The sequence below is a fragment of the Streptomyces sp. D2-8 genome, from assembly GCF_023184515.1.
In the GTDB taxonomy this organism is placed as follows: domain Bacteria; phylum Actinomycetota; class Actinomycetes; order Streptomycetales; family Streptomycetaceae; genus Streptomyces.
The window spans coordinates 167,325-224,995 of record NZ_JAAHBP010000008.1; the positions used below are offsets into that span (position 1 = coordinate 167,325).

Below are 57,671 nucleotides of genomic sequence, written 5' to 3' on the forward strand. Positions count from 1 at the left end.
TAGTCGTCCTCGTCGAGCGAGACGATCCGGGCCTGCTCCGCCAGGTCGGCCTCGTTGGCACGGTCCGGGTCGACGCCGGTCAGCGGGTCGTCGCGGTTCGGCGTGATGTCCGCCTGCTGCTCGGCCGCGTCGACCTCGGGGGCCTCGACGTCGAACTCCTGCGCCTCCTGCTCGTCCTCGCCCTCGAACGTCTCGGGGTCGGTGGGGTCTACGGCCATGCTGGGCTCCCTTCCTACGAACGTCCCTGGGAATGCAGGGGCCACACGCGGGTGCCCTCTGTACGAGCCTAGGAGACACCCGATCCGGACGCTATGCGATCCGCGTCCGGGACGTGACGCACTGCTCATCCCGTTGACTGCTACCCACGCGCGCTCGGGTGCCTCCTCTTCCGCCGTCTCAACTGGCCGATCCCTGTGACGGCGAACACAGGCGAACATATGAGTCACTGCGTGATCGTCTCGTAACATTGCCGCATGTCTTCGACCGAGCTGCCGTTCGTGCCGCCCGCCAATGTGCTGCCGAAGGTGGGGACCGTCCGGGTCGCGGAGGGTGAGCACCTGCGGTCGGTCGAGCTGCCCGGGGCCACGCTGACGGTCCGGTCGAGGCCTCCCGCACGCGAGGGGCTGCCGCCCGCGCTGTACGTGCACGGGCTCGGCGGTTCCTCGCAGAACTGGTCGGCGCTGATGGCGCTGCTGGACGGCTTCGTCGACGGCGAGGCCATCGACCTGCCGGGCTTCGGCGATTCCCCGCCGCCGGACGACGGCGACTACTCCGTCACGGGGCACGCGCGCGCGGTCATCCGTTACCTCGACGCCTCCGGGCGCGGTCCCGTGCACCTGTTCGGGAACTCGCTCGGCGGCGCCGTCGCCACCCGTGTCGCCGCGGTTCGGCCCGATGTGGTCCGTACCCTCACGCTTGTGTCGCCCGCTCTGCCGGAAATCCGAGTGCAGCGCGCCGCCGTGCCCACGGGGCTGCTGGCGGTGCCCGGTGTCGCCCTCCTCTTCACCCGGCTCACCCGCGAGTGGACGGCGGAGCAGCGGGTCCGGGGCGTGATGGCGCTGTGTTACGGGGATCCCGGGCGGGTGACGCCGGAAGGATTCCGCAACGCCGTGCAGGAGATGGAGCGGCGGCTGCGGCTGCCGTACTTCTGGGACGCGATGGCGCGCTCCGCGCGCGGGATCGTCAACGCGTACACGCTGGGCGGCCAGCAGGGGCTGTGGCGCCAGGCCGAACGGGTTCTCGCGCCGACTCTCCTCGTCTACGGCGGCCGTGACCAGCTCGTCGGCTTCCGTATGGCCCAGAAGGCGGCCCGGGCCTTCCGTGACTCCCGGCTGGTGACGTTGCCCGATGCGGGTCATGTGGCGATGATGGAGTACCCGGAGACCGTGGCTATGGTGATTCGTGAACTCCTCGAAGAGGCCGGAGAGTTGGGCGCTAGGCGGGCGAGGCGGGCCGGCCGGGCGGATGCCGGGGGCGACGCCGTCGACAGAGAAGGAACCGACGAGAGCATGGGGGGCTGAGGCGCGACGTGGGACGCCACAGCCGCCGCGGGCCGGTCGTCAAGGGCGACAGCGCGGACACAACCGCAGTACGGGACGGCCGGGCCGGGGCCGCGCAGGGGCAGGGGCAGGCGCCGGACGCCGGCCGGGGAGCCCGGACCGCACCGCCCGGTGCCCCACAGAGTGGCTGGCCCTCGCAGGGCCCGCGCAGGATGCCGGGACCGCGGCCCGCGCAGACGGACGGGACGCCACCGCACGGCGTGCCGCGTCTGCCCGACGGCTGGCACCCGGACGGCACACCGGCCCAGGGCCTCCCGCGCCTGCCCGACGGCACGCCGGTCCGTGGGGTGCCCCGCCTCGCCAACGGCACACCGGCGCGGGGCGTGCCGCGCCTGCCGGACGGGACGCCCGCGCAGGGCATGCCGCGGTCGGCTGACGGGGCTCCGGCGCGAGGTGTTCCTCGGCCGGCTGACGGGACTCCCGCGCAGGGCGTTCCCCGGTTGCCGGACGGCACGCCCGTGCACGGGGTGCCCCGGGTGTCCGGCGGCACGCCGGCGTTCGGCGTGCCTCGGTTGCCCGACGGGACTCCCGCGCACGGCTTCCCGCACGCACGTGGCGGGCACCCCGAGCAGCGGGAAGCCGGCGGCGGCTGGGGCAAGTCGAGGGGGAGCGGCGGGGGGCCCGCCGACGCGAGTGTGCCCATACCGCGGCAGCGCCGGGCACCCGTGCCCGGACCGCGGCAGGACTATCTCGACGCCTTCGTCGAAGAGGAGGACGACGTCTTCGCGCCTCGCACGCCCGCCTCCGCGCACGCCGCGGACGCCTACGCCTCCGTCACGGACTGGAACGTCGGCACCCCGGCCGACTCCGGGGCCGGCGGCCACGACGACGCGGGGCCCACCGGCACGCCCGTGCCGGGCAAGGGCGGCAAGGGCCGTGCCTTCACCGGCATCGCGGCCGCGGCCGTCACCACCGTGCTGGCCGTCGTCGTCGCCGGGCAGGTCGCCGACGACCCCGGCGGCGCCGGCGTGCAGTCGCAGTCCGCCACGGACCAGGCCCGCGACGTCCGGGACTCCGCGTCCCGCGCGGACGGCCGGGCACCCGCCCCCGAGGCGGCGCCGCTGACGTACGACGAGAAGATGGGCAGGGTCTACCCGCTCGGTGCCGAGCTCAAGGGCTCCGGGAAGTTCGACGCCGTTCCCGGCATCGCCAAGGCGCCTGGTGCCGGGCAGAAATTCACCTACCGCGTGGACGTGGAGCAGGGGCTCGGGCTGGACGGCGCGCTGTTCGCCGAGGCCGTGCAGAAGACGCTCAACGACCCGCGCAGCTGGGCCCACAACGGCGCGCGCACCTTCGAGCGCATCTACTCCGGCAAGCCCGACTTCGTGATCACTCTCGCCAGCCCCGGCACGACGGCCGACTGGTGCGCCAAGTCAGGCCTGGACACCACCGAGGACAACGTCTCCTGCGACTCGGCCGCGACCGAGCGCGTGATGATCAACGCCTACCGGTGGGCGCAGGGCTCGGAGACCTACGGCGACAGCAAGATCCACGCCTACCGGCAGATGCTGATCAACCACGAGATCGGCCACCGCCTCGGCTACGGCCACGTCACCTGTGACAAGGACGGCGACCTCGCGCCGGTCATGCAGCAGCAGACCAAGTTCCTCGACCACGACGGCATCCGCTGCCGCGCCAACGCCTGGGCTTATCCCGGGAGCTGACAGGCGTCACAAGGCGGTGCGGCGCGGCTCGCGGTGACATGCTCGGAAGGTTCGTTCACATTCCTGGCGCATTTCTGGGCATGTCACCCCCGTCACGTCTCCGTTTCGCGCCGCCGTCGAGCTGGCGAACATCGGAGTGACCCCGCTCTGCGTGGCCGACATTCGCGGGCCTTCGTCGCCCACGACCTGGCCGTCGTCCGCCAGGTCGGCGATCGGGTCGCGGTGATGCGGCGGGGCGGGATCGTCGAGGAGGGGCCGGTCGGGCGGGTGTACGAGTCACCGCGCGGCCCCTACGCCACGCGGCTGCTGGCCGACGTACCGGCGCTCGACCCGGAGGTCGCCGCGCGACGCCGGGAACAGCGACGGGAGTTGGGTGCGGCATGACGATCCGTGTCCGCTTGATCTCCTAGCGCGACAGAACGCGACCCGCACGGGAAAGTTACGACCGTTCACCCCTTTTGGTGGTGCGACGGACAACCGTCCGTCGCGCCACCGCCTTGTCCGCATACGTTCGTCCCGCTGCGAGCCGCCGGGCAACGGCGGCTCCCCATACGGGAGATCGGGGGTGCACTCGTGCGCATCGGACTGCTTACGGAGGGTGGGTATCCGTATGTGAGCGGTGACGCCAGGCTCTGGTGCGACCGGCTGGTGCGCGGGCTCGCCCAGCACGAGTTCGACGTCTACGCGCTCAGCCGCAGCGAGCACCAGGAGGACGAGGGCTGGATCCCGCTGTCACCGAACGTCCGCAGGGTGCGCACCGCGCCGCTGTGGATGGCCGAGGACGACGAGGTGGCGCTCGGGCGCCGCGCACGCCGGCGGTTCACCGAGTGCTTCGGGGAACTGGCTGCCGTGCTGTGCGGGGCGTCGGGGAGTCCCTCCCGCGCTGCCGGGGGGCTCCCCGGGGGTGCGCCCGCCTCTGAGGCGGACCGTTTCGCCAACGCTCTGTACGGGCTCGCCGAACTCGCCCGCGAGGAGGGTGGGGTGGCGGGAGCTCTCCGGTCGGAGGTCGCTGTGCGCACCCTGGAACGCGCCTGTCGCGCGCCCGGCGCCCATCGCGCGGCGCGCGAGGCGCGCGTACCGGATCTGCTCGCCGTCGCCGCGCATCTGGAACGCGCTCTGCGCCCCCTCTCCCTCGACTGGTACGAGGACGACGGGCTCGGTGCGGTCGACCTCTGTCACGCCGCGTCCGGTGGCACGGCCGCCCTGCCCGGCCTGCTGGCCCGGCACTTCACCGGCGTGCCCCTGATGGTGACCGAGTACGGCGTTCGCCTGCGGACGCACTACCTCACCGCCCCGGACGCCCCACCCGCCGTGCGGTCCCTGCTGGCGGCCTTCCAGGGCCGACTCGCCGCCGAGGCCTACGGGCGGGCCGAGGTCGTCACCGCCGGCAACACGCACGCCCGCCGCTGGCAGGAGCGCTGCGGCGCCGGCCGCGAGAAGCTCCGCACGGTCTACCCCGGCATGGACGCCCGGCCCTTCGCCGAGCTGGGCGAGTCCCAGGACTGCGTGGACCCGGACACGCTCGTCTGGGTCGGCCGCGTCGAGCCCGCCAAGGACCTGGTCTCGCTCCTGCACGCCTTCGCGGAGGTCCGCAAGCAGGAGCCGAGGACGCGCCTGCGCATCGTCGGCGCTCCCACCGGCCCCGAGGGCTCGGCCTACCTCGATCACTGCAGGACACTGGCCGCTCAGCTCTTCCCCGACGAGGCCGAGGGCCCGCACACGGCCGGGGACAACCCGGTGTCCTTCGAGGAGATCGGCGGCCCCGAACTCCCGGCCGCCGCCGACGCCTACGCCTCGGGTGCCGTGACCGTCCTCTCCAGCGTCGTCGAAGGCTTCCCCATCGGCCTCGTCGAGGCCATGCTCTGCGGGCGCGCGACGGTGTCGACGGACGTCGGCGCGGTCGTGGAGGTCATCGGCGGCACAGGGCTCGTCGTACCGCCGCGCAATCCGCGGGCGCTCGCGGAGGCGTGCGTGGCGCTGTTGCGCGACCCCGAGCGCCGAGCGCGTCTGGGCGCCGCCGCTCGCGCCCGTGCCCTCGAACTGTTCACGGTCGAGCAGAACATCGAGGCATTTCACGGCATTTACCTGGAGATCGTCTCGTGTGCGCCCATCCGCCGTGGCGTCCTCGACGGAGCAGGGGAGCCGCTGCCGTTCGCGGTTCCCGCCGAGGCCCACGTGCCCGTCCGCTGGACCGCCGCCTCGCCCCGCCTCGCCGCCCGCAGCGGCCCCGGCTGGGCGGCAGACAGACCCGTAAGCGCCACCACTCCCGTCCCCGCCCCGGAGGGTGCGCGATGAGCGACTTGGGCGAACTGGACCGTCCGGGAACCCCGTCCAGCCCCGGCGCGTGGGACGCCCGTTCGGAGCAGCAACTGGACCCGGCGGCCACGGACTCGATGGCCACGGATTCGGCGGCCACGGGGCCGGCGGCCACGGACTCGACCGCCTCGGAGGCGGACGCCGATCGCAAGGTGCCCGGGAGCCGGGAGCCGGACGCCGATCGCCTGGTGCCCGGGAAGCGGGAGCCGGCCGCCGACCGCAAGGCGCCCACCCCGCGTCGGGGCGCCGCCGACCCGGTGAAGGCGCTGATGCACCGTCACCGGGAGCTCTGCGAGCGTGCGGTGGACCCCCTCGAGATCGCCGCGGGACTGGAGGCGCACGGCATCACCGACCGGACCGCCGCCCGCTTCCGCCACCGGGACGTCTTCTCCCTCGCGGAGGAGATGTACGCGCGCATCTCCCGTGACGGAGACACGCCCCTGCCCGCCGCGCCCACCGCTCCCCGGGTGCGCGCCGACTGGGCTCTGCTGACCCTCCTGCCCGGTGCGCTGTGTGCCGCCACCGTGACCGCCGTGCACCTCACCCACGGGCAGTCGCGCCTGTTCGCGGCCGCAGCCGGCGCCCTCGCCGTGGCCCTGGCCCTCCGCGCGGCCCTGCGCCGAGGCCCCCTGAGCAGGACCGATGCGGACCGGCCCGGGCCGCGACCCGGCGCAGCCTCCGGCCGGACCACCCCCTGGACCCTGTGGCTCCTCACCTACTCCCTCCTGGGCAACGGCCTGCTCCACAGCGCTCTCACCGGAGGCCCCGACGCCCTGCCCACCGGCACGGCCGACGGCTCCTGGCCCCTCACCGCCGCCCCGGTCCTGGCCCTCGCCCTGGCCTGCGCGCCCGCCGCCTGGACCGCGCACCTCCTCACCGCCCGTGCCCGCCGCAAACTCGCGGCCAGCCGCGGCCTGGAGGACTTCGCCGCCTCCGTACGCCCCCTATTGCTCGGCACGTTCGCCCTGTTCCTGGGTGCCCTGGCGGCCCTGCTCACCCTCTGCTCGGCGGTCCTCGACGAGCCCGCCGCCTACGCGCAGGCCCTCGCCCTGGGCGCCCTCCTCTTCCTGGCCCGCCTCCTCACCACGCACGGCTTCACCTACGCCCCCGCCGTGGTCCTCACCGCGACGGCCACCGTCGAGGCGGCCGCCCTCGCCACGGTCTTCGCCTCCCGCCTCTCCGGTTTCGGCTTCCTGGCCACCCCCGTCGAAACCCTCGTCACCACCTGGGGCCCCGACAGCGTCCCCACGCTCGCCTGCGGAGCGGCGGCCCTGGCCCTCCTGGTCCACACGACCCGCAAGCTCACCCGGGCCTCGGCCCACGCACCGCCGGAGCCCGCCCGGTGACCGCCGCGGGCACCGGCCCCACCGCCGCAGGCAGCACCCGTCCCATCCCTTCCTTTCCACCCTTTCCGCCCCGAGGAGAACCCGCATGACCACCCACCCAGGAGCCCCGGCCGCATGGGGAGCCGCGCGATGAGAGTCCTGCTGATCGGAGCCAACGGCTACATCGGGCGCTTCGTCGCCGACCGTCTGCTCGCCGACCCGGCCGTGCAGCTCACCGCCCTCGGCCGCGGTGACGACGCCGACGTCCGCTTCGACCTCGCCTCCGGCAGCCCCGGCGCCCTCACCCGCTTCCTCGACGCGGTCCACCCGGGCGTCGTCGTCAACTGCGCCGGCGCCACACGTGGCGGGGCCCGCGAACTCACCCGCCACAACACCGTCGCCGTGGCCACCGTCTGCGAGGCCCTGCGCCGCAGCGGCTGCGGCGCCCGGCTGGTGCAGATCGGCTGCAGCGCGGAGTACGGCCCGAGCCAGCCCGGCTCCTCCACGGCCGAGGACGCCGTGCCCCGGCCCGGCGGTCCGTACGGCGTCAGCAAACTCGCCGCCACCGAGCTGGTCCTCGGCTCCGGCCTGGACGCCGTCGTCCTGCGCGTCTTCTCACCGGCCGGACCCGGCACCCCCGCCGGCTCCCCGCTGGGCCGTCTCGCCGAGGCCATGCGCCGCGCCATGCAGTCCGGCGACGGCGAGCTGAAACTCGGCGGCCTCGGCGCGCAGCGCGACTTCGTCGACGTCCGCGACGTGGCCCGTGCCGTCCACGCCGCCTCGCTCTCCGCGGCGCAGGGAGTCATCAACATCGGCTCCGGCCGCGCCGTACGCCTGCGCGACGCCGCCGCGGTCCTCGCCCGCGTCGCCGGATACGGCGGTGCCCTCCACGAACTCGACGGCCCGCCCGGCGCCCTGCGCACGGCCATCGGCCACCCCCGCCCCGACCCCGACCACGCGCCCCCCGTCGCGTACCCGTACCCGGACGGCTGCGGCAGCTGGCAGCAGGCCGACGTGCGCACCGCGCGCGACCGGCTCGGCTGGCGTCCCCGGATCGGCCTGGAGGAGTCCCTCGCCGACATCTGGATGGAGGCGGCATGCCGCATCTGACCAGATCCCGGCGACACACCTCGAGTACGGAACTCCGCCCCGGCGTCGGCGTCCCCGGCTACGCGCACCCCCTCCTCGCCCCCACCGAGTGGGGCGAGCTGACCCGCCCCGGCACCCCGCTGCACTGGGTCGTCCTCAACGTGGCCGACGGCCCCGGTGCCCGCCCCGACCCGCACTGCCTGGAGGCGGCCGGCCGCCTGCGCAACGCGGGGATCCGCGTCCTCGGGCATCTCGACACCCGGTACGGCACCCGGAACTTCGGCGAGCTGATCTCGGACGCCCACCGGTTCGTCGACTGGTACCAGGTCGACGGATTCCTCCTGGAGCGCTGCCCGGCGGACCACGCCGGGCTGCCCGAGGTCCGCCGCACGGTCGCCACGCTCCGCGTGATCCGTGACGCTTCCCACATCGTCCTCGGCCACGGCATCCACCCGCACCCCGGCTACGTCGAGCTCGCCGACCAACTGGTCACCTTCTCCGGGCCCTGGAGCGACTACCGCTGGTCGCAGGTGGCCGAGTGGACCGCCGATCATTCGCCCGAGCGCTTCTGCCACTTCGTCCACGGCGTGCCCCGCCCCCACCTGGCCGAGGCGCTGCGCATCGCCCGCTGGCAGGGCGCCGCGACGGTCTGGATCACCGACCACACGGACGACGGCGGCCGCATCGACCCCTGGGAGGCCATGCCCGGCTACTGGGACGAATTCGTCTCGCGTATCGGAACGGGTGTCTCGGAATGAAAAAGTGCATGGCACTGTTACGGGGAGAACAACCGTAGTGATTGACCGACCAACGGAGTCCCCGTGTCGCTGCCACCCCTGGTCGAGCCGGCTTCCGAGCTCACCGTAGACGAGGTCCGCAGGTACTCCCGCCACCTGATCATCCCCGACGTGGGGATGGACGGGCAGAAGCGGCTGAAGAACGCCAAGGTGCTGTGTGTGGGCGCCGGCGGCCTGGGCTCGCCGGCGCTGATGTACCTGGCCGCCGCGGGCGTCGGCACCCTCGGCATCGTGGAGTTCGACGAGGTCGACGAGTCGAACCTGCAGCGCCAGATCATCCACAGCCAGGCCGACATCGGCCGCTCCAAGGCGGAGTCCGCCCGCGACAGCGTCAAGGGCATCAACCCGTACGTGAACGTGATCCTTCACGAGGAGCGGCTCGAGGCCGACAACGTGATGGACATCTTCAGCCAGTACGACCTGATCGTCGACGGCACGGACAACTTCGCCACCCGCTACCTGGTCAACGATGCCTGCGTGCTGCTGAACAAGCCGTACGTCTGGGGCTCGATCTACCGCTTCGACGGTCAGGCGTCCGTCTTCTGGTCCGAGCACGGCCCCTGCTACCGCTGCCTGTACCCGGAGCCCCCGCCCCCCGGCATGGTCCCCTCCTGCGCCGAGGGCGGTGTCCTGGGTGTGCTGTGCGCGTCCATCGGCTCCATCCAGGTCAACGAGGCCATCAAGCTCCTCGCCGGCATCGGCGATCCGCTGGTCGGCCGGCTGATGATCTACGACGCCCTGGAGATGCAGTACCGCCAGGTCAAGGTCCGCAAGGACCCGAACTGCGCGGTCTGCGGCGAGAACCCGACCGTCACCGAGCTCATCGACTACGAGGCCTTCTGCGGCGTCGTCTCCGAAGAGGCCCAGGCGGCGGCCGCCGACTCCACGATCACTCCCAAGCAGCTCAAGGAGTGGATCGACGACGGCGAGAGCATGGACATCATCGACGTCCGCGAGCCGAACGAGTACGAGATCGTCTCCATCCCGGGCGCCCGGCTGATCCCGAAGAACGAGTTCCTCATGGGCACCGCCCTGGAGAGCCTCCCGCAGGACAAGAAGATCGTCCTGCACTGCAAGACGGGTGTCCGCAGTGCGGAAGTTCTCGCGGTCCTGAAGTCCGCTGGCTTCTCGGACGCGGTCCACGTCGGCGGTGGCGTGATCGGCTGGGTCAACCAGATCGAGCCGTCCAAGCCGGTGTACTGAGCCGTATCCGGCCTCCCTTTCCGAGCGGCGGGGGCTTCGGGCACCACGGGTGCCCGAAGCCCCCCGCCGTCGTCATGAGCAGACCTTGCCGTCCTTCGGCACCGAGCCGTCCAGCAGGTACGCGTTCACCGTGGAGTCGACGCAGTCGCTCCCACTGCCGTACGCGCCATGCCCCTCGCCCCGCCAGGTGAGCATCACTCCGACGCCCTGGCCCAGCTCGTCGGCCATCCTCCGCGCGCCCTCGTACGGGGTGGCCGGGTCGCCGGTGTTGCCGACCACCAGGACCGGTGCCGCGCCCGGGGCGCTCACCTCCGGAGTGTCGTGCTGCCCGGGCACCGGCCAGTCGTGGCACCAGCCGGCCGTGTCCCAGCCTAGGAACGTCCCGAAGACCGGGGAGATCTCCTCGAATCGAGGCAGCAGCTTCTTCGTCCGGGCCGCGGTCGGCCGCTGCCTGTCGTCCAAGCACGATATGACCCGTTGGGAGTGGGTCGTCGTGCCGTAGCGCCCCGACGGATCGCGTTCGTTGTAACGGTCGGCCAGGGCCAGCAGCTCCGAGCCGTCGCCCTCCTCGGCCGCGTCGAGGGCGCTGGTCAGGGTCGGCCAGCTGTCCTTGCTGTAGAGCGGGAGGATGATGCCGGTGACCGCGAGGGTCTGGGTCAGCTTCCGCCCGGGCAGGCCCGTCGGGAGGGGGCGGGCGTCGATCTGGCGCAGCAGGGCCGCGATCTTCCGCGAGCCCTCCTGAGGGTCCTGGCCGGTGGACTCGAGATAGCCGTTCAGCGCGCGCTGGAAGCCCCTGGCCTGGTTTTGGGCATGGCCCACGGTGTCGGCGCCGGGGTCGACGACCGCGTCCAGCGTCATGCGTCCCACCTTCTTCGGGAAGAGGTGGGCGTAGGTGCCGCCGAGTTCTGTGCCGTAGGAGATGCCGAAGTAGTGCAGCTTGTCGTCGCCGAGGACTTCCCGGATGCGGTCCATGTCGCGGGCCGAGTCGGCGGTCGAGACGTGTGCCATCAGCTTCCCGGCGTCCTTCCGGCAGCCCTTGCCGAAGTCGGCGGCGTCCTCGAAGTACGCCTTCTCCTCGGCGGGGTCGTCCGGGGTGACGTCCACCGACTCGGCGGCCTGGATCTCCTTGTCGCCGCGGCAGCGCACGCCCTCGCTGGCGCCCACGCCGCGCGGGTCCCAGCTCACCAGGTCGTACCGCTCGCGGAGTGCGGAGACGGTCGGGGCGTACGACGGCATCATGGACACGCCCGAGGCCCCCGGGCCGCCGAAGTTGAACAACAGTGATCCGGCGCGGTCGTCGCCGCGGGCCTTGGCGCGGATCAGTCCGAGGCCGATCGTCTCGCCGTCCGGATCCGACCAGTCCAGCGGCACCTTCAGCGTCGCGCACTGCCATTCGCTGCTCGGCGCGGGGCCGTCGGCGGTGGCCTTGCAGCGGCCCCAGGAGAGCCCGCCGCTGTCGTCGTCGGACGAGCCACTGCAGCCCGCGGCCAGCAGGGCCGAAGCGGCCGCCAGAGCGGTCCACCGAACGAAGCGCGTCATTGCCCATCCCCCCTCGCAGGCCGTCCGCTCCGTGCCGCGGATGGCGGTCAGGCCATGGTAGGCAGATCCCGCGTCGGCCGTTTCAGCCTGTGGATAACCTTCTGACCTGCGAGTTTGTCAGGAGCGGTGAGGGTGTCAGGTGCAGACGGTCCCGGTCGGCGGCACCTTCCCGTCCAGCAGATAGCCGTTCACCGCGCCCTGCACGCAACTGTTCTTGCTGTCGTAGGCGCCGTGCCCTTGCCCTCGGTACGTCAGCTCGACACCGACACCCTTGCCCAGCGCGTTCACCATCGCCCGCGCGCCCTCGTACGGCGTGGCCGGGTCACCCGTGTTCCCGACCACCAGAATGGGCGCCGAGCCCGGAGCGCTCACGTCCGGGTGGTCGGCCGCGCCCGCCACGGCCCAGTCGGTGCAACTGAGCATGGACCACGCCAGGTAGTCGCCGAACAGGTCGGACGCGGCCCGGAACTCGGGCAGCTTCTGCTCGACATAGGAGGTGTCGTAACGGGGTTTGTCGTCGGCGCAGTTGATGGCGACGTTGGCGGGGGTGATGTTGCTGTACTCGCCGTTCTCACTGCGCCCGTTCATCGAGTCGGACAGCGACAGCAGGATCCTGCCGTCACCGTCGTAGGCGTTCTCCAGGCCCTCGGTGAGGTACTCCCAGAAGTCCTGCGAGTACAGCGCCTGCGCGATGCCGCTGGTCGCCGCGGTCTGGGTCAGCTGGCGCGGGAAGATCCCCGGGATCGGATTGCGGTCGAGGTCGTTCAGCAGCTTGGCGATACGGTCCTTCACGTCCTGGGCGCTGTCGCCGATCGGGCACTCCTCGGTCTGCGACACGCAGTCCTCGGCGAAGTTGTCGAGTGCCAGCTGGAAGCCCTTGGCCTGCCCCAGCGACCCCTGTTCGGCGTCCTGCGTCGGGTCGACGACGGCGTCGAACACGGCACGGCCGACCCGCTCGGGGAACAGGTGGGCGTAGACGCCGCCCAGTTCGGTGCCGTAGGAGATGCCGAAGTAGTGCAGCTTGTCGTCGCCGAGGACCTGGCGCATCAGGTCCAGGTCGCGGGCCGCGTCGGTGGTGCGCAGGTGCGGCAGGATCTTCTCGGAGTTCTCCTCGCAGGCGTCGTTGAACTCCTTGGTGTTGTCCACGAGCTGGGTGCGCTCGGCGGCGTCGTCGGGTGTGGCGTCCTGCTGGAAGTAGGCGTCGAGCTGCTGGTCGTTCTCGCAGATCACGGGGTCGCTGCGGCCGACCCCGCGTGGGTCGAAGCTGACCAGGTCGTAGCGGGTGCGCAGCTTCTCGTAGCCCTCGGCGAAGGCGGGCAGCGAGGTGACGCCCGAGCCGCCGGGGCCGCCGAAGTTGAAGATGAGCGACCCGATGCGCTCGTTGTCGTCGCCGGTGGTCCTGACCCGGATCAGCTCGAGGCCGATCGTGTCGCCCTTCGGGTCGCCCCAGTCGAGCGGAGCCTTCATGGTCGCGCACTGCCACTCGCCGTCGTCCGGCAGGGGAGAGGGCGGGGCGCCCCCGCCCTGGGCCTCGTCCGGGGCGGGGCAGGCCTTCCAGCTGAGCTCCTGCCGCGTCAGGTCCACCTCCTTGGCTTCGTCGCCGCAACCCGCCAGCACGGTGCACAGCAGCACGGCGGAGGCGGTCAGGACGGTGGCGCGCAGCCGGAGGAGGGTTGGCATGGTTCCATCCTGCGGCGGTACCGAACGGGGCGCGCGGGACGCGTGCCGTACGAGGTAAGAGGGGCCTGTGGGGCCAAAGGGCCTGCTCGCCGGGCCGACCGGGCGGAGGGGCGCTCGCCGGGCCGGCTGGGCGGAGGGGCACGCTTGCGGCCCGGTCGTGTCAGAGGGCCTGCTTGCGAGTCAGGTGGTTGAAGGCCAGCCAGCCCGGCAGGACGGGCAGCCACAGCGTCAGCAGGCGGAACAGCAGGACCGCCGGTGCCGCGACCTCCTTCGGGAGCCCGACGGCGATCAGACCGACCGTCAGGGTCGCCTCGACCGCGCCCACACCGCCCGGTGTCGGCGCGGCGGACCCGAGGGCGTTGCCCGCGAGGAACACGACGGCGACGCTGGCGAGGCTGATCGACGTGGACTCGTCACCGAACGCGCGGATCGACGCGTCCAGGCACATCACGAAGCAGGCGGTCAGTAGCAGCATGCCACCGATACCGGTGACCAGCTTCTGCGGCCGCTGGAGCACATCCAGCATGCGCGGCACGACACCCGCGAACAGCGACCGCACGCGCGTGGCGACGAACTTGCGCAGGAACGGCACCGACGTCACCACGAGCACGAGCACCGCCACCGTCAGCAGACCGGCGATGACCGTCCGGGACGGCGACAGCGAGGGCGTCTTCTCGGTGCCGGTCAGATAGCCGAAGGCGAGCAGCATCAGGATGTGGCAGCCGAGCCCGAACAGCTGCGACGCGCCCACACTCGCCACCGCGAGCCCGGGCCGCACTCCCGCGCGCTGCAGGAAGCGCGTGTTCAGGGCGACACCGCCCACCGCCGCCGGGGCGACGATCTTCACGAACGATCCGGCGACCTGCGCCGCCACGGTCCGCACGAACGGCACCCGCTCGGGCACGAACCCCAGCAGCGCCATCGCCGCCGCGACGTAGCTGCACATCGAGAACAGCACGGCCGCGGCGACCCAGCCCCACTCCGCGTTCGCGATGAGCGGCCCGAACTCGATGTGCGTGAGCTGCGTCAGCAGGAAGTACGCGCCGATCGCGCCGGCGATGAAACTGATCAGCGTGCGCGGCCGCACCCGCTCGAGCCGGGCCGGTTCGACGGGCGCCTGCGGCCTGATCCGCAGCACCGCGTGCCGGATCTGCGTGAGCAGATCCTCCTCGCGAGCCTCTTCCAGGGCCTCGTCGATCGCCCGCTTCTCGGCCCGCTGCTCCGCCCGTACGGCCTTCTTGTCGGGCTTCTCCAGGACGGGCACGGAGTCGTCCGCGTCCTCCTCCAGGCCGGCCTGCTTGGCCTGCCGGGACGCCTCCAGGACCGCGTCGCGTTCGCGCTGTGCCCGCTCCCGGGCCAGTCTGCGCAGCGTCGCGCGTGTGGAGCGGCTGAGCGCGATGGGCTGGAGCATCGGCAGGCAGTCCGCCACCGCGTCGGGACCGAGCACGCCCACCGCCGAGGCCACCGACCGCTCGGCGCCCACCCGGAGGCCGAGCGTCACCAGCAGCTGGGAGGTGTCCATGCGCAGCAGCAGATCGCCGGCCGCGATCTCGCCGACGCGCAGGTCGGTGAGGATCACCGTGCCGGAACGATCCACCAGAATCGCGTCGCCCACCAGCCTGCGATGCGCGATACGCCGCGACTGCAGGGCCTTCACCTGGTGCCAGGTGTCGCGCAGCAGGTCGTCGGTGATCTCCTCGTCCGACAGCGAGTCGAGGGTGCGTCCGCCGCTGTGCTCGTAGACGAGCATCACCGCGTCGGGGCCGAGTTCGGAGGTGGCGATCAGCTTGGGCGCGTTGGCTCCGGCCGCGATGGCCGCGTACGCCAGCAGGGCCTCCTGCTCCAGGGCCTGCCGCAGCGACTGGAGGCTGCTGCGGGTGGCGAAGCCGCGCAGGGTCAGGTTGCGCCAGGCGCGGTAGAAGAAGCCCTGCGCCTGCTGCTCCCGGTCGACGACCGTCACATCCAGGGGCGGGCCGTCCTCGAGCGTGACGAAGTAGCGGCGGCCCCGGTCTCCGGTGTCCGGATTGTCCGAGATGTCCTCGCGGGACGCGCTGACCGGGCGGAAGCCGACGGTCCGCAGGCCGGCCATCAGCGTTTGCCCGGTGGGCCGGACGTTGGGCGAGCCGACCGCGTACAGCGTGCCGTAGGCCACGGTCCAGCCGATCAGCACGGTCAGGATGATCGAGAACGGTGTCGTGTACCCGGTGACGAGCATCGAGAAGGCGTCGAGGAGCAGCACCACCCACAGCACCGAGCGCCATCTGGGTCTGCGCGACATGCCGACGGCTGTCATGTAGGCGATGACCGGGGCCAGATATCCGTGCACGGGATCGGTCAGCGCGTGGATGTCGCCGGGGGAGGGCTGGGTGAGCGCCTCCTGGATCGAGTCGGGGGCGGCCCGGGCGACCCACAGGTCGGTGGCGAGGGTCACGCCGTGGGCGAGGACCGCCGCGAGCACGCCGTCGGCGATCCGGAGCCCGTCCCGTTTGATCAGCCGCTCGATGGCGAAGGCGACCGGCACCAGCAGGATCGCGATGCTGGAGGCCAGCCCCGCGATCTTGATGAGCAGGTCGGGTGCCTGTCCGGTGCCCTTGTTGATGTCCTGTTCGAGACCCGAGGTGGTGCCGTGCGCGAACGCGGCGATCCCGATCAGGACCGCGACCGCGAGCACGCCCACCAGGAGGCGCATCAGGTCGGACGGGCGGTGCACGCGCGCGGGGAGCAGCGGTTCGTCGCCCTCCACCTCGTCGATGTGCGCGAAGTCGGGCTCCTCGGCGGCCGCCCGGCTCTTCTTCGCGGCCCCCTTGGGAGCGTCGTCCGGAGTGCCCGGGCGTGACGAAGCGTCAGAGGTGCCCTCCGTGTCCTCCGGGTGCGCACCCTGCTGCTTCATCGTCTCTTCTTGGTCTCGTATCACCGGTCACCGCCCGCACGATGGTGGCATGCCGCACCGGCACACGGGGCAATCAGGGTGCACATGCGGGGGCGGACAGTCTGCCCGACGCGCTCCTGCCGGGCGAGCCGCACGCTCGGGAGCACGCCCGGCCCGTTGTCGGTGGGGTGGGGCAGGATGGGGCGGATGAGTGAGCAGAGCCCTGAGGGGGGCCGGTACGAGGACGAGCCCGCGCAAGCCCTGCCCGAGTACGCCGAGCGGGTCATCGACGTCGCCGAACTGATCCCGCCCGGCCGTGTCATGACCTACGGGGACGTCGCCGAGTGGCTGGAGCAGGGCGGCCCGCGGCAGGTCGGCCGCGTGATGGCGCTCTACGGGGGAGCCGCCCCGTGGTGGCGGGTCGTCCGCGCGGACGGCGTCCTGCTGCCGGGGCACGAACAACGGGCGCTCGGCCACTACCGGGCGGAGGGCACGCCCCTGAAGGAGGCGAGCCGCGCCGCCGAGGGCCACCTGCCGCGCATCGACATGAAACGGGCGCGGTGGGACGGCGGTGATCGCGCGGAGGGTCACACCTGACAGCTTCCGCCATCGGACGGCCTCCCGTGTGACCCGTGATCCGTACGGGGGAATCGGGGCACACCGGGGGCATGACGTACGTTCGTGAGGCGAGGGGCATGAGTGCCACGAGTGCCGTGAGTGGTCGGTGGGAAGAAGGGGAAGCCCTGCTTCCGCCTCACCCGTCGGCGTAGCGTCGGCTGCGCGTGCCCCCGTCACCCCGCGGTCACCGCCCGCCACGCGCGGTGGCCCGCCAACCTGCACTTCCACCAGAACCGGCGAACCACGTGAGCTCCTCTTCCTCCACCAGCGGCCTGTCGCACCCCCGGGTGCGGCGGGGGAATCGTGGCGCTTACCGACTGGTACGTACCCCTCCTGCCCGCGTGGACCCCCCTCTTTTGGACGCCTCGCAGCGCTCCGTGGTTGACCACGCGGCGGGCCCGCTGCTCGTCCTCGCAGGTCCGGGCACCGGCAAGACCACCACGCTCGTCGAGTCCGTGGCCGAGCGCGTCGCCCGGGGCGGGGACCCCGAGCGCGTCCTGGTGCTCACGTTCAGCCGCCGGGCGGCCGTCGAGCTGCGCGACCGCATGGCCCAGCGGGCCGGGGCGGCCCGCGCTCCCCAGGCGACCACCTTCCACTCGTTCTGCTACGCCCTGGTCCGCGCCCACCAGGACAGCGACTTGTTCGTGGAGCCCCTGCGGCTGCTGTCCGGCCCCGAGCAGGACGTCTCGGTGCGGGAACTGCTCGCGGGCCAGGTGGACCTGGAACGGCTCGGGCTCGCGCACGTGCGCTGGCCGGACGAACTGCGCGCCTGCCTGACCACCCGCGGTTTCGCCGACGAGGTCCGCGCGGTCCTCGCCCGCAGCCGTGAACTGGGCCTCGGCCCCGATGCCCTGGACGCCTTCGCCCGCCGCACGGGACGGCCCGACTGGCGAGCCGCGGCCGCCTTCCTCGCCGAGTACCTCGACGTGCTCGACCTCCAAGGCGTGATCGACTACGCGGAACTCGTCCACCGCGCGGTGCTCCTCGCCCGCAGCCCCGAGGTCGCCGCATGGCTCGCCGCCCGGTACGACGCCGTCTACGTCGACGAGTACCAGGACACGGATCCCGCTCAGGTGCGGCTCTTGCACGCCCTGGCCGGCGGCGGCCGCACGCTCGTGGCCTTCGGCGATCCCGACCAGTCGATCTACGCGTTCCGCGGGGCCGACGTCAACGGCATCCTGGACTTCCCCCACGCCTTCCCGCGCGCGGACGGCCGCCCGGCCCCCGTCTCCGTGCTGCGCACGTCCCGCCGCTCCGGCGCCGGTCTGCTGGCCGCCACCAGGCTGCTCACCCAGCGCATGCCGCTGACCCGCCTGCCCGCCGAGAAGGTACGCGCCCATCGCGAACTCGCCCCCGTACGGGACGGCGGCCGCGTCGAGGCGTACACGTACCCGACGTCCGGGACGGAGCTGGACAACATCGCCGACATCCTCCGCAGGGCCCACCTGGAGGACGGCGTCCCGTGGAGCGACATGGCCGTCCTGGTGCGTGCCGGTTCCCGCACCATCCCGACGGTCCGCCGCGCCCTCACGGCGGCGGGCGTCCCCGTGGACGTCGACGGTGATGATGTGCCGCTGCGCCACGAACCGGCGGTGGCGCCGCTGCTGACGGCACTGCGGGCGGTGGCCGCGGCGGAGGCGGGACCTCCCGAGCCCCAGGAGGCCGAGCGGGACCCCTCCTCCGAGGACGCCCCTTCCGCGCGCCGGGACACCTGCTGGCTCGACACCGAAACCGCCCTCACCCTTCTGACCTCCTCCCTCGCCAGCATGGACGCCGCAGACCTGCGCCGCCTCGGCCGCGCCCTGCGCGACGAGGAGCGGGCCGCCGGCAACCCGCTGCCGCCACCCTCCGACGAGCTGCTCGCGCAGGCCCTCGCCGAGCCCGAGCGTCTCGCCGTGCACGACCCCACGTACGCGCGTGGCGCCCAGCGCCTCGGCGCGCTGCTGCGCAAGGCCCGCGAGCGCCTGGCCGGCGGCGGCACGGCCGAGGAGGCGTTGTGGGACCTGTGGGAGGGCACGCCATGGCCCACACGACTGGAACGGGCCGCCCGCCGGGGCGGCGCCGCCGGGCGCAACGCGGACCGTGACCTGGACGCCGTCTGCGCCCTGTTCGCCACCGCGGCCCGCGCGGAGGAGCGCACCGGCGGCCGGGGCACCCTCAACTTCCTGGAGGAGATCGACGCCGAGGACATCGCCGCCGACACCCTCACACGGCGTGCCGTACGCCCCGACGCCGTCCGCCTGATGACCGCGCACCGCTCCAAGGGCCTCCAGTGGCGCCTCGTGGTCGTCGCGGGCGTCCAAGAGGGCCTGTGGCCGGACCTGCGCCGCCGCGGCTCCCTCCTGGAAGCCGACCGCATCGGCCGCGACGGACTCGCCGAGCCCCTCACCCCCGGTGCGTTGCTCGCCGAGGAACGCCGCCTGTTCTACGTGGCCGCCACACGCGCGCGTGAACGCCTCGTCGTCACCGCGGTCAAGGCCCCCGCGGACGACGGCGACCAGCCCTCCCGCTTCCTGACCGAACTCGGCGTCGAACCCAAGGACGTCACAGGACGCCCCCGCCGCCCGCTGTCCGTCGCCGCACTCGTCGCCGAGCTGCGCGCCACCACGGTCGACCCGCGCGTCTCCGACGCCCTCCGGGAGGCCGCCGCCCGCCGCCTGGCCCGGCTCGCCGCCCTCGCCGACGAGGACGGCCGCCCCTTGGTGCCGTCCGCGCACCCCTACCGCTGGTGGGGCATGTTCGAGCCGACCGAGTCCAAGGTGCCGCTGCGCGACCGCGACCAGCCCGTCGTGCTCTCCGGCAGCGCTCTCGACCAACTGGCCAACACCTGCGCCCTGCAGTGGTTCCTGGGCCGCGAGGTGAAGGCCGACGCGCCCGCGACCGCCGCCCAGGGCTTCGGCAACGTGGTGCACGTCCTCGCCGACGAGGTCGCCTCCGGGCACACCCCGGCCGACCTCACTGTCCTCATGGAGCGCCTCGACTCCGTGTGGAACGCGCTGGCCTTCGACGCGCCGTGGAAGTCGGCCCAGGAGAAGGACAACGCGCGCGTGGCGCTCGAACGGTTCCTGCAGTGGCACGTCATGAACCGCACCGGGCGGACCCCGGTGGCCAGTGAGCACGACTTCGACGTCACCCTCGAAGCGGGCGACTACCAGGTGCGCATCCGCGGCCAGATGGACCGGGTCGAGGCGGACGGCGACGGCCGCGCCTACGTGGTCGACTTCAAGACCGGAAAGCAGGCGCCCAGTTCCAAAGAAGTGGAGCGCCACCCGCAGCTCGCCGTCTACCAGCTGGCCGTCCGCGAGGGGGCCGTCGACGAGGCCTTCGACGGCGTACGTCCGGAGCCGGGCGGCGCCGAACTCGTCCACCTCCGGCAGGGAGCGGCGAAGCGCGACGGCGGCGAGAGCCTGCCCAAGGTGCAGGCCCAGGAGCCACTGGAGGGGGAGTGGGTCGGCGACCTGCTCGCCACCGCCGCCGGCAAGGTCCTGGACGAACGGTTCACACCGACCGCCGGGCAGCACTGCACGCACTGCGCGTTCCGGGCCTCGTGCAGCGCGCGGCAGGAGGGGCGTCACGTCGTCGAGTGAGTTATCGCACCACATGTGCTGACCTGCGCTTCTTCCTCCCCCCGAGGCCGGTTCGGTCACCACTGTCAGTGGCCGCCGCTAGCCTTTCGATGTGCCCGCCCGAATCACCGATCCCGAGCAGCTCAAGGAGCTCCTCGGCATCCCGTTCACCCCGGAGCAGACGGCCTGCATCACCGCGCCGCCCGCCCCGCAGGTGATCGTGGCCGGAGCGGGCTCGGGCAAGACGACGGTGATGGCGGCACGCGTGGTGTGGCTGGTCGGCACCGGCCAGGTCGCCCCCGAGCAGGTGCTCGGCCTCACCTTCACCAACAAGGCCGCCGCCGAACTCGCCGAGCGCGTCCGCAAGGCGCTGGTCAAGGCCGGCGTCACCGACCCGGACGCCATCGACCCGGACAACCCGCCGGGCGAGCCGGTGATCTCCACGTACCACGCCTTCGCGGGCCGCCTGCTGGCCGACCACGGCCTGCGCATCGGGCTGGAGCCCACGTCCCGGCTGCTCGCCGACGCCACCCGCTTCCAGCTCGCCGCGCGCGTCCTGCGCGAGGCCCCCGGGCCCTACCCGGCCCTTACCCGTTCCTTCCCGGACCTGGTAGGCGACCTCCTCGCCCTCGACGCCGAGCTCGCCGAGCACCTCGTCCGCCCGGAGGCGCTGCGCGCGTACGACGCCGAACTGCTGCTGACCCTGCGGGGCGCCAAACTGAGCAACGCCGACCTGCGCAAGGTCCCCGACGCGGCCGCCGCCCGGCGTGAACTCGCCGAGCTGGTCACCCGCTACCGGGCCGCCAAGCGCGAGCGGGACCTGCTCGACTTCGGCGACCAGATCGCCCTGTCGGCCCGGCTCGGCGGCATCCCCGAGGTGGGCAGCGTCCTGCGCGACGAGTTCCGGGTGGTCCTGCTCGACGAGTACCAGGACACGTCGGTCGCCCAACGCGTCCTCCTGGCGGGCCTGTTCGGCGAGGGCACCGGCCACCCGGTCACCGCCGTGGGCGACCCCTGCCAGGCGATCTACGGCTGGCGCGGCGCCTCCGTCGCCAACCTCGACGACTTCCCCGAGCACTTCGCCCACGCCGACGGCCGCCCCGCCACCCGCCAGTCCCTCAGCGAGAACCGCCGCAGCGGCGGCCGCCTCCTCGACCTCGCCAACGGCCTCGCGGCACCCCTGCGCGCCCTGCACGCGGGCGTGGAAGCCCTTCGCCCGGCCCCCGGCGCCGAACGCGACGGCATGGTCCGCTGCGCCCTGCTGCGCACCCACGCCGAGGAGCTCGACTGGGCCGCCGACTCCGTCGCCCACCTCGTACGGACCGGGACGGCACCCGGCGAGATCGCCGTCCTGTGCCGCACGGCGACCGACTTCGCCGAGATCCAGGGCGCCCTGGTCGCCCGAGACATCCCCGTCGAGGTCGTCGGCCTGTCCGGGCTGCTGCACCTGCCCGAGATCGCCGACCTCGTCGCCGTCTGCGAGGTCCTCCAGGACCCCGGCGCCAACGCCTCCCTGGTCCGCCTGCTCACCGGCCCGCGCTGGCGCATCGGCCCGCGCGACCTCGCCCTTCTGGGGCGGCGTGCCCGGCTCCTCGTGGCCCACGCGCGCGTGGCGGACGACGACGACCAGGACCGCCGCCTCGCCGAGGCCGTCGAGGGGGTCGACCCGTCCGAGGTGATCTCCCTCGCGGACGCCCTCGACACCTTCCTGGAGACACCGCTGGACGGCCGCGGGGACGACGACGGACTGCCGTTCTCACCCGACGCGCGCGTGCGCTTCGCCCGGCTGGCCACCGAACTGCGCGAGCTGCGCCGCTCCCTGGCCGACCCGCTGATGGACGTACTGCACCGCGTCCTCGCCGTCACCGGCCTGGAGGTGGAGCTGTCGGCGTCCCCGCATGCCCTGGCCGCCCGCCGCCGCGAGACCCTGTCCAACTTCCTGGATGTCGCCGCCTCCTTCGCCGCCGGCGACAACGAGGCGTCCCTGCTGGCCTTCCTCGGCTTCCTGCGCACGGCCGCCCAGTACGAGAAGGGGCTCGACAACGCCCTCCCGGGCGGCGAGAACACCGTCAAGGTGCTCACCGCGCACAAGTCCAAGGGCCTGGAGTGGGACGTCGTGGTCGTCCCCGGCCTGGTCACCGGCACCTTCCCCAGCAGCCAGGGTCGCGAGAAGTGGACCTCCCAGGGCAAGGTCCTGCCGCACGAGCTGCGCGGCGACGCCGACACCCTGCCCGACGTGGGGCCCTGGGACGCCAAGGGCCTCAAGGCCTTCCACGAGGCCATGAAGGACCACCAGCACACCGAGGAACTCCGCCTCGGCTACGTCACCTTCACCCGCCCCCGCTCCCTCCTCCTGGGCTCCGGCCACTGGTGGGGCCGGACCCAGAAGAAGCGCCGGGGACCGTCCGCGTTCCTCCAAGCCCTCTACGAGCACTGCGAGGCCGGGTACGGCGAGGTCGAGGCCTGGGCGGACGAACCCGCCGAGGACGAGGAGAACCCGGCCCTGCACCAGGCGACGGCCGACCAGGTGTGGCCTCTGCCCCTGGACGAGGCGGCCCTCGCTCGGCGCCGCGCGGCCGCCGAGACCGTCCTGGCGCACCTGGAGGACCTCGCGTCCCACGAGGACGGGCACCCCGCGGCCGCGCACGACCCGGATGCCCTCGACGACCCGGAGTGGCCCCCGCCCCCCGAGGACGACGAGCCTCCGTACGACGAACCGGACCCGTTCGACGACGACCTCTTCGACGAGGGTTCCTTCGAAAAGGACCCCTTGGAAAGGGAGCCCTTCGGAGAGGACCCCTTCGAAGTCGCCGACAGGGAAGACCCGGCGGACCGGGACGCCCGTCCCGTGGTCCGCCCCACCGTCCCCCACCAGGCGGCCCCATCGGAGCCCCCGGCCGCCCGCCCACACCCCAGGGCCCCCGAGCGCCCAGGCTCCCGGGGCCGGGAACGCCCGCACCTCACCCCGGAGGAAGCTCGCACCATCGCCTCCTGGGACCGCGACCTCGACGCCCTCACCGGTGAGCTCCTGCGCGCCCGCGACAGCGTCACCGACGTCCCCCTCCCGGCGTCGCTCTCGGCGTCCCAGCTGCTGCGCCTGGCCGCAGACCCGGACGGTTTCGCCCAGGAGCTGGCCCGCCCCATGCCGCGCCCGCCCCAGCCCGCAGCCCGCCGGGGCACCCGCTTCCACGCCTGGGTCGAGGCCCGCTTCGAAGAGCTCACGCTGCCCATGCTGGAGCCGGAGGAGCTGCCCGGCAGCGAGGCCGAGATCGCCGACGAACGGGACCTGGAGGCCCTCAAGGACGCCTTCGAGCGCACCGAGTACGCGCACCGTACGCCGCACCGGGTGGAGGCCCCCTTCCAGCTCGCGATCGCCGGCCGGATCGTCCGGGGTCGCATCGACGCCGTCTACAAGGAGGGCGACGGGCAGGACGCGAGGTACGAGATCGTCGACTGGAAGACCAACCGCTCCCGCACCGCCGACCCGCTCCAGCTCGCCGTCTACCGCCTGGCCTGGGCCGAGCAGCAGGGCGTGCCCCCGGAGTCGGTCACGGCCGCGTTCCTGTACGTGCGCACCGGGGAGGTCGTACACCCGGAGGAGCTGCCGGACCGCGCCGCCCTGGAGAAGCTGCTGCTGGAAGTGCCGCCCGGTGGGGAGACCGGCGCGGAAACGAGTGCGGAGCCCGGTGAGGAACCGCACTCCGAGGACGCCCGTGCGGGCCGATAGGCTCGTGACCATGAGCCAGACCCCGGACAGCGTCGTCCGTACGTACATCCAGCAGCACCGCGCCGCCTTCCTCGACGACCTCGCCGAGTGGCTGCGCATCCCGTCGGTGTCCGCCCAGCCGGACCACGCGCCCGACGTACGACGCAGCGCCGACTGGCTCGCCGCCAAGCTGAAGGAGACCGGCTTCCCGACGGCCGAGGTCTGGCAGACCCCGGGCGCGCCCGCCGTCTTCGCCGAGTGGCCCTGCGACGACCCGCAGGCGCCCACGGTGCTGGTCTACGGCCACCACGACGTGCAGCCCGCCGCCCGGGAGGACGGCTGGGACAGCGAGCCCTTCGAGCCGGTTGTGCGCGAGAGGCGCCTCTACGCGCGCGGGGCGGCCGACGACAAGGGCCAGGTGTTCTTCCACACCCTCGGCGTCCGCGCCCACCTCGCCGCCACGGGCCGCAGCACCCCGGCCGTGCACCTCAAGCTGATCGTCGAGGGCGAGGAGGAATCCGGCTCGCCGCACTTCCGGGCCCTGGTCGAGCGGCACGCCGAGCGGCTGGCCGCCGATGCCGTGATCGTTTCCGACACCGGCATGTGGTCCGAGGACACCCCCACGGTGTGCACCGGCATGCGCGGCCTCGCCGAGTGCGAGATACGCCTGCACGGTCCCGACCAGGACATCCACTCCGGCTCCTTCGGCGGCGCGGTGCCCAACCCGGCGACGGCCGCCGCCCGCCTGGTCGCCGCCCTGCACGACGAGCACGCGCGCGTGGCGATCCCCGGCTTCTACGACGGCGTCGTCGAACTCACCGAACGCGAGCGCGAGCTCCTCGCCGAACTGCCCTTCGACGAGCAGCAGTGGCTGCGCACGGCCAAGTCGTACGCCGCCCAGGGGGAGGCCGGGTACACCACCCTGGAGCGGATCTGGGCCCGGCCCACCGCGGAGGTCAACGGCATCGGCGGTGGCTACCAGGGCCCCGGCAGCAAGACCATCATCCCCTCCGCCGCCATGGTGAAGCTGTCCTTCCGCCTGGTGGCGGGCCAGGATCCCGGCCATGTGGAGAAGGCCGTCCGCGCCTGGGCCGCGCAGCAGGTGCCGCCCGGGATCCGCTGCGACATCACGTTCAGCGGGGCCACGCGCCCGTGCCTGACCCCGCTGGACCACCCGGCTCTCCGGTCGGTCACCCGCGCCATGGGCCGGGCCTTCGAGAAGCCGGTCCGCTTCACCCGCGAGGGCGGCTCCGGGCCGGCGGCGGACCTTCAGGACGTCCTCGGCGCCCCGGTGCTGTTCCTGGGGATCTCCGTCCCCTCGGACGGCTGGCACGCTCCGAACGAGAAAGTCGAACTCGACCTCCTCCTCAAGGGTGTCGAGACCACCGCGTACCTGTGGGGTGACCTCGCCGAGAACTGGCGCCATGCACCCTGAGCATCCCGTACGGTCCGGACCGGCCACGCGCGCGGGGCACACTGGAAGCGCCGCCCCCGCACCGCCCGAGCCCGCCGGACCCGGTCGCCTCCCGCCGTACGTCCCGCTGAACCGCCTGCCGAACCCGACCGTTCCACCGGGGGAGTTGGAAGCACCCGTGACCACCTGGACCGACCACAACGCCGACCGCCCCATCTCGCTCACCGCTTCGAGCGGCATCGACCGGGCCGCCCACCACCGGCTCGACGAGGCCTGGCTCGCGGCGGCGTGGAGCCACCCCACGACGCGCTGCTTCGTGGTCTCCGGCGGACAGGTCCTCATCGACGAGACGGCGGACGGACGCACCGAACTCGTCATGACCCCCTCATTCGAGGCTCCCCTCACCGAGGCACACCGCTACTTCCTCGGCATCGACGAGGACGGCGTCAGCTACTTCGCCCTCCAGAAGGACTCCCTGCCCGGCCGGATGGACCAGTCGGCGCGCCCGGCGGGGCTGCGCGAGGCGGGTCTGCTGCTGTCGGCCCGCGACGTGGGCCTGATGGTGCACGCGGTGGGCCTGGAGAACTGGCAGCGCACGCACCGTTTCTGCTCGCGCTGCGGAGAGCGCACCGTCATCGCCGCCGCCGGACACATCCGCCGCTGCCAGGCCTGCGGCGCGGAGCACTACCCGCGCACGGACCCCGCAGTGATCATGGCCGTGACCGACGAGGACGACCGCATCCTGCTCGGCCGCCAGGTCCACTGGCCCGAGGGCCGCTTCTCGACGCTGGCGGGCTTCGTCGAGCCCGGCGAGTCCATCGAGCAGTCGGTGCGCCGCGAGGTCCACGAGGAGGTCGGCATCAGCGTCGGCGAGGTCGAGTACGTCGCCAGCCAGCCCTGGCCCTTCCCGTCCAGCCTCATGCTGGGCTTCATGGCCCGCGCCACCTCGACCGAGATCGACGTCGACGGCGACGAGATCCACGAGGCCCGCTGGTTCTCCCGCGAGGAACTGCGCGCCGCCTTCGAGTCCGGCGAGATGCTCCCGCCCTACGGCATCTCGATCGCGGCCCGCCTGATCGAGCTCTGGTACGGCAAGCCGCTCCCGACCCGGAGCGTCGCCTGACGGAGGCGCGGGTGAACGACCCGTACTGGAACCACAACGTCCATCATCATCCGGCGGTGCTGGCGGCCGTTCCGGACGGCTGCCGCACGGCCCTGGACGCCGGCTGCGGCGACGGGCTGCTCGCCCGCAAGCTGGCGGCACGGTCGGTATCCGTCACGGGCGTCGACCGGTCGCCGGAGATGATCGAGCTCGCCCGCGGGCACGCGTACGTGCCCGGCAACGTCACCTACCTGGAGGCGGACTACCTCGTCGACGGGACCTTGCCGGAGAACGCGTACGACTTCGTCAGCGCGGTCGCCGTGGTGCACCACGCGCCCTTCGAGGAGGCGGTCATCCGCCTCACCCGGCTCACCGCACCCGGCGGACGCCTGGTGATCGTCGGCCTGGCGGCCAACCGGACGCCCCTGGACTGGCTCATCAGCGCGTGCGGCGTGCCCGCGAGCCGGCTGCTCGCCCGGCGGCGCGGCGGCACGCGCGGTCCGGCCGGCATGCCGATGGAAGACGCGTACATGTCCTGGAGACAGGTCCGGCAGGCGGTCCACCGACTGCTGCCCGGCTGCGACTACCGCCGCACGCTGCTGTGGCGCTACGTCGTGGTGTGGGACAGACCACGAGAAGGCGGCCCCTGAGCTGCCCCAGGAGCCGCCTTCCCCGCACAAGCACGCGGCGACTAGACGCCGATCTTCTGCTTCACCTGAGCCAGCGAGGGGTTCGTGAGCGTCGAGCCGTCCGGGAACAGGACGGTGGGCACCGTCTGGTTTCCGCCATTCGCCTTCTCCACGAACGCCGCGGAATCCGGGTCCTGCTCGATGTTGATCTCGGTGTACGCGATGCCCTCGCGGTCCATCTGGCTCTTCAGCCGGCGGCAGTAGCCGCACCACGTGGTGCTGTACATCGTCACAGTGCCCAGCATGTCTCTCGTGCTCCTTCGGTGGCTCGGGGCGGGTGGTCGCTGTGGTGGAACGTATGTGAAAGGTCCACCATTCCCGGTCCCCGGGGCCGGCCCGACGTGACGCCTGCCGCATTGGTACGACTATCAGTGCCTGCCTGTGGACAACCGGCGCAGCCGTCTCGCGCGACCTGGCAGCATGGCCGTGTGACAGCAGCAACGCACTCCACCCTGTTCCCGCAGGTACCGGATTCCGCCGACGCGGTGCTCGAAGGGCTCGACCCCGAGCAGCGCGAGGTGGCCACGGCCCTGCACGGTCCGGTGTGCGTCCTGGCGGGCGCGGGGACGGGCAAGACACGGGCGATCACCCACCGCATCGCCTACGGAGTGCGCGCCGGCATCCTGCACCCCTCCAGCGTCCTCGCCGTCACCTTCACCAACCGCGCCGCCGGGGAGATGCGCGGCCGGCTGCGCCAGCTCGGTGCCGGGGGTGTCCAGGCGCGTACGTTCCACTCGGCCGCCCTGCGTCAGCTCCAGTACTTCTGGCCGAAAGCGATCGGTGGTTCCCTGCCCCGGCTCGTCGACCGCAAGCTCCAACTCGTCGCCGACGCGGCGGCCGCCTGCCGCATCCGGCTCGACCGGGGCGAGCTGCGGGACGTCACCGCCGAGATCGAATGGTCCAAGGTCACCCAGACCGTCCCCGCCGACTACGCGCCCGCCGCCGCCAAGGCCGGCCGTGAGTCCCCCCGCGACCCCGCCGAGATCGCCCAGCTCTACGCCGCCTACGAGGACGTCAAGCGCGAGCGGTCCGTCATCGACTTCGAGGACGTGCTGCTGCTGACGGTGGCCGTCCTGCAGGACCGGCACGACATCGCCGAGCAGATCCGCGCCCAGTACCAGCACTTCGTGGTCGACGAGTACCAGGACGTCAGCCCCCTCCAGCAGCGTCTGCTCGAACTGTGGCTGGGCGAGCGGGACAGCCTGTGCGTGGTCGGGGACGCCAGCCAGACGATCTACTCGTTCACGGGGGCGACCCCGGACCATCTGCTCGACTTCCGCACCCGGCACCCCGGCGCCACCGTCGTCAAACTGGTCCGCGACTACCGCTCCACCCCCCAGGTCGTCCACCTCGCCAACGGCCTGCTCGCCCAGGCCCGGGGGAGGGCCGCCGACCACCGCCTGGAGCTCGTCTCCCAGCGCGCCGCGGGGCCCGAGCCGGTCTACGCCGAGTACACCGACGAGCCCGCCGAGGCGGAAGGCGCGGCCCGCCGGATCCGCGAGTTCATCGACTCGGGGGTCCCGGCCTCCGAGATCGCCGTCCTCTTCCGCACGAACGCGCAGTCCGAGACCTATGAGCAGGCCCTCGCCGATGCCGGAGTGCCTTACCAGCTGCGCGGTGCCGAGCGGTTCTTCGACCGCCCGGAGGTGCGCAAGGCGGGCATCGCCCTGCGCGGCGCGGCCCGCTTCGGCGGTAACGACTCCCTCCTCGACGACGTCGTCGACCTGCCCTCCCAGGTGCGTGCCGTGCTGTCGGGAGAGGGCTGGACGACACAGCCACCGGCCGGTTCCGGTGCCGTGCGAGAGCGCTGGGAGTCCCTGGCCGCCCTGGTGAACCTCGCCCAGGACTTCGCCGCCGCCACACCGGGCGCCACCCTGGCGGACCTCGTCGCCGAACTCGACGAACGGGCGAACGCCCAGCACGCCCCCACCGTGCAGGGCGTCACCCTCGCCTCCCTGCACTCGGCCAAGGGCCTGGAGTGGGACGTCGTCTTCCTGGTCGGCGTCGCCGAGGGCATGATGCCGATCACCTACGCGAAGACCGACGAACAGATCGAGGAGGAGCGCCGCCTCCTCTATGTCGGTGTCACCCGCGCGCGCGAACACCTCCATGTCTCCTGGGCGCTCTCCCGCTCGCCCGGCGGCCGTCCCAGCCGCCGCCCCAGCCGCTTCCTCGACGGACTGCGCCCCGGCTCGACGGCCACCACGGGCCGCACCAGCGCCGGCGGAGCGGGCGGAATCGAGCGCGGAATCCCCGGAACCAGGGGGTCCGCCCCGAAACGGGCCCAGCGAGTCCCCGCCCGCTGCCGAGTCTGCGGCCGCACGCTGACCGACCCGGGCGAGATGAAGCTGATGCGCTGCGACGGCTGCCCCTCCGACATGAACGAGGGCCTGTACGAGCGGCTCCGCGAGTGGCGCGCCGACCAGGCACGCAGCAGCGGCCAGCCCGCCTTCTGCGTGTTCACGGACAGAACCTTGATGGCGATCGCCGAGTCCGCCCCCGACGACGAGCGTGAGCTCGCCCGCATCCCGGGCGTCGGGATGCGCAAGCTCACTCGCTACGGAGCCGACGTACTGGCCATCTGCGCGGGCCAGTCACTCGCGGAGAGCGCAGATCAGGACTGACGCGAACTCGTCGAAAAAATAGTTTGCGCATGCCCCAGCAATCCCCATAGGTTCTTAGGCACGAGAGCAGCGGCCTTCTCGAAGGCCCTGACTCCGTGTTGTACTTGCATATCCGTCGGACTGGTTCATCCAGTCCCCCGAGACGCCGAGAGGAGGCGAGTCCAGTGATCAGCATCAACACCAGCTCCGTCAGCATCGTGAAAATGACCGATCGCTCGGCCGTCTCCGCGTGCATGCTCGGCGTTTCGAACCTGGGCACCGGTCTGTCCGGCATTCGTGCCGCCCGTCCGGCGTCCTCCTCCGTTGCTCCCGCGGGCCTTCCCGTCCGTGAGCGCAATGAGCGACCGACCAAGGCACTGGAAGCGGCAGTAGAGGCACAGGCCTATGCCTTTACGGCGACCGGTGCCGGATTCCGGAAGCAGACGACGCAGCACCACCAGATGTGGGCCTTCCGTGGGCCAGAACCCTGGAGTGATCCAGCCTGATCGCCGATCAGGCCGGCGCCTTCAGGGCCGCGGAACCCCATCCGGGATCCGCGGCCCTTCTGTTTGTCCCTGAACAGGGATGACGGACCGAAGGAGCCTCGGGGCAAGAAAAGAACCCGGTACCACCACCCCCCGGCCAACAGGCCGGAACGACCAGACGAGGAAGACGAACCGTGCAACTCGAAGCGCACGCCCCGTCCGTACCGCCTTCCGACACGATCCCCAAGCCCGGCTCCACGGAGGACCCCGCCTTGACCCCGCTCACCGCGCTCACCGCGCTCGACGACGCCATCGAGAACCTCGGCGTACCCGTCCCGTGCCGTTCCTACGACCCGGAGGTCTTCTTCGCCGAGTCGCCCGCGGACGTCGAGTACGCCAAGTCCCTCTGCCGCACCTGCCCGCTGGTCGAGGCCTGCCTCGCCGGGGCCAAGGAGCGGCGTGAGCCCTGGGGCGTCTGGGGTGGCGAGCTGTTCGTCCAGGGTGTCGTCGTCGCCCGGAAGCGGCCGCGTGGCCGCCCGCGCAAGAACCCGGTCACCGCATGAACACCGCAGGAACGATCGACCGTCCCCTCACGCACGACCCCCAGAAGCAGGCCCCGATGAAGCCGTCCACTTACGAGCCCGCAGGCTCCGCGAACCAAGACTTCACCATCAGCGGCGCGAAGGACTCGCGTCAGAACAGGACCCGAGAGATGCAACTCATTCCAGAAGCCATGGCTCGTGCGCATATGCGCGAGCGACTGCAGGAGGCGGAGCGGGATCGACAGGCCGTGCGTCTGGTGGCCGCCCGCCGGATGCAGCGCAGGGCGGAGCGCGCCTCACTGCGTGCCCGCCGGGCGCTCGCCATGGCCGTCATGCAGTAACGCGCCCCACCTGAAGCGGGGCCTCCCGGCCAGGGAGGCCGCGCTGCCACCGCCGAGCTCTCGCCGCGGGGGCCGGTCCGTGCCGAACGGACCGGCCCCCGCGGTGCGTTGTACCGACGAAGAGGATGCGTGCGTCCACCGAGCCGGGGCATGGGCACCATCAAGCCACAGCGTGACACCCACCCAGCGGGGGCGGTGCGCCCGCTGAGCCCGGGCGTCGTGCCCGACGAGGCACCGGTCGCGGGGATATCGTCGCCGGGTGACGAGTCCTCCAGGAGGCAGTGGCGACGGCTCCGCCGCGGAGCCGCGGCGCTTTGTCTGCGCACGCTGCGGCACAACGGCCGAAGTCCTGACCGAGGGTCCACCACTCACCTGGACCTACTCCGTGGAGGACGGCGCCCGCCGCTACTACTGCGAGACCTGCTCCCGGGAGAACCTCAGGTCCATCGAGGGGCGTCTGGACTCGGACTGGTGGTGAAGCCCGCGGCCGGGACTCATGCCTCCGCCACCGCCTCCTCGCCGTCCGCCGGGTCCTCCGGGACGAATCCCGGCAGCCACTCCTCCAGCTCTTCGCGCAGCCGCACTGTGGCACCCAGCTGGCACAGCACGCCGATCGTGCTCAGCGTCACCCGGTGGATCAGCAGATAGGACGGGGGCAGGTTGAGCTGCTTGCCGAGCTGATAGGCGGGGGAGCGGGGATCGGCGACACGGGCCGCCTGGCTGCGCATCCAGCCCCGGGTGAAGGTGAACTCCTCGACCTGGGCCGGTTCGATGATCGGCAGCAGGTAGTCCATGACGGCGTCCGGGTCCAGCTCTATGGTCTCCCTGACGAACCCTTCCGCGCACAGGAGCTCGTAGACCGCCTCGGCCTCCCCGTCCAGGGTCATCCGAAGGGACTCGCCGATGGTGGCCGGCAGGCCGCCCGAGAGCCGGTCGACCGTGCCGAAGTCCAGGACGCCCAGGCGCCAGTCGTCCTCACCCTCCGGGCCGCCGGGCAGAAGCCGGAAGTTGCCCGGGTGGGGATCGGCGTGCAGCAGGCCCGTGCGGGCGGGGCCGGAGAACAGGAAGCGGGCCAGGAGCTGACCGGCACGGTCGCGCTGCTTCTGGGTGCCGTCCGAGATGATCTCGGACAGCGGGATGCCGTCCATCCACTCGGTGACCAGGACCTGGTCGGACTGATGGACCACCTGCGGCACGACCACGTCCGGGTCGTCCGTGAACTCCTCCGCGTGGGCCTGCTGGGCCTGGGCCTCCAGGCCGTAGTCCAGCTCCTCCGAGACGCGGTCCTTCAGCTCCGCGATCAGCGGCTTGATGTCCATGCCGGGGATCAGCGGTCCGAGCAGACGCGAGAAGCGGCTCAGCTGGTTCAGATCCGACAGCAGGGCCTCGCCGGCGCCCGGGTACTGGACCTTGACCGCCACCTCACGGCCGTCGTGCCACACCCCCCGGTGGACCTGGCCGATCGAGGCCGCCGCGGCGGGCTTGTCCTCGAACTCCAGGAACAGCTCCTGCCAGCCCTCGCCGAGCCGCTCCTCCAGCACCGCGTGCACGGTGCGGGTCGGCATGGGCGGCGCCGCCTCCTGGAGCTTGGTCAGAGCGGCCCGGTAGGGCCCGGCCACCTCTTCGGGCAGCGCGGACTCGAAGACGGACAGGGCCTGGCCGAACTTCATCGCCCCGCCCTTGAGCTCGCCGAGCACCTTGAACAGCTGCTCCGCCGTGCGCTGTTGGAGTTCCCGGCCGACGAGGTCGGCGGACTCGCCGACGATCCGCTTGCCGAATCCCCAGGTCGCCCGCCCGGCGATGCCGAGCGGGAGCGCGGCGAGCTTGGCGGTCCGGGTGACCGCCTTCCGGGGAAGATCAGACATGCGCCCTCCAAGTCCCAGCCGGCCGCTCCGCCTCTGCCTCACGGCACTGCTCCGACGGCCGTTGCACCGCCATTGTCTCGTGCGACTCCCCGTCCTCCGAGAGGTGCTCCCCCTTTCCTCTCTCCGCCGCGGCGCACGGGCATGCCGGATGTGCCTGGATCGGCCGCGCATGCCAGTTCAGACCAGGGACGGAGACCTCCCAGCGCGCCTCGGCACTGGACGGGACCCGGCCGTCCAGGAAAGCGAGCGCGTGGGCGGCCGCCAGAGCGGCCACGGTCGTGGCCAGCGTCAGGTCGCAGGGCCGGACCTGCCGCTGCCTGCCGGAGCGCCACTGGACGACCATGCGCGGCCAGGCCGGGTCCCGGTCGGCGCGGCCCTCGTGCAGACATCCCGCGCAGCTCGTCTCCCCGGGCAGGACAAGAGGGCCGACCACACCGGTACCCTCCACGACACCGGCGTACAGATGGGGTGTCCCGGAGGACATCAGCGGCTCGGCGGCGGCCGGGTCGGGCGCGTGCACGGCGACATCGTCCCGAGGGGCGAGGACCACCAGCGAGAACCCCGGGTCGCCATCGTCCGGGGACGACCGGGCCGTCGCGCGGCGCGGAGGCCGGTCCGGGGCCGCCCGGCGCACGGCACGGCGGGCCGACTCGTCCCTGCGGTCGCCGACGGATTCCGCGGGGAGCCCGCCCGGTGCGACGTCCCACGGCTCCACTCGGCCACCGTCGAGCACGTCCACCTCACCCACTCCGGCCCCGGCCAGGAGTGAGGCCAGCACGGCACCCACCCTGCCCGCCCCCCGCACCTGCACGCGCTGCGAGCGCCGGGCCGCCAGCTGTCCGATCGCGTCGCCGGGGGCCGAGGCCGTCAGGGAGAGGGAGGCCAGGTCGGGGCGCAGTCGGTCGAGGACCTCCTTCTTCCTCCGCAGGGCGTCGGCGGCCGGCCCGCCGCCCCGGGCGTCGTCCAGGAGCCCGGCCCGTGCGAGCCCCCGCACCAGCCCGTCGACATGACCGTCGGGCAGGTCCATGCGGCGCCCCTCCTCACGCAGAAGTTCCAGCCCTCGCGTGCCGTTCAGCAGGTCGAGGAAGCTGCCCGTCGCCAGGTCCATCGGGCCGAGCGTCATCGCATGCGCCGGTGTCATCCCGAACTGCACGGTGTTGAGGTCGCGCCAGCCGCGCCTGAGCGCGGGTTTCACCATCGGATGCATGACAGGCCCCCGTTTGCCGTAGATCGTCCCCGTATGCCGGTGGAGCGAGGTTGCGGGCCCCGGCTGGTCACGCCGAGGCCGGTCGCAGGCAGGGCCCGTGTGCAGGCCTGTCCCGAGCAAGGCGCGGCCGTGCGCAGGCCGACCCCGACCACGGGCACGGCCCCTGGTCCCGGGCCGACCGCCATCGCTTCGCCGACGAGAACCAGCATGCCCAAACCCGCCGCCGGCTGCCGAAAGTTGTCCACAGGAGCGGGCATTCGTCGTACAAATCCGGCGGCCGGTGGGGGTGGCGGCACGGAACCGTCCCGGAGCCGGGACTTCCCCGAGTGCAGCGGGTAACGTCGGGGCGTGCCCGCCGACCCACTGCACCGCGCCGGAACGCCACACCGCAGCACGACGAGCCAGCCGCCGAGCGGCTCGGGGGCGAGCGCGATCGAGGTCCGCAGGAGCGCGCGCCGACGCAGAACGGTCTCCGCGTACCGCGAGGGCGATCGCACCGTGGTGCTCATCCCCGCCCGGATGTCCGAGGCGGAGGAGCAGCGCTGGGTGAACGTCATGCTCGACAAGCTGGCCGCCCAGGAGAGCAAGCGGGCCCTCGGCGACGCCGAGCTGGCCGAGCGGGCCCGGCGTCTTTCGGACCAGTACTTCGGCGGGCGGGCCCGGCCCGTGTCGGTGCGCTGGGTGACCAACCAGAACACGCGCTGGGGGTCCTGCACCCCCTCCGAGGGCAGCATCCGCCTCTCGCACCGACTCCAGGGCATGCCCGAGTACGTCGTCGACTACGTCCTCGTCCACGAACTCGCCCATCTGCTCGTCCCCGGACACGGACCTCGCTTCTGGGAACTCCTGGAGGCCTATCCGCGCACGGAGCGAGCCCGCGGATACCTCGAAGGCGTGGTCGCCGCCGAGCGGTTGCCCCATGTGCCCGGAGCACGGGGCGAGAGCCCCGCGGGGTGACCGACCGCTTTCCGTAAGCGAACAGCCGATACGGCTGAGCGAGCGTTCTGTACCGGCTCTGTACCGACCTCGTCCGGTGTCCGAGTTTGCCGTTAGCCTGGCGCGACGCACTCACGTTCTGGATGGGGGACGGTCGTTACGCATGGCCAGGGAATTCCAACGCGGCCACAAGGCCAGGATCAGTGACCTCACCGCGGGCACGGATCTGTACGTAGGTGTACAGATCGCCGGTCCCGGACTGAACTTCGACATCAGCTGCTTCGGCCTCGACGCCGACGAACGGCTCTCGGACGACCGCTACTTCGTCTTCTTCAACCAGCCGAAGTCCCCCGAGGAATCCCTTCAGCTCCTGGGCGCCCAGGCGGGCGACACGGAGTCCTTCCGGGTGACCCTCGACCGGATCCCCCCGCAGATCCAGAAGCTGTCCTTCACGGCGACGATCGACGGCGCCGGGCAGATGTCGCAGATCGCCCCCGGGTACATCCGCATCGTCGCGGGCGGCGAGGAGGTGGCGCGCTACTCCTTCAACGGCTCGGAGTTTTCCACCGAGCGGGCCGTGATGCTGGGCGACTTCTATCTCAAGGACGTCTGGCGGTTCGCCGCCGTCGGGCAGGGCTTCGACGGCGGCCTGGATGCGCTGCTGAAGAACTTCGGCGGCGAGGTGGCCGAGGAGGAGACGCCCGCGCCCGCCCCGCAGCAGCCGCAGTCCGGCGCAGCCCCGGGCTTCGCCCCGCCCGCGTTCGGCGTCCCCGGAACTCCGGAACCCGCCCCGGCCCCCGCGCCGGCGGCGCCTCCGGCTCCCGCGCCCCAGCCCGCCGCGCAGGGCTTCGCGCCCCCGCCCGGCCAGACCCCGCCTCCGGCCCCGGCGCCCGCACCCCAGGTGCACGCCGCCCCGACCATCGTCGCGCCCCTGACCACCCCGCCCGGTGGCTCCCCGGTACCGCCCCCGGCCCCGGCGCCCGCGCCGTACGGCCAGCCGGGCCAGCAGCCCCCGCAGTACGGCCAGGTCCCCGGCCAGACGGCCCCGCCGCCTCCCGGCTACGGCCAGCCCCAAGCGCCCCATGCCCCGGCCCCGCCGCCCGGCTACGGCCAGCCCACCCAGCCCCCGGGCTACGGCCAGCAGCAGCCGCCGTTCGGGCAGGCCCTCCACGGAGCCCCGCAAGGCGCTCCCCAGGGCCCCGGTGTGTCCGCCGCGCTCCAGCAGTTCAAGGAGACCCCCACGGGGCAGCGCTGGACCCAGCAGAACAAGAAGCTCGTCCGCGTCGACCTCGGCATCGGCGGACAGCCGGTGCTGGCCCGGCAGGGCAGCATGGTGCTCTACCAGGGCAAGGTCGAGTTCGGCTACAAGGGCGCCGGCTTCTCCGGCCGGATCGTGGGCAACGCGACCGGCCAGGAGATGCAGCTGATGCGCTGTACCGGCCAGGGGCAGGTGTTCCTCGCAGAGAACTCGACCATGCTGCACCCCCTCGAGTTGCAGGGCGACGCCGTCTGCGTCTCCGCCGAGAACGTCCTCGCGTTCGACGAGAGCCTCACCTACGAGGTCCGCCGCATCGAGGGCCACGGCATCCCGGGCGGCGCGCTGTTCACCATGCAGTTCCAGGGCACCGGCACCATCGTCGTGAAGACGCACGGCACGCCCGTGGTGCTGCCCGTCACGCCCACCACGTTCGCCGACTGCAACGCCGTGGTCGCCTGGTCGGCCGCCGCCCAGGTCGTCGTCTCCAGCCAGGTGCGCATGCGCCGCAACGCCTACCCCGGCGACACCGGGGAGAGCGTGAACCTCCAGTTCCGGGGAGCGCCCGGCAACTTCATCGTCGTCCAGCCATACGAGGTCTGAGGGAGCCCGTCATGACACAGCAACTCGCGGGCCACGCCCCCGCACCCGTCACCGCCCGCATGGAGAACCACGGCAATCACATGCTGAAGGTCGCCATGCAGACCGGGAACGACCTCCTCGCGCGCGTGGGATCGATGGTCGCCTACGAAGGGTTCGTGCAATACGAGCCCAACCCGCCGGCCGTGCGCCAGATCGCCAAGGACTGGATGACCGGCGAGGGCGCGCCCCTGATGAAGTGCTCCGGAGACGGCCTGCTCTACCTCGCCGACTACGGGGCGAACGTCGTCGTGATCAACCTCAACGGCGACGGCATCTCCGTCAACGCCACCAACCTGCTCGCCTTCGACGCGCACCTGACGTGGGGCGTGGAGCGGGTCAAGGGCCTGGCGAAGTTCGCCGGGCAGGGCCTGTGGAACACCAAGATCTCCGGGCAGGGCTGGGTCGCGCTGACCTCCCGGGGCAAGCCCATCGTCGTCGACTGCGGAGGCGGCGAGGACGAGACCTACGTCGACCCCGACGCGCTGGTCGCCTGGTCCCCGAACCTCAAGGTGAAGGGCAAGCGCAGCTTCCGGGCGCAGTCGCTGATCGGCCGCGGCAGCGGCGAGGCCTACCAGATGGCCTTCTCCGGTCAGGGCATCGTCGTCGTCCAGCCCAGCGAGGACAGCACCGACCGCCTCCGGGCCCGGGGCTGAGGGGGAGCCACACGCCATGCAGAGCCCGATTTTCGCCTACAACGAGCAGCAGACCCAGGACCGCTGGAGCCTGCAGAACAAGCAGATGCTGCGCGTCACCCTGGAGGGCCACGACGACATCCTGGCCCGCAAGGGCACCATGGTCGCCTACCAGGGCCTCGTCGAGTTCGACGCCGAGTACCAGGGCAACGACCAGGCACGCTCGCGTGCGCACACCGGTGAGGGACTCGACCTGATGCGCTGCCACGGGCAGGGCACGGTCTACCTCGCCAACCTCAAGCAGCACGTCCACGTCATGGAGGTGGACCAGGACGGCCTCACCGTCGACAGCAGCTACGTGCTGGCGATGGACTCCTCCCTGCATCACGAGGTCGTCGCCGTGGACAGCCTCTACGGCATCTCCGGTTCCGGGAAGTACCAGCTCAACATCACGGGCCGCGGCAAGGTCGCCCTGATGACCTCGGGCATGCCGCTGCTGTTGCAGGTGACGCCCGACAAGTACGTGAACTGTGACGCCGACGCGATCGTCGCCTGGTCGACGAGTCTGCGGGTGCAGATGCAGGCCCAGACGCACTCCTCCGGGGTGTGGCGGCGCCGCGGCAGCACCGGCGAGGGCTGGGAGCTGAGCTTCATGGGCACCGGGTACGCGCTCGTCCAGCCCAGCGAGCTGCTGCCGCCGCAGAACGCCCAGATCGGCTCGGGCCTCTCCGCCCAGTACGGCATGGGCCGGCAGGGAGCACGCGGGCAGAACCAGGGCAACGTCTGGAGCTGACCGCGCAGAGGGCAGACGTAAGGGGCGACCGCCACGGCGGTCGCCCCTTACGCATATCCAGGCCTCAGGCCGAGAGCCTCGCCCGCGTGGCCTCCAGCAGGCGTACCACCGACTCGTCCGCCACGTCCGCCACCTCGTCGTACCCGAACCAGCGCACGTCGAGTGACTCGTCGCTGACCGCGTGCGTGGCGTCCGGCGGAGCCACGGCCGCGTACTGGACGTCGAAGTGGCAGTGACACGGCGGCGGGATCGGATGCCGGTCCAGACGCACCGGGCCCCCGGGCAGCAGGGAGAGCCCCGGGACGCCGGATTCCTCCGCCGCCTCACGCAGGGCCGCATCCGCCAGGAAGGCGTCACCCGGCTCGCAGTGGCCACCCATCTGCAGCCACATCTGGAGCTTCTTGTGCAGGGTCAGCAGCACCCGGCCGCCCTCGGGGTCGATCACCAGGGCGCTCGCCGTGATGTGACCCGCGTGGCAGGCTTTCCACAGGCCATTCGGGTGCTCCGCCAGGTGTTCCAGATAGGCCTGGCGCAGCTCCGTCTGGTCCTCGTACCCCTTCAGCACGAGGACCGCGTCGTCGTACAGGCTCACCCGGCGTCGTCGCCCTTGTTCTTGTCCTCGTTCTCGCCCTCGCCCTCGTCCTTCTTCTTCAGGTCGGGCTTGTCCGCCGCTTCGCCGAGCATCTTGTCCAGCTCGGAGAAGTCGATCTGCTCGCGGTGCACGAAGCCGTCCGGGTCGTCCAGGTCGGTCGCCGTCGGCAGCATGTCCGGGTGGTGCCACAGGGCATCCCGGCCGTCGACACCACGCGCGTCCGTGAGCGAGGCCCACAGACGGGAGGCGTCCCGCAGCCGGCGCGGGCGCAGCTCCAGGCCGATCAGGGTGGCGAACGTCTGCTCGGCCGGGCCGCCCGAGGCGCGGCGGCGGCGCAGCGTCTCGCGCAGGGCGTCGGCGGACGACAGGCGGGGTTTCGCGGCGGCGTGGACCACCGCGTCCACCCAGCCCTCCACGAGCGCCAGAGCCGTCTCCAGACGGGCCAGGGCGGCCTTCTGCTCGGGCGTGTCCTCGGGCTGGAACATGCCCTGCTGGAGGGCCTCCTGCAGCTGCTCCGGGTTCTGCGGGTCGAACTGGCCGACCACGTCCTCCAGCTTGGCCGTGTCGACCTTGATCCCGCGGGCGTAGCCGTCGACCGCACCGAACAGATGCGAGCGCAGCCACGGCACGTGCGCGAAGAGCCGCTGGTGGGCGGCCTCACGCAGGGCGAGATACAGCCGCACCTCCTCCTGGGGGACGCTCAGGTCCTTGCCGAACGTCTCGATGTTCACCGGCAGCAGCGCGGCCTTGCCGGCGGGGGCGAGCGGCAGGCCGATGTCGGACGAGCCGACGACCTCGCCGGCGAGCACGCCGACGGCCTGCCCGATCTGCGTGCCGAACATGGCGCCGCCCATCGAGCGCATCATGCCGATCAGCGGGCCGGCCATGGCCTGCATCTCCTCCGGCAGGACGTCGCCCATGGCGGTGCCGACGCGCTCGGCGACCGGATCGACGAGCTCCTTCCAGGCGGGCAGGGTGGCCTCGACCCACTCCGCGCGGCTCCAGGCCACCGCGGAGGCGGCGCCGGAGGGCAGGGACGTGGCATCGTCGAGCCACAGGTCGGCCAGGCGGACGGCTTCCTCGACGGCCTTGCGGTCGGCGGGGCCGACGCTGGCGTCCTTGGTGCCGTCAGGGCTGCCCTGGGAGACCGTCTGGCGGGCGATCTGCTTGGCCATGTCCCAGTTCACCGGGCCGCCCTCGTAGGAGAGCATCTGGCCCAGCTGCTGGAACGCGGCGCCCAGGTCGGTGGGGTTCAGCGACCCGAACATGGCTGCGAACGGATTGTCCGCACCGGGGCCGCCAGGGCCTCCGGCTCCGGGCAGGCCGCCGAAACCGAACGGGTTGGCCGGTCCCTGACCACCACCGCTCTCCTGGTCCTTCTTCTTGCCCTCGTCGCCGTCGTCCGGCTCCTCCGGCGGAAGGCCGAATCCGAATGGGGTGTCACTCACGGGATTCCTCGGCTGGTAGGGCCACCGGTTCTTTCCGGCGGCACGGCTGCCCGACAACACCACCCAGCGTAGACACCCGGGGCGGATCGGGCCTCGGTGCTTCGCCGACTGACGGCCTGCGGCAGGATGGATGCCACCTGGTACGCACGCGTCGGACGCGCTCGTACTGAAGACAACCGCTGGAGACGCCCGGTGAGTTCCCCAGATCCGCAGGTTCGCGCAGCGCGAAACCAGTCAACCAGTTCCGCGAGTCCCCCGGCGCGCGGACCCGTCGTCGCGGTGACCGGCGCCGCGTACGGCGTTGGAGCCCTGCTCACCGAGCAGCTCGCCGCATCCGACGAGGTCAAGCAGGTCGTGGCCATCGACGAGCGGCGCGGCGAGTGCGCGGCGGCGCAGTGGCACATCCTGGACGTACGGGATCCGGCCATCGCGGACAAGCTGCGCGGGGCGGACGTGGTGGTGCACCTGGCGCTGGATCTCGACCTGGAAACCGACGCAGCCGCCCGAACGGCCTACAACGTACGGGGGACGCAGACCGTCCTGACGGCGGCCGCTGCGGCCGGAGTGCACCGGGTCGTGCTGTGCACCTCGGCGATGGTCTACGGGGCGCTGCCCGACAACGAGCTGCCGCTGTCCGAGGACGCCGAGCTGCGCGCCACGGCCGAGGCGACCGGCGTCGGCGACCTGCTGGAGATCGAGCGGCTGGCGCGCCGCGCGCCCCGGGCGCACCCGGGGCTCAATGTCACCGTGGTGCGGCCGGCCGTGCTGGTGGGCGGCACGGACACCGCGCTGACCAGGTACTTCGAGTCTCCCCGGCTCCTTGTCGTCGCCGGGTCGCGGCCCGCGTGGCAGTTCTGCCACGTCGAGGACCTGTGCAGCGCGCTGGAGTACGCCGTCCTGGAGAAGGTCGACGGGGAACTGACCGTCGGGTGTGACGGCTGGCTGGAGCAGGAGGAGGTCGAGGAGCTCACCGGCATCCGGCGGATGGAGCTGCCGTCGGCGGTCGCGCTGGGCGCGGCGGCGCGGCTGCACCGGATCGGGCTCACGCCGTCCCCGGCCGGGGACCTGGCGTACACGATGTACCCCTGGGTGGTGAGCGGCAGCCGGCTGCACGACGCCGGGTGGCGGCCGCAGTACACCAACGAGGAGGTGCTGGCGGAACTCCTGGAGGAGGTCTCCGGCCGGCACACGGTCGCCGGGCGGCGGCTGGGCCGCAAGGACGCGACGGCCGCGGGTGCCGCGGGTGCGACGGTGGCGCTGCTGGGCGCGGCGGCGGTGGTGCGGCGGGCGCGGAAGGCCCGGCGGCGGATCTGAGGGACGCCCCTGTAGGAGGCTCCAAACGCGTACGCGCGCGTGCCGGTCGATAGCTCTATTCCGTGCCTTCGGCCGCGTGCGGCACGATGGAGGCATGGCAACCACGAACGATCACCCCGGTGAGCAGGCCGCGCAGGACCCGATCAAGCTGATCGGGGTCCGGGACTCGGCCCTCTCCCTGGACGAGGTGTTCCTGGCCGTCGGGGACGACGCGGCCGGGGGCACCGCGCTCTTCGTGGGAACGGTGCGGAACCACGACGGGGGCGCCGACGTCGACGAGCTGGGGTATTCGTGCCACCCCAGCGCCGAGGCCGAGATGCGGCGGATCGCGGAGAAGGTCGCCGCCGAGTTCCCGGTGCGGGCCCTGGCGGCCGTGCACCGCGTGGGGGACCTCCGGGTCGGGGACCTCGCCGTGGTCGTCGCCGTCTCCTGCCCGCATCGCGGAGAGGCCTTCGAGGCCTGCCGGAAGCTGATCGACGACCTCAAACACGAAGTGCCCATCTGGAAGCACCAGAAGTTCTCCGACGGCACCGAGGAATGGGTCGGCGCCTGCTGATCCGGCAAGCAGTCCTCCGGTTGCGTAACCGCACCCCTGGCGTGAGCGTTGTCACTGCGGATCGTTAATCTGCTGATCAGTCAGTCGCGGATGCTCAAAAGGGGTTGGAGGTCGGCATGGCGGCGCTCGCCTGGTTGCTGATTCCGCTTGTGGCTGCCATCGGCGCGGGGCTCTGGGGCAGTTGGGCCAACCGGACCCGCAGGGTCCGCAACGACGGCCCGGAGCTCACTGGCTACGCCCGCTTCCGCGAGGCCATGGAGAAGCCCCGGCCGGGTGGCTGACGGCCGAAGAAACAGCAGGTCAAAGGCGTTGTAGAGCACAGGACCGCCTCGGACGGGCGGCCCTGACGGTGCGCTGACAGGACCGTCCCGTACTGTCGAGTCATGCCACGCCGCACCGCGACGATGCTCGCCTCCACCCTGATGCTGATCGCGCTCCTGTGCGCGGGAGTGTTCATCCCCGTGCCGTACGCGGAGATGTCCCCGGGGCCGACGGTGAACACGCTGGGCGATCACGACGGTGAGCCGGTGCTGCAGATCGCGGGGAAGAAGACCTACGCGACCAGTGGCCATCTGAACATGACCACGGTCCGGGTCACGAGCGCCGACTACCGGATGAACCTGGTCGAAGCCGTCTACGGCTGGCTCGCGCACGACAACAAGGTCGTGTCGCACGAGACGCTCTACCCGGACGGCAAGACCGAGGAGCAGTCCACCCAGGAGAACGCCGAGGAGTTCAGCCAGTCCCAGGAGAGCGCCAAGGTCGCGGCCCTGAAGCAGCTGGACGTTCCGGTGAAGTCCTGGGTGATCGTCTCGACGGTCGTCAAGGGATCCCCGGCCGAGGGCAAGCTGCACGCGGGGGATGTGATCAAGGCCGTCGACGGTACGGCGGTGAAGGAGCCGGCCGACGTCGCGAAGCTCGTCACCCGGCACAAGCCGGGCCAGGACGTCCGCTTCACGATCGTGCCGGCCAAGGAGCAGGCCGCCGCGGAGAAGGAGAAGCGGACGCCGACCGGGACGCAGGACATCACCATGACCACCACGACGTCCGACGACACCGGTGAGAAGCGGGCCATCGTGGGGATCTCCGCGGGGACCGACCACACGTTCCCGTTCACCATCGACATCAAGCTCGCCGACGTCGGCGGGCCGAGCGCCGGGCTGATGTTCGCGCTCGGCATCTACGACAAGCTCACCCCGGGCAGCCTGACCGGCGGCTCGTTCGTGGCCGGCACCGGCACGATCGACGACGCCGGCAAGGTCGGGCCGATCGGCGGCATCGAAATGAAGACCGTGGGCGCGCGGGCCAAGGGCGCGCAGTACTTCCTGACGCCCGCCGACAACTGCGCGGCCGCCGCCAAGGGCACCCCCGACGGCCTCACCCTGATCAAGGTGGGCACCATCCAGGACGCCCTCGGCGCTCTCAAGGACATCCGCAGCGGCGACACAGCGGATCTGCCGAAGTGCGGTAAGTAGCCCGCGGACCACGGGCCCGGAAGGCCGGACCCACGGCCCTTCGGGGCTACTCCTCGAACGTCGCCGCCAGCGCCTCCGCCAGCCCCGGGACCAGGTCGGAACCGGTCAGGACCTCGGTGGGAGAGTCCTTCTCGCGCAGCCGCAGGGCCGACTCACGCGTGCCGTCGCGCTGGACCGCGACCGTCATGCGGACCTCCTGGCGGTCCGGGTGGTCCGCCACCCACTTCGTGAGCGCGGCCTCGCTCAGACCCTGCGGAACCTGGGCCTCCGCCGACGGCGGCAGCATCAGGCGCTCCACGGCGAGGGCGCAGCCGGCCACCGCGTCGGGCCAGGCGATGGTGGCGAGGAACTCGTCGAGCGGCTTGCCCGTTGGAACTTCGTCCTGCTCGATCGGGGTGAGGCCGGAGTTCTCCGGCTCGTCCCCCAGACCGAGCCGGTCCGCGAGCGAGGGCTGTTCGGCCCGCAGCCGTGCGGTGTCGACGAGGGCGAAAAGGCGGGCCGGCTGGTCCCAGCCGAGGCCGGAGACGTACTCGTCGATCTCGAGAACGGCCCGGGTGAGCGGGTTCGCAGCCATGGGAGTGTTGGACATGGTCACAATCCTGCCTCGTTCCCGGCCGGAATCGGGAACCGAGTAAACGATGAGTAAGTTGCATAGGTGGGGGCCCACGATCACGGGGGCCGCAGACGGTCCGTGAAAACGCGGGCCTGACGAATCAACAGCGAACTTCGAGGTGTGCACCTTGGCTTTCCAGATGCCGGACCGCGGCGGAGGCCCGACAGGGCCGCGGATCAGAGTGGGCCGCCCGTCCCGGCGTGTCCGGACCCTGCTCATGACGCTGGGTGTCCTTGCCGTTCTCGGCATGGCGTTCACCATGTTCGCGGGCTTTTGGACGGACTGGCTCTGGTACCGCTCGGTGAACTACTCCTCGGTCTTCACCACCACCCTGTGGACCAAGATCGGGCTCTTCTTCGTCTTCGGCCTGCTCATGGCCCTGGCCGTCGGCTTCAACATCTGGCTGGCGCACCGGCTGCGGCCGCCGCTGAGCGCCATGTCGATGGAGCAGCAGAACCTCGACCGGTACCGGATGGGCATCGCGCCCTACAAGAAGTGGCTGCTGTTCGGGATCACCGCCCTGGTGGGTCTGATCGCCGGCGCCTCCGCCTCCGGCCAGTGGCGGACGTGGCTGATGTGGGTCAACGGCGTGCCCTTCGGCCAGAAGGACCCGCAGTTCAAGCTGGACGTCGCCTTCTACGCCTTCGACCTGCCCTGGTACCGGTTCCTGCTCGGCTTCGGCTTCGCCGCCGCGATCCTGTCCGTGATCGCCGCCGCGCTCACGCACTACCTCTACGGCGGGCTGCGCGTCACCAGCCCCGGCGCCCGCGCGACGGCCGCGGCCACCGGGCATCTGTCGGTGCTCATCGGCATCTTCGTGGCGCTGAAGGCGGTCGCGTACTGGCTCGACCGGTACGGACTCGCGGTGAAGTCCAGCGACTTCCGGGCTACCGACAACTGGACGGGTCTGAGGTACGTCGACGCCAACGCCTACCTGCCGGCCAAGACGATCCTGTTCTGCATCGCCGTCATCTGCGCGCTGCTGTTCTTCGCCACCCTGTGGCGGCGCACCTGGCAGCTGCCCGTGATCGGCTTCGGCCTGATGGTGCTCTCCGCGATCCTCATCGGCGGCCTCTACCCGGCGATCGTGCAGAAGTTCCAGGTCCAGCCGAACGAGCAGGCCAAGGAAGCGCCGTACGTCGAGAAGAACCTCGAGGCGACGCGCAAGGCCTACGGCATCGACGGCACCAAGGTCACCGACTACTCGGGCACCGGCAACACCGAGGACAAGACGAAGCTGCGCGACGACGTCGACTCCACGGCGAGCATCCGGATCATGGACCCGAACGTCGTCTCGCCGACCTTCCAGCAGCTCCAGCAGATCAGGAACTACTACGCGTTCCCGGAGAACCTGGACGTCGACCGCTACGCCAAGGACGGCAAGGACCAGGACACCGTCATCGGCCTGCGTGAGATCAATCTGGCGGGCATCCCGAAGAAGAACTGGATCAACAACCACTTCCGTTACACCCACGGGTACGGAGTGGTCGCCGCCGAGGGCACCAGCGCCGACGCGCAGGGCCGGCCGAACTTCACGGAGTCCGACCTGCCCTCCAAGGGCGACCTCGGCACGTACGAGCAGCGGGTCTACTACGGCGAGAAGACCACCACGTACTCCATCGTCGGCGGTCCCCAGAAGGAGATCGACTACTCCGACGACAACGGCGAGAAGACCACCAGCTACAAGGGCGACAGCGGGGTCAACCTCTCCAACCCGGTGAACCGGGCCGCCTATGCGGCGGCGTTCGGCGAGCCGCAGATCCTGTACTCCGGTGCCATCGGCGACGGTTCGCGGATCCTGTACAACCGCACGCCCAAGGAGCGCGTCGAGGCGGTCGCCCCCTGGCTGACCATCGACGGCGACGCCTACCCGGCGGTCGTGGACGGCCGGATCCAGTGGATCGTCGACGCGTACACGACGACGAACGGCTACCCGTACTCCTCGCGTACGACGCTGGGTGACACCACGGCCGACTCGCTGACAGCGGCCAACGACAACCGCGCGGTGGTGGCCCAGCAGAACCAGGTCAACTACATCCGCAACTCGGTGAAGGCCACCGTCGACGCCTACACCGGCAAGGTCAAGCTCTTTCAGTGGGACACCCAGGACCCCGTCCTGAAGACCTGGATGAAGGCCTTCCCGAACACGGTGGAGCCCAAGAGTGACATCTCCAAGTCGCTGATGGACCACCTTCGCTACCCCCAGGACCTGTTCAAGGTCCAGCGGGAACTGCTCACCCGCTACCACGTGAAGGACGCCACGACGTTCCTCAGCGGCAGCGAGGTGTGGCAGGTGCCGGACGACCCGACGAACAGGTCGGGCAGCGCGGTGCCGCCGTACTACCTGAGCATGAAGATGCCCGACCAGCAAGCGCAGTCGTTCTCGCTGACGACGACCTTCACCCCCACCGGCCGTGACAACCTCAGCGCCTTCATGGCGGTCGACGCCGAGGCGGGCACCGGTGACTACGGCAAGATCAGAATCCTGAAACTGCCGACCAACACCACGGTCAACGGACCCAAGCAGGTCCAGAGCCAGTTCAACTCGCAAGAGGAGATCGCCGAGTCCATCAGGCTCCTGAGAGGCGGCGACTCCGAGGTCGAGTACGGCAACCTGCTGACGGTGCCGCTCGACGGAGGACTGCTGTACGTGGAGCCGGTCTACGTGCGCGGTGGTGGGCTGAAGTACCCGCTGCTGCGCAAGGTGCTGGTCACCTACGGAGGTCAGACCGCCTTCGAGAACACCCTCGACGAGGCCCTCAACAAGATCTTCGGAGCGGACGGCCCGGTCACCCAGCCACCACCGGACGAGGGCGATACGACACCACCGCCGACGTCCGACAACCCGACGGTCCAACAGGCCCTGGAGGATGCCCAGAAGGCGTTCGACGCCGGCCAGGAGGCCCTGAAGAAGAACGACTGGGAGGCGTACGGCAAGGCGCAGAAGGACCTCGAGGACGCCCTGCAGCGGGCCGAGGACGCGCAGGCCGAGGCGAGCCGGGCGGGCGGTTCCGGGGGCGGTGAGAGCAAGCCCAGCGCCAAGCCGAGCGGCAGTCCGAGTCCGAAGCCGAGCAGCTAGGGCCCTGGCCTGGTCAAATGCCCACCCCGCGCCGTGATACGGTTGTGAACACAACGGCGCGGGGTGGAGCAGCTCGGTAGCTCGCTGGGCTCATAACCCAGAGGTCGCAGGTTCAAATCCTGTCCCCGCTACTGAAGTCGCAATGTCCGAGCGGCAGGGCGACACCGAAGGCCCGGATTCCACACAGGAATCCGGGCCTTCGTGATGTGTGAACGCATGTGCTGGCGCAGGCTGTGGCCGCGCCGCCGGGGGGAGTTGGCCGATCTGTGTTTCACTTGTCTCTCTGTGGGCATGTCGACAAAACGCTGTAGTGACCTCACTGGCTGCGGTATACCAGGTGTACCCAGGTTGCAGGTGGTGCGACGATGGACGTTATGGGGGACAAGGCAACTCTGTTCGAGACAGGGCGTTTTGTGCAGCCTTCCAGCCGGGAGGACACCGAGACCCCGGACGAGACCGGGGAGATCGCCGACGAGGCGGCCGAGGAGCTGCGTCAGCGGCTCGCCGCCGAGGCCGGCGACGTCGAGGCGATGAGTGTCCTCGGCGCCATGCTGCTGCGCCGCGGCGATCTCGACGGTGCCGAGCCTCATCTGCGTGCCGCCACCGCCGCGGGTGACCGGGCGGCCGCCAACAACCTGGGAGTCCTCCTGCACCAGCGGGGGTACGCCGACGAGGCCGCCGGATGGTGGCGGATCGCCGCCGTCGCCGGATCCACGGCTGCCGCGCACGCCCTCGGTCGGCACCACCGCGAGCGCGGCGACGAACCCGCCGCCGAGTACTGGCTGCGCCAGTCCGCCGAGCAGGGCCACACGCTGGGCGCGTACGCGCTCGCCGACCTGCTGGAGCACCGCGCGGACCCCGGGGCCGAGCAGTGGATGCGGGTCGCGGCCGAGCGAGGGCACCGGGAGGCGGCCTACCGGCTGGCGCGGGCGCTGGACCGCAAGGCGGCGCGGGAAGCCGACGGTGACAACGGTGTCCAGGTGCCCGAGGAGGCCGAGCAGTGGTACCTGCAGGCCGCCGCGCGCGGCCACCGGAGGGCCGCGCTGCACCTCGGGACGATCCTGGAGAGGCGCGGCGAACTCAAGGAGGCCGGGCGCTGGTACCTGACGTCCGCCAAGGACGGTGAGGCGCGGGCCGCCTGCGCGCTCGGCTTCCTGCTGCGCGACGCGGGCGACACCGAGAACGCCGCCGTGTGGTGGCTGCGGGCCGCCCAGGACGGCGACGGCAACGCGGCGAACGCACTGGGCGCGCTGCACGCCGAGCGGGGCGAGACGCAGACCGCCGAGCGCTGGTACCGGGCCGCGATGGACGCGGGCGACGTGAACGGCGCGTACAACCTCGGCCTGCTCTGCGCCGAGCAGGGGCGCACCCCGCAGGCCGAGCAGTGGTACCGGCGCGCGGCCTACGCCGGACACCGGGAGGCCGCGAACGCGCTGGCGATCCTGCTGCTGCGGTGCGGCGACGAGACGGGCGCGGAGCCGTGGTTCTCCAAGGCCGCGGAGGCCGGGAGCGTGGACGCCGCCTTCAACCTCGGCATCCTGCATGCCGGGCGGGGCGAGGAGGAGGCCGCGCTGCGCTGGTACGAGCGGGCCGCGTCCGCCGGGCACACCGAGGCGGCGCTCCAGGTCGGCATGGCGAGGCTGCGGGACGGCGACGAGCAGGAGGCCGAGCGGCATCTGCGGTGTGCGGCCGGCGGCGGGAGCGCTGAGGCCGCGTACCGGCTGGCGACCGTGCTCGACGCGCGGCGGCCGCCGGAGCCCGCGCACGAGCTCGGGGAGCCGGTGCACCGGCGGAGCGAGTGCGAGGAGTGGTACGAGCGGGCGGCGTCGCAGGGGCATCGGCGGGCGCAGGTCCGGGTGGGCATGCTGGCCGCGGCCCGGGGTGATGTCGTCGAGGCGGCTCGGTGGTACCGGGAGGCCGCCGCGGCCGGGTCCCGCAACGGCGCGTTCAATCTCGGGCTGCTGCTGGCCCGGGAGGGGAGCGAGCCCGAGGCGGCGGTCTGGTGGACCCGGGCCGCCGACGCCGGGCACGGGCGGGCGGCGTTGCGGCTGGCCCTGGTCTACGCGCGTCGGGGTGAGCTGGCGGAGGGGCAGCGGTGGGCCGACCGGGCCGTGTCGCTGGGGCCGTCCTCCGTCACCGAGAGGGCGGAGCGGCTGAGGGACGCGCTGCGGCAGGAGCTGTCCGCGTGAGGTGCTGTCGAGGGGACCGGAGCGCGGCCCGGGCAATGGATTTGCATCCGTCCTCTGCGGTGACGTAACGTTGCATTCAACGACGCGGGGTGGAGCAGCTCGGTAGCTCGCTGGGCTCATAACCCAGAGGTCGCAGGTTCAAATCCTGTCCCCGCTACTGAAGGCTGAGGGCCGGAATCCGAAAGGGTTCCGGCCCTCGGTGTTTTCTATCGGCCGTGGCCCACCGCTTCCTCGTGCAGCGAGCGATTCACCGTGCTGGACTCGGGGAGCGAGTCGCCTTCCGCGACGCCCTGAGCGCGGTAGGCCGCCTGGAGGCAGTCCGCCGTGCCCCTGCGGATCTCCCAGTCCATACGGAGGGACGGGGTGGAGCGCAGGATCGCGGCGTCCGTCTTCAGAAGGTCCGCCAGATACGTGACGTAGCTCTCATCTTGCTTGTGATCGGCCGCGAAGTGCGTGTCCACCGTGCGGATGTACGCCCGCAGCAGGGCCACCCCGGCGTCCACGTCGTCGTTCAGCAGGCTGGGGCCGTGGAGCATGCCGCCCAGGGGTTCGCCCGGGGGCTGTCCGCCCAGGAAGGCGTAGTCCGGCTCGCCGTCGACCCGGCGCCACACCGGGTCCGGCAGCCATGCGGAGTCGACGCCGCCGTTCTGGAGGGGGTCATGGCGGCCGGGCGCGCAGTGGAGGTGCGGATCTCCAGGGTGCCGGTGCTGGGCTGGAGCAGGCCCGCGGCGATGCGGAGCAGCGTGGACTTGCCGCAGCCCGAGGGGCCCACGAGGCAGACGAACTCGCCGGAGGCGACGGTCAGGTCGAGGGGTCCGAGGGCGTCGACCGCGCGGGGGCCCCGGCCGAAGGTGCGCGTCAGGTCATGGGCGGTGAGTTCTGTACAGGGCTCTCCCGCTTAGGTCTCCTCGCGGAGTGCGGAACGGACTGGTGGGTGCCGCCGACCATATGGCGACCCGTCAGATACGGGAAGTGTGCGGGCAGCGCAAAGCCCCGGCACCCATGAGTGCCGGGGCTTTCGTGCGTTCCGTGCGGGAGGGCTAGGCGGCCGCGCAGTTCGGGCAGACGCCGCGGTACGTCACCTCGACGTCCGAGACCGTGAAGCCGAAGCGCTCGGTGTCGGGGAGGTCCGCCAGCGGGTTGCCGATCGGGTGGACGTCCCGGATCGCGCCGCACTGGGCGCAGACCAGGTGGTGGTGTGGCTGGTGGGCGTTCGGGTCGTACCGCTTGGCGCGCTGGTCGGTCGAGACCTCGAGCACCTCGCCGAGGGTCACGAGTTCGCCCAGCGTGTTGTAGACGGTCGCCCGGGAGATCTCGGGCAGCTTGGCGACGGCCCGGGCGTGGACCTCGTCGGCCGTCAGGTGGACGTGTTCGCCGTCGAGGACCTCGGCCACGACGCGTCGCTGCGCGGTCATCCGCCATCCGCGTCCGCGCAGGCGTTCCAGAAGGTCACTCATAGCCATCAGCGTAACAGCAAAGCGGACCAGGTCCCGAACAGATGTGAGTTTAGAGCTCTACTTGCTTTAGACATTGTCTATTGTAAGATCGAGGGTGACTCTGGCCATGGGGTTTGGTCAGGAACGACGCAGGAGGCGCATGTGACGCAGGGACCGCTTACGACGGAGGCCGGGGCTCCGGTCGCCGACAACCAGAACAGCGAGACCGCGGGCGTCGGCGGCCCGGTACTCGTCCAGGACCAGCTCCTGCTGGAGAAGCTGGCCCACTTCAACCGTGAGCGCATCCCGGAGCGGGTCGTGCACGCCCGCGGCGCGGGGGCGTACGGCACCTTCACGGTGACCGCCGACGTCACGCCGTACACACGCGCCGCGTTCCTCTCCGAGGCCGGCAAGCAGACCGAGGTCTTCCTGCGCTTCTCGACGGTGGCCGGCAACCTGGGCGCGGCGGACGCGGTCCGCGACCCGCGCGGCTTCGCGCTGAAGTTCTACACCGAGGAGGGCAACTACGACCTCGTCGGCAACAACACCCCGGTGTTCTTCATCAAGGACGCCGTCAAGTTCCCGGACTTCATCCACACCCAGAAGCGCGACCCGTACACCGGCTCGACGGAGTCGGACAACGTCTGGGACTTCTGGAGCCTGTCGCCCGAGTCCACGCACCAGGTGACCTGGCTGTTCGGTGACCGCGGCATCCCCGCCTCGTACCGTCACATGGACGGCTTCGGCTCGCACACCTTCCAGTGGAGCAACGAGGCCGGGGAGGCCTTCTGGGTGAAGTACCACTTCAAGACGGACCAGGGCATCAAGAACCTGACCGCGGAGGCCGCCGCCCGGCTCGCCGGTGAGGACCCCGACTCCCATCAGCGCGACCTGCGCCGGGCCATCGAGCGCGGCGAGTACCCGACCTGGACCGTCGGCGTGCAGATCATGCCGGTGGCCGAGGCGGCGACGTACCGGTTCAACCCGTTCGACCTGACCAAGGTCTGGCCGCACGCGGACTACCCGGTCGTGGAGATCGGCAAGCTGGAGCTCAACCGCAACCCGGAGAACGTCTTCGCCGAGGTCGAGCAGTCGATCTTCAGCCCCGCCCACTTCGTGCCGGGCATCGGCCCGTCCCCGGACAAGATGCTCCAGGGCCGCCTCTTCGCCTACGGCGACGCCCACCGCTACCGCGTCGGCGTCAACGCCGACCATCTGCCGGTGAACCGCCCGCACGCCACCGTGGCGCGCACCAACTCCCGTGACGGGTACCTGTACGACGGCCGCCACCGGGGCGCGAAGAACTACGAGCCGAACAGCTTCGGCGGCCCGTTCCAGACGGACCGTCCGCTGTGGTCCGCCACGGCCGTGAGCGGCGCGACGGGCAACCACCCGGCCCCGGTTCACGCCGAGGACGACGACTTCGTGCAGGCGGGCAACCTCTACCGCCTGATGAGCGAGGACGAGAAGGAGCGCCTGATCGCCAATCTGGCGGGCTTCATCGCCAAGGTCTCGCGCGACGACATCGTCGAGCGGGCGATCGACAACTTCCGTCGGGCCGACGGAGACTACGGCAAGCGGCTGGAGGCCGCGGTCCAAGCCCTGCGCGGCTGAACTCCAGCGCTGGACCGCTTGCGGTAGTGGACGGGCCGGGTCCCTCTCGGGGCCCGGCCCGTCCGCGTGGTTACGCCGGAACCTGCTGTCGGGCCGGGGCCCAGCAGCGGATGATGTCGCGGACCGAGACGATGCCGGCGGGTTCGCCGCCGTCCAGCACGATGAGGTGCCGGAAGCCGCCGTGTGCCATGGCGCTCGCCGCCTCCTCCAGGGTCCAGGCCGGAGCGGCGAACACGACGTCGTTGGTGGTGTGGGCGTGGGCGCGTTCCGTGTCCGGGTCCTGGCCCAGGCCCACGGAGTTGAGGATGTCGCGTTCGGTGAGGATGCCGATGCCGCCGGCGTCGGGGTCGTGGACCACGGCCGCCCCTACCTTGCGCGCGGACATCAGCGCGGCGGCCTGGCGCAGGGTGTGGGTCGGGCCGATGGTGAGGACGACAGTGCTCATGGCGTCACGGACGAGCATGGATGCAGCCACCTCCTGGGAGTCTCCCCACCGTTCGTTCAGAATTTCACAAATTCACAAGTGGGGGGACTCTCAGAGTGGCAGGTAAAGGGAGGGTCAACAAGGGGGCGCTCGGTAACAACGGGGGGCTCAGTAGCGCTGATTGAGATATCCGAGCAGCTCGTCGTGCAACAGGCCGTTCGACGCGGCCGCGTTGCCGCTGTGGGGGCCCGGGCGGGCGTCGAGGCCGGTGAAGGTGCCCCCGGCCTCGGTGACGACGATGGCGGTGGCGGCCATGTCCCACAGGGACAGCTCCGGCTCGGCGCACATGTCGACGGCGCCTTCCGCGACCATCATGTACGGCCAGAAGTCGCCGTACGCGCGCGTGCGCCACACCTCGCGGGTCAGGTCCAGGAAGCCGTCCAGGCGGCCCTGCTCCTCCCAGCCGCTGAGCGAGGAGTAGGCGAGGGAGGCGTCGGAGAGCTTGGAGACGCGGGAGACCTGCAGCCGGGAGGCCTTGGTGAGGCTGCGGCCGGAGAACGCGCCATGGCCCTTCGCGGCCCACCAGCGGCGGCCGAGGGCGGGGGCGGAGACGACGCCGACGACGGGCTGGAAGCCGCCCTCGCCCGCCTCCATCAGCGAGATGAGCGTGGCCCAGACGGGAACGCCGCGTACGTAGTTCTTGGTGCCGTCGATCGGGTCGATCACCCAGCGGCGGGGGCCGGTGCCCTCGACGCCGTACTCCTCGCCGAGGATCGCGTCCCTGGGGCGGGCGCGCGAGAGGTGACCGCGGATGAGTTCCTCTGCGGCCTTGTCCGCCTCGGTCACCGGGGTCATGTCAGGTTTGGTCTCGACCTTGAGGTCGAGGGCCTTGAACCGGTCCGTCGTCGCGGCGTCGGCGGCGTCGGCGAGGACGTGGGCGAGACGCAGGTCGTCGAGGTAGTCGGGCATGCAACGAACCTATCTGCCGAGGTGGGGGTGGGGCTACAGGGGGTTCGTGGGGGTGGGGGAGCCGGCAGCCGTCCCGGGCTTGGTGCGGAGGATGTCGCGTGCCTGCTCCGCGGCGCGGGCGGTGCTCTCGGAGACGAAGTCGAGGAAACGGGCGACGCTCTCGAGGCGGGCGCCGGCCAGGGTGCCGGGGCCGAGGACGCCGACGCCCTGCTGCGCGATCTCGACGACCTGGGCGATGGACCGGGCGCTGGCCATCATCGACTGGTACCAGACGTCGTCGTCGACCACGTAGCGCTCGCGGCGGCCTTCGCCCGCCTCCCGGCGGACCATGCCCTGGCTGTCGAGGAACGCGATCGCCTTGGAGACGGACGCCGGGCTGACCTGGAGACGCCGGGCGAGTTCGGACGCGGTGAGACTGCCCGAGTCGGTCACGCAGAGGCAGGCCATCACCCGGGCCATCATCTTGGGCATGCCCGACCCCATGAGGACGGTGGTGAACGTCTCCTCGTACTCGCGTACGGCCTCGGCGTCCCGCCCGTCGGTCTGCGGGGGCGACTCCGGGTCCCGGGGCGCGGCCGGCTTGCGGCGCTGGGTGCGGCGTTCCGTGGCGCGATGGGCCAGGTCGGCGCGGTAGGCCGTGGGGCCCCCGTTGCGCATGACCTCGCGGGTGATCGTCGAGGTGGGGCGGTCGAGGCGCCGGGCGATCTCCGCGTAGGCGAGGCCGTCGGCCAGCCCCAGCGCGATCTGCTGGCGTTCCTGCTGGGTGAGTCTGCCTCCCGGCATCGCGGCCTCCTTCGTGGTGCGTGATGTCCGCACCATAGCGTTCACCTTCATTTCATTGCAACGGTATGAGTGGTGTTGTTGCGTTAGTTGTCAGGGTCGTTGAAATGATTTACCGGCTCTGAACTGCATCTATGGTCATTGCGTGCAACGAAGTTGTTGCCAGGCCTGTGAATGCAACGTAGCTTTTCCATCGTTGGAAACAACGGACCGAAGGAGAGCACGATGCAGAAGTTCCACAGCCCCGCCCCCGTCTCGGCCGTCCTCGACATCCCCGCCGGACACATCCGCTTCATCGCCGCCGACCGGGCCGACACCACTGTCGAGGTGCTGCCCGCGGACGCCTCCAAGAGCCGCGACATGAAGGCGGCGGAGCAGATCGAGATCGCCTACGACGACGGCGTCCTGCGCATCGGGGCCCCGTCGGCGAAGAACCGGCTCCTCGGCCACTTCGGAGCCGTCGAGGTGACCGTCCAACTGCCCGCCGGCTCCCGCGTCGAGGCGAAGGCGGCCACCGCCGAACTCCGCGGCGTCGGACGCCTCGGCGACGTCGCCTTCGAGGCAGCGCAGGGCGCGGTCAAGCTCGACGAGACCGACAGTGCCCGCCTCACCCTCCTCGCCGGCGACATCGCGGTGGGCCGCCTGGGCGGACCCGCCGAGATCAGCACCCAGAAGGGCGACCTCCGCATCGCCGAAGCCGTACGCGGCACCCTCGCGCTGCGCACCGAGCAGGGCGACATCTCGGTCGGCGCCGCCCAAGGCGTCTCCGCCGCCCTGGACGCCGGCACCGGCTACGGCCGGATCCACAACACCCTCAAGAACGCCGACGGCGCCACCCCCGGCCTGACCATCCACGCGACCACCGCCCACGGCGACATCACCGCCCGCAGCCTGTAGCAGCCCGCGGCCTGTCCGAAGGAGCACCTCTCTCATGACCGACCTGGCCATCGCGGCGAACGGGCTGCGGAAGTCCTACGGCGACAAGACCGTCCTCGACGGTGTCGACCTGGCCGTCCCGGAAGGAACGATCTTCTCCCTGCTCGGCCCGAACGGCGCCGGCAAGACCACCGCCGTCAAGATCCTCTCCACCCTCATCTCCCCGGACCCCGCCAGCGGCGAGATCCGCGTCGGCGGCCACGACCTCGCCGCCGACCCGCAGGCCATACGCGCCGCGATCGGCGTCACCGGTCAGTTCTCCGCCGTCGACGGCCTGATCACCGGCGAGGAGAACATGCTCCTCATGGCCGACCTGCACCACCTGCCCACACGCGAGGGACGTCGCGTCGCCGCCGAACTGCTGGAGCGCTTCGACCTCACCGACGCCGCCAGGAAGCCGGCCTCCACCTACTCCGGCGGCATGAAACGCCGCCTCGACATCGCCATGACCCTGGTCGGCGACCCCAGGATCATCTTCCTCGACGAGCCCACCACCGGCCTCGACCCCCGCGCCCGCCACAACATGTGGCAGATCATCCGCGAACTCGTCACCGGCGGAGTCACCGTCTTCCTCACCACCCAGTACCTGGAGGAAGCCGACGAACTCGCCGACCGCATCGCCGTACTCCACGACGGCACCATCGCCGCCGAAGGCACCGCCGGCGAGCTGAAGCGGCTCGTTCCCGGCGGACACGTCCGGCTCCGCTTCACCGACCCGGCCGCCTACCAGAGCGCCGCCGCCACCCTGCGCGAAGTCACCCGCGACGACGAGTCCCTCGCCCTGCAGATCCCCGGCGACGGCAGCCAGCGCGCACTGCGCGCCCTTCTCGACCGGCTCGACGCCGCCGGTATCGAAGCGGACGAACTGACCGTCCACACCCCCGACCTCGACGACGTGTTCTTCGCCCTGACCGGCAGCACCGACCAGTCCGACCAGCCCAAGGAGACGGCCCGATGAGCGCACCCCTGGCCCCCGCCCGCCCCTCCCGGATCTCCCTCGCCGTACGCGACTCAGCCACCATGCTGCGCCGCAATCTCCTGCACGCCCGGCGCTACCCCTCCCTCACCCTGAACCTGCTGCTCACCCCGATCATGCTGTTGCTGCTGTTCGTCTACATCTTCGGCGACACCATGAGCGCGGGCATCGGCGGCGGCGGTCCGGACCGCTCCGCGTACATCGCGTTCGTCGTCCCGGGCCTGCTGCTGATGACCATCGGCAGCACCACGATCGGCACCGCGGTCTCCGTCTCCAACGACATGACCGAGGGCATCATCGCCCGCTTCCGCACCATGGCGATCCACCGCGGCTCGGTGCTCATCGGACACGTCATCGGCAGCGTGCTGCAGGCGGTCATCAGTGTGGTGCTCGTCGGCGCCGTCGGCGTGGCCATCGGCTTCCGCTCCACCGATGCCACCGTCCTGGAGTGGCTCGCGGCCTTCGGACTGCTCGTGCTCTTCGCCACGGCGCTCACCTGGATCGCGGTCGGCATGGGTCTGGTCAGCCCGAACGCCGAGGCCGCCGGCAACAACGCGATGCCCCTGATCCTGCTGCCGCTGCTGTCCAGCACCTTCGTGCCGCTCGACGCGATGCCGGGCTGGTTCCAGCCGATCGCCGAGTACCAGCCGTTCACCCCGGCCATCGAGACCCTGCGCGGCCTGCTGCTCGGCACCGGGATCGGCCACAACGGATGGCTCGCCCTCGCCTGGTGCCTGGGCCTCGCGGCGCTCGGCTACTTCTGGTCGACCTCGAAGTTCGACGACGAACCGAAGTAGCCGCCGTGAACGGCCTCACCCCGCGGGCCGCCTCCC

At 71.7% G+C, this 57,671-nt stretch carries 46 protein-coding genes, 2 tRNA genes and 4 pseudogenes (1 of these 52 only partly in view); 36 read left to right on the forward strand and 16 right to left on the reverse strand.

The genetic code is table 11. The features are described 5' to 3' along the window. Positions 1 to 218, reverse strand: the 5' portion of a protein-coding gene (locus tag G3I77_RS16690; protein ID WP_248504551.1) for a hypothetical protein. The gene continues 7 nt to the left of window position 1, outside the view; 218 of the gene's 225 nt are visible here — the first part of the coding sequence; the start codon lies at positions 216 to 218; the stop codon falls past the left edge of the window. Between the two features lie 255 nt (positions 219 to 473). Between G3I77_RS16690 and G3I77_RS16695 the strand changes: the two genes are divergently transcribed. From G3I77_RS16695 to moeZ, 9 genes and pseudogenes are all read left to right on the forward strand, one after another. Next, entirely contained in the window at positions 474 to 1,520 is a 1,047-nt protein-coding gene (locus G3I77_RS16695) for an alpha/beta fold hydrolase (protein WP_248504553.1), read from the forward strand. Between the two features lie 8 nt (positions 1,521 to 1,528). Then, positions 1,529 to 3,223 carry a DUF3152 domain-containing protein gene (locus tag G3I77_RS16700; protein WP_248504555.1) on the forward strand — a complete coding sequence of 565 codons (1,695 nt, stop codon included), beginning with the start codon at positions 1,529 to 1,531 and terminating at the stop codon, positions 3,221 to 3,223. A 63-nt stretch (positions 3,224 to 3,286) separates the two neighbouring features. Next, positions 3,287 to 3,386, forward strand: a pseudogene (locus G3I77_RS41205) (Ms4533A family Cys-rich leader peptide); the annotation flags it as partial. A gap of 8 nt (positions 3,387 to 3,394) precedes the next feature. Beyond that, positions 3,395 to 3,607, forward strand: a pseudogene (locus tag G3I77_RS16705) (ABC transporter ATP-binding protein); the annotation flags it as partial. Between the two features lie 189 nt (positions 3,608 to 3,796). Continuing rightward, entirely contained in the window at positions 3,797 to 5,518 is a 1,722-nt protein-coding gene (locus G3I77_RS16710; protein WP_248504557.1) for a DUF3492 domain-containing protein, read from the forward strand. Further along, complete coding sequence (locus G3I77_RS16715; RefSeq protein WP_248504559.1) at positions 5,515 to 6,885, forward strand: hypothetical protein; 1,371 nt, start codon at positions 5,515 to 5,517, stop codon at positions 6,883 to 6,885. The genes G3I77_RS16710 and G3I77_RS16715 overlap by 4 nt, the downstream gene beginning before the upstream one ends. 129 nt (positions 6,886 to 7,014) lie before the next feature. Further along, on the forward strand, positions 7,015 to 7,974 hold the full coding sequence (locus G3I77_RS16720; RefSeq protein ID WP_010047687.1) for an NAD(P)-dependent oxidoreductase: 960 nt from the start codon (positions 7,015 to 7,017) through the stop codon (positions 7,972 to 7,974). Continuing rightward, positions 7,962 to 8,711 (forward strand): spherulation-specific family 4 protein, encoded by a 750-nt coding sequence (locus G3I77_RS16725; protein ID WP_248504561.1) that lies wholly within the window; start codon positions 7,962 to 7,964, stop codon positions 8,709 to 8,711. The genes G3I77_RS16720 and G3I77_RS16725 overlap by 13 nt, the downstream gene beginning before the upstream one ends. 63 nt (positions 8,712 to 8,774) lie before the next feature. Next, positions 8,775 to 9,953, forward strand: coding sequence for an adenylyltransferase/sulfurtransferase MoeZ (moeZ, locus tag G3I77_RS16730; protein WP_248504563.1), 1,179 nt, complete (start codon positions 8,775 to 8,777; stop codon positions 9,951 to 9,953). Between the two features lie 72 nt (positions 9,954 to 10,025). Here the strand turns inward: moeZ and G3I77_RS16735 are convergent, their stop codons facing one another. The 3 genes from G3I77_RS16735 to G3I77_RS16745 form a co-directional block, all read right to left on the reverse strand. Continuing rightward, entirely contained in the window at positions 10,026 to 11,492 is a 1,467-nt protein-coding gene (locus G3I77_RS16735; protein ID WP_248504565.1) for an alpha/beta hydrolase, read from the reverse strand. A 135-nt stretch (positions 11,493 to 11,627) separates the two neighbouring features. Continuing rightward, positions 11,628 to 13,172 carry an alpha/beta hydrolase gene (locus G3I77_RS16740; RefSeq protein WP_248504567.1) on the reverse strand — a complete coding sequence of 515 codons (1,545 nt, stop codon included), beginning with the start codon at positions 13,170 to 13,172 and terminating at the stop codon, positions 11,628 to 11,630. Between the two features lie 160 nt (positions 13,173 to 13,332). Continuing rightward, positions 13,333 to 16,062 carry a lysylphosphatidylglycerol synthase domain-containing protein gene (locus G3I77_RS16745; RefSeq protein ID WP_248504569.1) on the reverse strand — a complete coding sequence of 910 codons (2,730 nt, stop codon included), beginning with the start codon at positions 16,060 to 16,062 and terminating at the stop codon, positions 13,333 to 13,335. A gap of 186 nt (positions 16,063 to 16,248) precedes the next feature. Here G3I77_RS16745 and G3I77_RS16750 point away from each other — a divergent pair, with 186 nt between their 5' ends. The 6 genes from G3I77_RS16750 (at position 16,249) to G3I77_RS16775 (ending at position 27,097) form a co-directional block, all read left to right on the forward strand. After that, entirely contained in the window at positions 16,249 to 16,638 is a 390-nt protein-coding gene (locus tag G3I77_RS16750; protein ID WP_248504571.1) for an MGMT family protein, read from the forward strand. A 266-nt stretch (positions 16,639 to 16,904) separates the two neighbouring features. Continuing rightward, entirely contained in the window at positions 16,905 to 20,246 is a 3,342-nt protein-coding gene (locus G3I77_RS16755; RefSeq protein ID WP_248504573.1) for an ATP-dependent DNA helicase, read from the forward strand. Between the two features lie 91 nt (positions 20,247 to 20,337). After that, positions 20,338 to 23,952: an ATP-dependent DNA helicase gene (locus tag G3I77_RS16760; protein WP_248504574.1), complete on the forward strand. Its 3,615-nt coding sequence runs from the start codon at positions 20,338 to 20,340 to the stop codon at positions 23,950 to 23,952. Positions 23,953 to 23,962: 10 nt separating this feature from the next. Beyond that, complete coding sequence (locus tag G3I77_RS16765; RefSeq protein ID WP_248504576.1) at positions 23,963 to 25,366, forward strand: dipeptidase; 1,404 nt, start codon at positions 23,963 to 23,965, stop codon at positions 25,364 to 25,366. A gap of 157 nt (positions 25,367 to 25,523) precedes the next feature. Beyond that, positions 25,524 to 26,468, forward strand: coding sequence for an NAD(+) diphosphatase (gene nudC, locus G3I77_RS16770; RefSeq protein WP_248504578.1), 945 nt, complete (start codon positions 25,524 to 25,526; stop codon positions 26,466 to 26,468). A gap of 11 nt (positions 26,469 to 26,479) precedes the next feature. Next, complete coding sequence (locus tag G3I77_RS16775) at positions 26,480 to 27,097, forward strand: class I SAM-dependent methyltransferase (protein ID WP_248504580.1); 618 nt, start codon at positions 26,480 to 26,482, stop codon at positions 27,095 to 27,097. A gap of 41 nt (positions 27,098 to 27,138) precedes the next feature. Here the strand turns inward: G3I77_RS16775 and G3I77_RS16780 are convergent, their stop codons facing one another. After that, positions 27,139 to 27,381: a mycoredoxin gene (locus G3I77_RS16780; protein ID WP_248504582.1), complete on the reverse strand. Its 243-nt coding sequence runs from the start codon at positions 27,379 to 27,381 to the stop codon at positions 27,139 to 27,141. A 183-nt stretch (positions 27,382 to 27,564) separates the two neighbouring features. Between G3I77_RS16780 and G3I77_RS16785 the strand changes: the two genes are divergently transcribed. From G3I77_RS16785 to G3I77_RS16805, 5 genes are all read left to right on the forward strand, one after another. After that, the gene (locus G3I77_RS16785; RefSeq protein ID WP_248504584.1) at positions 27,565 to 29,760 is read left to right on the forward strand and encodes an ATP-dependent DNA helicase UvrD2; all 2,196 of its coding nucleotides are present in this window, start codon (positions 27,565 to 27,567) and stop codon (positions 29,758 to 29,760) included. Between the two features lie 164 nt (positions 29,761 to 29,924). Beyond that, a complete protein-coding gene (locus G3I77_RS16790) occupies positions 29,925 to 30,245 on the forward strand; it encodes a hypothetical protein (protein ID WP_248504586.1) in 321 nt (106 codons plus the stop codon). A 173-nt stretch (positions 30,246 to 30,418) separates the two neighbouring features. After that, positions 30,419 to 30,787: a WhiB family transcriptional regulator gene (locus G3I77_RS16795; RefSeq protein ID WP_033313877.1), complete on the forward strand. Its 369-nt coding sequence runs from the start codon at positions 30,419 to 30,421 to the stop codon at positions 30,785 to 30,787. Further along, positions 30,784 to 31,107, forward strand: a complete 324-nt coding sequence (locus tag G3I77_RS16800; protein ID WP_142159783.1) for a hypothetical protein — start codon at positions 30,784 to 30,786, stop codon at positions 31,105 to 31,107. The genes G3I77_RS16795 and G3I77_RS16800 overlap by 4 nt, the downstream gene beginning before the upstream one ends. 259 nt (positions 31,108 to 31,366) lie before the next feature. Next, complete coding sequence (locus tag G3I77_RS16805) at positions 31,367 to 31,585, forward strand: hypothetical protein (RefSeq protein WP_248504588.1); 219 nt, start codon at positions 31,367 to 31,369, stop codon at positions 31,583 to 31,585. Between the two features lie 16 nt (positions 31,586 to 31,601). Here the strand turns inward: G3I77_RS16805 and G3I77_RS16810 are convergent, their stop codons facing one another. Together G3I77_RS16810 and G3I77_RS16815 are read right to left on the reverse strand one after the other, a co-directional pair. Then, positions 31,602 to 32,972: an AarF/ABC1/UbiB kinase family protein gene (locus G3I77_RS16810; RefSeq protein WP_248504590.1), complete on the reverse strand. Its 1,371-nt coding sequence runs from the start codon at positions 32,970 to 32,972 to the stop codon at positions 31,602 to 31,604. Then, positions 32,965 to 34,179, reverse strand: a complete 1,215-nt coding sequence (locus tag G3I77_RS16815) for a ThiF family adenylyltransferase (protein WP_248504593.1) — start codon at positions 34,177 to 34,179, stop codon at positions 32,965 to 32,967. The genes G3I77_RS16810 and G3I77_RS16815 overlap by 8 nt, the downstream gene beginning before the upstream one ends. Positions 34,180 to 34,527: 348 nt before the next feature. Here G3I77_RS16815 and G3I77_RS16820 point away from each other — a divergent pair, with 348 nt between their 5' ends. The 4 genes from G3I77_RS16820 to G3I77_RS16835 all read left to right on the forward strand — a co-directional run bounded on the left by G3I77_RS16820 (position 34,528) and on the right by G3I77_RS16835 (position 38,437). Beyond that, positions 34,528 to 35,136, forward strand: a complete 609-nt coding sequence (locus tag G3I77_RS16820; protein ID WP_248504595.1) for a M48 family metallopeptidase — start codon at positions 34,528 to 34,530, stop codon at positions 35,134 to 35,136. A gap of 142 nt (positions 35,137 to 35,278) precedes the next feature. After that, positions 35,279 to 36,973, forward strand: a complete 1,695-nt coding sequence (locus G3I77_RS16825; protein WP_248504597.1) for a TerD family protein — start codon at positions 35,279 to 35,281, stop codon at positions 36,971 to 36,973. A gap of 11 nt (positions 36,974 to 36,984) precedes the next feature. Next, on the forward strand, positions 36,985 to 37,665 hold the full coding sequence (locus G3I77_RS16830) for an AIM24 family protein (RefSeq protein WP_031132343.1): 681 nt from the start codon (positions 36,985 to 36,987) through the stop codon (positions 37,663 to 37,665). Between the two features lie 16 nt (positions 37,666 to 37,681). After that, positions 37,682 to 38,437 carry an AIM24 family protein gene (locus G3I77_RS16835; protein WP_248504598.1) on the forward strand — a complete coding sequence of 252 codons (756 nt, stop codon included), beginning with the start codon at positions 37,682 to 37,684 and terminating at the stop codon, positions 38,435 to 38,437. 64 nt (positions 38,438 to 38,501) lie between these two features. On the opposite strand, the gene G3I77_RS16840 is transcribed toward G3I77_RS16835, so the two are convergent. After that, positions 38,502 to 39,029, reverse strand: a complete 528-nt coding sequence (locus G3I77_RS16840; protein ID WP_248504600.1) for an NUDIX hydrolase — start codon at positions 39,027 to 39,029, stop codon at positions 38,502 to 38,504. Beyond that, positions 39,026 to 40,477, reverse strand: coding sequence for a zinc-dependent metalloprotease (locus G3I77_RS16845; protein ID WP_248504602.1), 1,452 nt, complete (start codon positions 40,475 to 40,477; stop codon positions 39,026 to 39,028). Before G3I77_RS16845 ends, G3I77_RS16840 begins: the two co-directional genes overlap by 4 nt. Positions 40,478 to 40,669: 192 nt before the next feature. Between G3I77_RS16845 and G3I77_RS16850 the strand changes: the two genes are divergently transcribed. From G3I77_RS16850 to G3I77_RS16865, 4 genes are all read left to right on the forward strand, one after another. Continuing rightward, complete coding sequence (locus G3I77_RS16850; RefSeq protein ID WP_248504604.1) at positions 40,670 to 41,791, forward strand: SDR family oxidoreductase; 1,122 nt, start codon at positions 40,670 to 40,672, stop codon at positions 41,789 to 41,791. A gap of 94 nt (positions 41,792 to 41,885) precedes the next feature. Further along, entirely contained in the window at positions 41,886 to 42,347 is a 462-nt protein-coding gene (locus G3I77_RS16855; RefSeq protein WP_248504606.1) for a molybdenum cofactor biosynthesis protein MoaE, read from the forward strand. A 116-nt stretch (positions 42,348 to 42,463) separates the two neighbouring features. After that, positions 42,464 to 42,628 (forward strand): hypothetical protein, encoded by a 165-nt coding sequence (locus G3I77_RS16860; protein WP_248504608.1) that lies wholly within the window; start codon positions 42,464 to 42,466, stop codon positions 42,626 to 42,628. Positions 42,629 to 42,730: 102 nt separating this feature from the next. Next, positions 42,731 to 43,822: a PDZ domain-containing protein gene (locus G3I77_RS16865; protein WP_248504610.1), complete on the forward strand. Its 1,092-nt coding sequence runs from the start codon at positions 42,731 to 42,733 to the stop codon at positions 43,820 to 43,822. A 46-nt stretch (positions 43,823 to 43,868) separates the two neighbouring features. Here G3I77_RS16865 and G3I77_RS16870 read toward each other — a convergent pair whose 3' ends face one another. Beyond that, complete coding sequence (locus tag G3I77_RS16870) at positions 43,869 to 44,411, reverse strand: PPA1309 family protein (protein ID WP_248504611.1); 543 nt, start codon at positions 44,409 to 44,411, stop codon at positions 43,869 to 43,871. A 163-nt stretch (positions 44,412 to 44,574) separates the two neighbouring features. Between G3I77_RS16870 and G3I77_RS16875 the strand changes: the two genes are divergently transcribed. The 4 genes from G3I77_RS16875 to G3I77_RS16890 all read left to right on the forward strand — a co-directional run bounded on the left by G3I77_RS16875 (position 44,575) and on the right by G3I77_RS16890 (position 49,860). Continuing rightward, positions 44,575 to 47,514, forward strand: a complete 2,940-nt coding sequence (locus G3I77_RS16875; protein WP_248504953.1) for a UPF0182 family protein — start codon at positions 44,575 to 44,577, stop codon at positions 47,512 to 47,514. A 57-nt stretch (positions 47,515 to 47,571) separates the two neighbouring features. Continuing rightward, positions 47,572 to 47,645: transfer RNA gene (locus G3I77_RS16880), tRNA-Met, on the forward strand. A gap of 234 nt (positions 47,646 to 47,879) precedes the next feature. Continuing rightward, positions 47,880 to 49,703: a tetratricopeptide repeat protein gene (locus G3I77_RS16885; RefSeq protein WP_248504612.1), complete on the forward strand. Its 1,824-nt coding sequence runs from the start codon at positions 47,880 to 47,882 to the stop codon at positions 49,701 to 49,703. 83 nt (positions 49,704 to 49,786) lie between these two features. Continuing rightward, positions 49,787 to 49,860 (forward strand) — tRNA-Met (locus tag G3I77_RS16890). 49 nt (positions 49,861 to 49,909) lie between these two features. On the opposite strand, the pseudogene G3I77_RS16895 reads toward G3I77_RS16890, so the two are convergent. The 3 genes and pseudogenes from G3I77_RS16895 to G3I77_RS16905 form a co-directional block, all read right to left on the reverse strand. Then, a pseudogene (locus G3I77_RS16895) lies at positions 49,910 to 50,356 on the reverse strand (hypothetical protein); the annotation flags it as partial. Between the two features lie 5 nt (positions 50,357 to 50,361). Beyond that, a pseudogene (locus G3I77_RS16900) lies at positions 50,362 to 50,565 on the reverse strand (ATP-binding cassette domain-containing protein); the annotation flags it as partial. Positions 50,566 to 50,743: 178 nt separating this feature from the next. Beyond that, the gene (locus tag G3I77_RS16905) at positions 50,744 to 51,160 is read right to left on the reverse strand and encodes a Fur family transcriptional regulator (protein WP_248504613.1); all 417 of its coding nucleotides are present in this window, start codon (positions 51,158 to 51,160) and stop codon (positions 50,744 to 50,746) included. A 141-nt stretch (positions 51,161 to 51,301) separates the two neighbouring features. On the opposite strand from G3I77_RS16905, the gene G3I77_RS16910 reads away from it, so the two are divergent. Further along, positions 51,302 to 52,753, forward strand: a complete 1,452-nt coding sequence (locus G3I77_RS16910) for a catalase (RefSeq protein WP_248504614.1) — start codon at positions 51,302 to 51,304, stop codon at positions 52,751 to 52,753. 70 nt (positions 52,754 to 52,823) lie between these two features. On the opposite strand, the gene G3I77_RS16915 is transcribed toward G3I77_RS16910, so the two are convergent. The 3 genes from G3I77_RS16915 to G3I77_RS16925 form a co-directional block, all read right to left on the reverse strand. Beyond that, positions 52,824 to 53,216 carry a cyclic nucleotide-binding/CBS domain-containing protein gene (locus tag G3I77_RS16915; protein WP_248504955.1) on the reverse strand — a complete coding sequence of 131 codons (393 nt, stop codon included), beginning with the start codon at positions 53,214 to 53,216 and terminating at the stop codon, positions 52,824 to 52,826. 129 nt (positions 53,217 to 53,345) lie between these two features. After that, positions 53,346 to 54,146, reverse strand: coding sequence for a histidinol-phosphatase (gene hisN, locus G3I77_RS16920; RefSeq protein ID WP_248504615.1), 801 nt, complete (start codon positions 54,144 to 54,146; stop codon positions 53,346 to 53,348). Positions 54,147 to 54,179: 33 nt separating this feature from the next. Further along, positions 54,180 to 54,929, reverse strand: a complete 750-nt coding sequence (locus G3I77_RS16925; protein WP_248504616.1) for a helix-turn-helix domain-containing protein — start codon at positions 54,927 to 54,929, stop codon at positions 54,180 to 54,182. Between the two features lie 222 nt (positions 54,930 to 55,151). On the opposite strand from G3I77_RS16925, the gene G3I77_RS16930 reads away from it, so the two are divergent. Genes G3I77_RS16930 through G3I77_RS16940 form a run of 3 tightly spaced genes read left to right on the forward strand, consistent with a single transcriptional unit; the run spans position 55,152 to position 57,635 of the window. Then, a complete protein-coding gene (locus tag G3I77_RS16930) occupies positions 55,152 to 55,823 on the forward strand; it encodes a DUF4097 family beta strand repeat-containing protein (RefSeq protein WP_248504617.1) in 672 nt (223 codons plus the stop codon). A gap of 34 nt (positions 55,824 to 55,857) precedes the next feature. Beyond that, positions 55,858 to 56,820 (forward strand): ATP-binding cassette domain-containing protein, encoded by a 963-nt coding sequence (locus G3I77_RS16935; protein WP_248504618.1) that lies wholly within the window; start codon positions 55,858 to 55,860, stop codon positions 56,818 to 56,820. Further along, positions 56,817 to 57,635 carry an ABC transporter permease gene (locus G3I77_RS16940; RefSeq protein WP_248504619.1) on the forward strand — a complete coding sequence of 273 codons (819 nt, stop codon included), beginning with the start codon at positions 56,817 to 56,819 and terminating at the stop codon, positions 57,633 to 57,635. Before G3I77_RS16935 ends, G3I77_RS16940 begins: the two co-directional genes overlap by 4 nt. Positions 57,636 to 57,671: the final 36 nt, after the last annotated feature.

Bases quoted from the DNA above. Each gene is read 5' to 3' on its own strand.
- G3I77_RS16695 (WP_248504553.1), top strand. From the start codon at position 474: ATGTCTTCGACCGAGCTGCCGTTCGTGCCGCCCGCCAATGTGCTGCCG.
- G3I77_RS16715 (WP_248504559.1), top strand. From the start codon at position 5,515: ATGAGCGACTTGGGCGAACTGGACCGTCCGGGAACCCCGTCCAGCCCC.
- G3I77_RS16720 (WP_010047687.1), top strand. From the start codon at position 7,015: ATGAGAGTCCTGCTGATCGGAGCCAACGGCTACATCGGGCGCTTCGTC.
- G3I77_RS16725 (WP_248504561.1), top strand. From the start codon at position 7,962: ATGCCGCATCTGACCAGATCCCGGCGACACACCTCGAGTACGGAACTC.
- G3I77_RS16735 (WP_248504565.1), bottom strand. From the start codon at position 11,492: ATGACGCGCTTCGTTCGGTGGACCGCTCTGGCGGCCGCTTCGGCCCTG.
- G3I77_RS16740 (WP_248504567.1), bottom strand. From the start codon at position 13,172: ATGCCAACCCTCCTCCGGCTGCGCGCCACCGTCCTGACCGCCTCCGCC.
- G3I77_RS16745 (WP_248504569.1), bottom strand. From the start codon at position 16,062: ATGAAGCAGCAGGGTGCGCACCCGGAGGACACGGAGGGCACCTCTGAC.
- G3I77_RS16750 (WP_248504571.1), top strand. From the start codon at position 16,249: ATGAGTGAGCAGAGCCCTGAGGGGGGCCGGTACGAGGACGAGCCCGCG.
- G3I77_RS16765 (WP_248504576.1), top strand. From the start codon at position 23,963: ATGAGCCAGACCCCGGACAGCGTCGTCCGTACGTACATCCAGCAGCAC.
- G3I77_RS16780 (WP_248504582.1), bottom strand. From the start codon at position 27,381: ATGCTGGGCACTGTGACGATGTACAGCACCACGTGGTGCGGCTACTGC.
- G3I77_RS16800 (WP_142159783.1), top strand. From the start codon at position 30,784: ATGAACACCGCAGGAACGATCGACCGTCCCCTCACGCACGACCCCCAG.
- G3I77_RS16810 (WP_248504590.1), bottom strand. From the start codon at position 32,972: ATGTCTGATCTTCCCCGGAAGGCGGTCACCCGGACCGCCAAGCTCGCC.
- G3I77_RS16815 (WP_248504593.1), bottom strand. From the start codon at position 34,179: ATGCATCCGATGGTGAAACCCGCGCTCAGGCGCGGCTGGCGCGACCTC.
- G3I77_RS16825 (WP_248504597.1), top strand. From the start codon at position 35,279: ATGGCCAGGGAATTCCAACGCGGCCACAAGGCCAGGATCAGTGACCTC.
- G3I77_RS16830 (WP_031132343.1), top strand. From the start codon at position 36,985: ATGACACAGCAACTCGCGGGCCACGCCCCCGCACCCGTCACCGCCCGC.
- G3I77_RS16835 (WP_248504598.1), top strand. From the start codon at position 37,682: ATGCAGAGCCCGATTTTCGCCTACAACGAGCAGCAGACCCAGGACCGC.
- G3I77_RS16855 (WP_248504606.1), top strand. From the start codon at position 41,886: ATGGCAACCACGAACGATCACCCCGGTGAGCAGGCCGCGCAGGACCCG.
- G3I77_RS16860 (WP_248504608.1), top strand. From the start codon at position 42,464: ATGGCGGCGCTCGCCTGGTTGCTGATTCCGCTTGTGGCTGCCATCGGC.
- G3I77_RS16865 (WP_248504610.1), top strand. From the start codon at position 42,731: ATGCCACGCCGCACCGCGACGATGCTCGCCTCCACCCTGATGCTGATC.
- G3I77_RS16870 (WP_248504611.1), bottom strand. From the start codon at position 44,411: ATGTCCAACACTCCCATGGCTGCGAACCCGCTCACCCGGGCCGTTCTC.
- G3I77_RS16875 (WP_248504953.1), top strand. From the start codon at position 44,575: ATGCCGGACCGCGGCGGAGGCCCGACAGGGCCGCGGATCAGAGTGGGC.
- G3I77_RS16885 (WP_248504612.1), top strand. From the start codon at position 47,880: ATGGACGTTATGGGGGACAAGGCAACTCTGTTCGAGACAGGGCGTTTT.
- G3I77_RS16905 (WP_248504613.1), bottom strand. From the start codon at position 51,160: ATGAGTGACCTTCTGGAACGCCTGCGCGGACGCGGATGGCGGATGACC.
- G3I77_RS16915 (WP_248504955.1), bottom strand. From the start codon at position 53,216: ATGCTCGTCCGTGACGCCATGAGCACTGTCGTCCTCACCATCGGCCCG.
- hisN (WP_248504615.1), bottom strand. From the start codon at position 54,146: ATGCCCGACTACCTCGACGACCTGCGTCTCGCCCACGTCCTCGCCGAC.
- G3I77_RS16925 (WP_248504616.1), bottom strand. From the start codon at position 54,929: ATGCCGGGAGGCAGACTCACCCAGCAGGAACGCCAGCAGATCGCGCTG.
- G3I77_RS16930 (WP_248504617.1), top strand. From the start codon at position 55,152: ATGCAGAAGTTCCACAGCCCCGCCCCCGTCTCGGCCGTCCTCGACATC.
- G3I77_RS16935 (WP_248504618.1), top strand. From the start codon at position 55,858: ATGACCGACCTGGCCATCGCGGCGAACGGGCTGCGGAAGTCCTACGGC.
- G3I77_RS16940 (WP_248504619.1), top strand. From the start codon at position 56,817: ATGAGCGCACCCCTGGCCCCCGCCCGCCCCTCCCGGATCTCCCTCGCC.